Here is a 57,671-nt window from a genome sequence, read left to right on the forward strand (position 1 = left end):
GGGGTGGTTTTTTTTTTTTTTCTTTGTTACCCCGCCCCCCGGCCCCGCCCCCGTTTTTGGGGGGGGGGGGGGGGGGGGCCCCCCCCCCCGCGGGCGGCCGGGGCCCCACGCCGCGGCCCGGGCGCCGCTCGGCGCGGGCTCGTCAGGACGAGGGCTCGTAGTCCTGGCCGAGGACCACCGCGACGTTCGCGTTCGCGGAGATCTCGCCCTTGGTGACGGAGCCGGCGGGCAGGCCCAGGGTCTTGGCGACCTCGGTGGCGTTCTCCTTGTCGGCCGCGTCGGCGTAGGTGACCCGGGACGTGGCCTGGGCGGCGGAGGCGGTGCCGCCCTCCAGGAAGGTGTAGCCGCCGTTGAGGAGCACGACGCGGGCCTTCTCGGTGTTGTCCTTCACACCGCTGGCGTTCCGCACGGAGACCCGGACGGCCGCGTCCGGGTCGGGGCTGTGGGCGGTGCCGCCGAGGACGTCCTTGACGATGCCGTCGCCGGCCTCGGCGCTGAGCGTGCCGTCGTCCTGGACGGGCAGCAGGGCCGTCCGGTAGTCGCCGCCCTTGGCGAGGTCGGCGAGGCCGGCGAGGAAGGCGCCGAGGTCCTTGTCGGTCAGTGACGGGTCGAGGATCTGCCCGAGCGTCTGGACGGTGGTCGTCGCGGCGCCCGGGTCGGAGGTCATCTTGCGCAGCACGCCCTGCATGACCTGGCCGAACCGCTCCAGCTGGGCGTTCTGCGCCTCGCCGGGGGCGCGGTAGGTGGCGTAGGCGACGGCCATCTTGCCGCTGAGGGTCTGGCCCTCGCCCTTGTTCACCAGGGGCGCCCCGCCCTCCTTCCCGGCGTCCGGGTCGGGCACGTCGGCGTCGGTGTCGACGTCGATGTTGCCGACGAGGTCGACGAGGTTCTGCAGGTAGGGCGTGTCCAGTCGCCAGGTGCCCTCGATGTCGGTGCCGAGGGCCGAGTCGAGCGCGTCGCGGGTGCCGTCGGAGCCGTCCTCCTCGACCGACTCGGCGAGTGTGGTGGTGGTGCCGTCGTCGCTGGTCAGAGCCAGGGAATTGGGCAGCAGGACGGTGGTGCCCCGCTTGGTGGTGGTGTTGTCGACGAGCAGCGCGGTGGAGGTGCCGCCCCGCTTGGTGTCGTGCAGGTGGACGACGATCACGTCGCGCTTCTGGGCGCCCGCGGCGGTCGCGGTGCCCGTCCGGGCGCCGGAGGACGAGCCGGGCAGCTTCCCGGCGTACCAGAGGTAGCCGACGCCGCCGGCCGCGGCCAGCGCGAGGACGACGACGAGGGCGACGAGCCGGGTGCGGGCGCGGCGCCGGGCCTCCTCGCGCCGCTCGGTGCGGTTCTCGGTGAACTTCAGCCAGTCGATGACGTCCTCGGAGTCGCCGTCCGGCTCCTCGACGAAGGCGAACTGCTCGGTGCGGTAGTCCGCCTCGGCGGGGTGCTCCGCCTCGGCCGGGCCGGCGCTCCCCGGCTCCTCGGGCGGACCGGCCTGCTGCGGGATGTGGGCGGTCCGCTCGGCGGTCCGGGACTGCCGGCCGTCGGCCGCGGTCTCGCCGTAGGGGTCGTACGGGGTCGCGGCCGCGCCGCCCGCGTGCGGGCCGGCGGCGCCCGGGGCGTAGGGGTCGTACGAGCCGTAGGACGGGTCGTACGGCTGTTCCCGGCCGGTGGTGTCGTAGGGAGCGTACGGCTGGGCCGGCTGCTGGACGCCCGTGGCGTACGGGTCGTACGCGTATCCCTGCTGCCCCTGCTGTACCTGCTGCCCCTGCTGCGCGTACGGGTCGTAGGCCTGGGCCTGGGGCTGCTGTGCCGGGATCTGCCGGTACACCGGCTGGCCGTACTCGTCGTAACCGACGAGTTCGTACTGGTCGCCCCCGTACCCCGCGTCGTATCGGTCGTTCACCGGTGCCCCTCTCGGCTCACTCGCCGCGGTACAGCTCGCGCTTGTCGATGTAGCGCACGACTCCGTCCGGCACCAGATACCAGACGGGTTCGCCCTTGGCGACTCTCGCACGGCAGTCCGTGGAGGAGATGGCCAGCGCGGGGACCTCGACCAGGGAGACGCCGCCCTCCGGCAGGCCGGCGTCGGTCAGGTGGTGCCCGGGACGGGTCACGCCGATGAAGTGCGCGAGGGAGAACAGTTCCTCCGAGTCGCGCCAGGTGAGGATCTGGGCGAGGGCGTCGGCACCGGTGATGAAGAACAGGTCCGTGTCCGGGTTGAGCGCGCGCAGGTCGCGCAGGGTGTCCACGGTGTAGGTGGGGCCGCCGCGGTCGATGTCGATGCGGCTCACCGAGAACTGCGGGTTCTCGGCGGTCGCGATCACCGTCATCAGGTAGCGGTCCTCGGCCGGGGAGACGTCGCGGTGGCTCTTCTGCCACGGCTGCCCGGTCGGGACGAACACCACCTCGTCCAGGTGGAACTGTGCGGCGACCTCGCTGGCCGCCACCAGGTGCCCGTGGTGGATCGGGTCGAAGGTGCCGCCCATGACGCCGAGGCGGCGCCTGCCCGGCGTCGAAGGGCTCCTGCCCGGACCGGTGGCGCGGGCGGGCGCCGGGTGGTGCCGTGTGTCGCTCGGCGTTTCGTTCGCCATGTCGTTCGCCGGACCGGTAGGCATGTCCTGCTCTCCCATGCGTGCAGACCCTACCGGCCCGGCCCGGGGGCTTCGGCCGCCAGTTCCCCTCGGGGCGCCCTCGGAAGGGGGCCCGGGGGGATTCAGCGGTCGCGGTTGAAGCGGGTGGTGATCCACAGCATGAGCAGCAGGATGACGAGCGCGCCGCCGCCGGTGAGGTAGGGGTTGAGGCTCTCGTGGTTGCCGCCGTGCTCCTGGCCCTCGGCGGCGAGGGTGACCAACTGGGCAGCGGTGCTGTGGAAGCTCATCTTCGGCAGGACCTATCGCGTGTGGGCGGTACAAAGACGTCGGCTCATCGTATGCGGGGCTCCCGCGGGGGATCACGCCGACTCCGCCGTTGGCCGGCCGGCGCCCGGGGCGTCCCGGTCGTCCGGCGGCCGGAATCCAGGCCGCCGGGGAACTTTCCGGTCGCGTCAGTCGTCCTTCCGGCTGTAGCCCCGCAGCAGGAACCACGCGGTGAGCACACAGCCCAGCACCATCACGATCAGGACGACGCGGAGCAGGTTCCCCGGCCCTTGCTGTCCGGCGGCGCTCGCCGCCTCGGCGAGCCAGGCGGCGGGATGGTGCTCCATGGCGCGGTCTCCTTCGGTGTACTGCCCGTCCACCGTATCCCCGCCCGGACCGGGCTCCGCTCCGGGGGTGCGAAGGGCCGCACGAGGACCGCAGAGAATCACTCACGCACCTGGGGGAAGACATGTCCGACGGCCACGAGCACACCGGTCGGGGGCACGCGCCGGGCAGGCGGCGCAGGCGCTTCCCCGGGATCTCCTCGCGTGCCTACGAGCATCCGGCCGACCGCTCCGCCCTGGTGGCGCTGCGCAGGCTGAGCGGCTTCGACACGGTGTTCAAGGCCCTGAGCGGTCTGCTGCCCGAGCGCAGTCTGCGGCTGCTGTTCCTGTCCGACTCGGTGCGCGTCTCGGACCAGCAGTTCGCCCACCTGAACGACATGCTCCGGGACGCCTGCCACATCCTGGACCTGGAGAAGGTCCCCCCGATGTACGTCAGCCAGGACCCGCAGCCGAACGCGATGTGCATCGGCCTGGACGAGCCGATCATCGTGGTGACCACGGGCCTCGTCGAACTGCTCGACGAGGGGGAGATGCGGGCGGTCGTCGGGCACGAGGTGGGGCACGCGCTGTCCGGGCACGCGGTCTACCGGACGATCCTGCTGTTCCTGACCAGCCTCGCCGTCCGGGTCGCCTGGATCCCCCTCGGCAACCTCGCCGTCATGGCCGTCGTGACGGCGCTGCGCGAGTGGTTCCGCAAGTCGGAGCTGTCCGCGGACCGCGCGGGCCTGCTGGTCGGCCAGGACCTGCAGGCCTCCCTGCGCGCGCTGATGAAGATCGCGGGCGGGGACCACCTGCACGAGATGAACGTGGACGCGTTCCTGGCGCAGGCCGAGGAGTACGAGGCCGGGGGCGACCTGCGCGACTCCGTGCTGAAGATCCTCAACGTGCTGCCGCGCTCGCACCCGTTCACCACCGTGCGGGCGGCGGAGCTGAGCAAGTGGGCCGCCTCCCGCGACCACCAGCGGATCATGGACGGTCACTACGCGCGGCGCGCGGAGGACAAGGACACCTCGGTCAAGGACGCCTTCCGGGAGTCGGCGAACAGCTACACCACCCACGTCAGGAACTCCAAGGACCCGCTGATGAAGCTGGTCAGCGACCTGGCCGGCGGGGCCGGGGACCTCGGGGACCGGGTACGGCGCGGCTTCGGCGGTTTCGGCGGTTTCGGCGGCTTCACGGGTTCGGGCCCGGGCTCGCGCCCGGCTCCCGAGCCCCCGGACGGGCCGGACGCGTCGGACGGGCCGGGGGGCCCGGACACGCCGGGCGGCCGGCCGACGGGGGACGGCGCCTGACCGCACCCGTGCGCCCGTCTCCCCGGGCGGCAGGGCCCGAGCGGCCGACGGGCTCGCGCCCCTTCGGCCCCGGCACGGACCTCGGCGCCGGACCGCACGCCCCGGCGCCGGCTCACGCCCTCGGCTGGGCGTTCGGGGCCAGGGCGCCGCACAGGGCCGTGACGCCGTCCCTGGCATAGGGGTCGGTGCCGGCGGGGCCGCCCGCCTCGGCGGTCTGGTGCGCGAGCAGGGGCCGCAGGTGGTTCGCGGAGTCCTCGGCGCAGGAGAGCGGCCCGGCCCGGACGTGGGAGAGGACGAGCTGGGCCTGGTGCAGGCGCAGGTCGGTGCGGTCGAAGCGGAACTGCAGCTCGCGCCGGACGGTGAACAGCGACGACTCCGCCTCGTCGTCGCCGGTGGGCCGGAGCGCGTACACGAAGGTGTGGTCGGCGGTGACCTCGAGGGTGGACGAGTCGCTCTCGGCGACCCGCAGTGTGCCGTCGGCGCGGATCTCGCCGTCGGCCAGTTCGGCGCGGGAGGGATCGAAGCGGACCAGCCACCCGGTGGGTGCGTGCCGCCCGTCGGCGGCGGGACGCTCGAAGCTCCGGTCGAACTGGTCGAGCTGGTCGGGGTCGAGGAGGACCCGGACGGAGCGGACCTCGCCGCCGGTGAGCACCTCCGGATCGAGCGCGGACCGGACGATGTAGTCCTTGGCGGTGGTCAGCGCGGTGAGCACCTGATCGTCCGAGAAGTGCGCGGTGCGCCGCGCGGCGGGCAGCGGTACGCCCTCGGCGCCGACGCGGAACTGCGCGGCGGGGCTGTGCGCGTACAGGTACTCGGCATCGGCGGCGCCGGGGACCCTGTCCCGGGGGGCGAGCGGGACGACCGTCATCCGCAGGGGGCCGACGGGTTCCCGGGCGGCGGGGCCCTGGTAGGGGTTGCGTACGCCCATGTAGATCGCGGTGACGAAGGCGAGGGCGATCAGCAGGAACAGGACCAGTGCCTGCCGGGACAGACCCCGGCGCAGGGGCGGACGGCGGCGCACGGCGGGAGCGTGGTCGGCCATGCGCTCCTGGGCGGAGTACTCCTGGAGGCGGGCAGCGCGGACGAACGACTCGTCGAAGACGACGGACCGGTACTCGTCCTCTCCACCTCCGGGGGCGCCCTCGGGTGTCCCCTCGGGTGGGTCTCCAGGCCCTCCCATATCTTCAGAGTAGGTCTCCGGCAGCTCCGGTAAACGCCCTGGTGCACGCCAAGTCCTGACAGGTCCTCACCGGGTTCGCGGGCCGGCGCGGCGGTTCCGGTCAGGGACTGCGGGGGATGACCGAGACGGCCGGCTGGGAGTAGTCGGCGGAGGCCGAGGGGGCCGCCCCGGTGCCCTGCTCCAGGCCGGTCGAGGCGGGCGGCGGGACCTGGTCCCGGCTGTTGCCCGAGGAGGCGCCGCGGTAGACGGCCGCGAAGGCCAGCGCGACCATGCCGATGCCCATCACGAGCGCCAGCATCCAGGCGACGGGGCGGTGCCAGCGGACCTGTCTGCCGTACGGGCCCGGGGCGCCGCGGTGGTCGTCGAGGAGGTCGGGGTCGTCCAGGTCGTCGTCATCGGGATCACGGCCGAAAGCGCCGTACCCGTCGTCGTACCGCTCGCCCCTGCCGTGCGTACGGCGGGCCTCCGCCTCGGCGGCCTCGGCCCTGGCCTGGGCGGCGGCCAGGAGGCGTTCGACGGCGGTCGGCTCGTGGACCGTGGCCGCGCGTACGAAGGCCTCGTCGAAGACCACGGAGGCGAACTCTTCGTCCGACACCCCGCGGTCGTGGTCGTCGTCGGGCATCCAACCGTCGGGAGACGGCGTGCCCCCCACGTCCTCCGGCACGGATCCAGAGTAGACCTGGGGGGTCATTTTGGGCAGACGGTATGGAAATTCATCCGCCTGATGAGACGGTTTTCCCGCGGCTCGCCACGGCCCGGCCCGCTCCCGCGGCCGCCCCGGCCGTCTCAGTGCCGTACGTGCCCGTCCCCGGTGACGATGTACTTCGTGCTCGTCAGTTCCGGCAGGCCCATCGGCCCCCGGGCGTGCAGTTTCTGCGTGGAGATGCCGATCTCGGCGCCGAAGCCGAACTGGCCGCCGTCGGTGAAGCGGGTGGAGGCGTTCACGGCGACCGTGGTGGAGTCGACCAACCGGGTGAAGCGGCGGGCGGCCTGCTGCGAGCGGGTCACGATGGCCTCGGTGTGGCCGGAGGTCCACAGCCGGATGTGCTCCACGGCCTTGTCGAGCGAGTCGACGACCGCGGCGGCGATGTCGTACGACAGGTACTCGGTCTCCCAGTCCTCCGGCACCGCCGCCACGACGGTCGCCCTGGAGTCCTTGGCGTACGCCATCACCCGCTCGTCGGCGTGCACGGTGACCCCGGCGTCCGCGAGGGCGTCCAGGGCGCGGGGCAGGAACTCCGGGGCGATGTCCTGGTGGACGAGGAGCGTCTCGGCGGCGTTGCAGACGCTCACCCGCTGCGCCTTGGAGTTGATCAGGATGTCGACCGCCATGTCGAGGTCGGCGTCGGCGTCGACGTAGACGTGGCAGTTGCCGGTGCCGGTCTCGATGACCGGGACCGTGGACTCCCGGACGACCGTGTTGATCAGCGAGGCGCCGCCGCGCGGGATCAGCACGTCGACCAGGCCGCGGGCGCGCATCAGCTCGCGCACGCTGTCGCGGCTCTCCCCGGGGACGAGCTGGACCGCGTCGGCGGGCAGCCCGGCACCGCCGACGGCGTCCCGCACCACCCGTACGAGCGCGGTGTTCGACCGGTACGCCGAGGACGAGCCGCGCAGCAGCACCGCGTTGCCGGACTTCAGGCACAGGGCGGCGGCGTCGACGGTGACGTTCGGGCGGCCCTCGTAGACGATGCCGACGACGCCGAGCGGGACGCGGACCTGGCGCAGGTCGATGCCGTTGGGGAGGGTGGAGCCGCGGACCACCTCGCCGACCGGGTCGGGCAGCGCGACGACGTCCCGGACGTCGGAGGCGATGGCGCGCACCCGCTCCGGGGTGAGCGTCAGCCGGTCGACGACGGCCTCGCTGGTGCCGGCCTCGCGGGCCTTGGCGACGTCCTCGGCGTTGGCCTCGACGATCTCGCTCGTCCGTACCTCCAGGGCGTCCGCGACGGCGAGCAGCGCGTCGTCCTTCTCCGCCCGGGACAGCGGCGCGAGGGAGGCCGCGGCGGCCTTGGCGTGGTAGGCGGCGCGGGTGACCGGGGACATGGAGTCGTGCGGCAGGAGCGTGGTCATGAGGGAAGGGTAGTGCGCCGGGGAAGCGCGTCCAGCGGTCGTCCCACACCCCGAGACGAGCGCCGCGGAGCCGCCGCGCACCCGGACGGGCCGCCCGTGTCCGGACCAGGCGCCACCGGAGCCACGGCCCCCCTCAGAAGGGGTGGACGCCCACGGGTGTCGCCGGCGAGGGGCAGCACCCCTCGGCGACGCGCTGGTGGTAGGTCGCGCGGTCGACGACCTCCAGGCCGACGATCTCCCAGGGCGGCAGTCCCGCGGTCCGGCGGTGCTCGCCCCACAGGCGCAGGGCGACGGCGGCGGCGTCGTGCAGGTCGCGGGCCTCCTCCCAGTAGCGGATCTCCGCGTGGTCGCCCGCGTACCTGCTGGTCAGCAGGAAGGGATGGTCGTGCGCGAGCTGCTCCAGGGCCCGCCGGACCTCCGCGAGCGGGGCCCTGCGGCCGGAGACGCTGAGCGTGACGTGCCACAGCCGCGGGGTGTCCGCGGAGCCGCCGGGCCGCCGGTCCTCGGTGCCGTCCGCCTCGGCGCCGTCACCGCGCTCGAACCGGTTCCCGGCCGCGACGCTCGTCAGCGTGCGCTCCTCGCCGGCCGCGCGGAAGCCGGTACCACCGCGGGACGCCGGCGCCCCAGGGTGCACTCGTCTCACGACGGCCTCCTTTACGCACAGGCCGACCCAGGGGGTCGGTCGGATCGTGTCCCTGTGACAAAGTTGAGCAGGCCGCGCGCAATCGCGGGGCGGTTTTGCGGAACGTCCACCACCGGTGCGGGGACGTTTCGGTCCATTACGGGTGCAGGATCACCAGGTCGTCCCTGTGTACGACCTCGCGTTCGTACGCGGGGCCCAGCTCGCGGGCCAGCTCCCGGGTCGAGCGGCCGATCAGCCGGGGGATCTCCTTGGCGTCGAAGCCGACGAGCCCGCGGGCCACCGCGCGCCCCTGCCCGTCCCGCAGCTCGACCGGGTCCCCGGCGGTGAAATCGCCCTGCACGGCGGCGATCCCGGCCGGCAGCAGCGACTTGCGGCGCTCCACGACCGCCCGTACGGCGCCGTCGTCCAGGGTCAGCGCCCCCTGCGGGGCGGACGCGTGCTGGAGCCACAGCAGCCGGTCGGCGGACCGCTTGCCGGTGGGGTGGAAGTAGGTGCCGGTGTCCTTGCCGGCCAGGGCGTCGGCGGCGTGGACCGCGCTGGTCAGCACCACGGGGATGCCGGCGGCGGCCGCGATCCGGGCCGCCTCGACCTTGGTGACCATGCCGCCGGTGCCGACGCCGGCCTTGCCGGCGCTGCCGATCTCCACGCCGGCGAGGTCCGCGGGCCCCCGCACCTGGGCGATCCGGGACGTGCCCGGCCTGCCGGGGTCGCCGTCGTACACGCCGTCCACGTCGGACAGCAGCACCAGCAGGTCGGCGCGGACGAGGTGGGCGACGAGGGCGGCGAGCCGGTCGTTGTCGCCGAAGCGGATCTCGTCGGTGGCGACGGTGTCGTTCTCGTTGACGACCGGGAGGGCTCCCATCGCGAGCAGCTTGTCGAGGGTGCGCGAGGCGTTGCGGTGGTGGGCGCGGCGGCTCATGTCGTCGGAGGTGAGCAGCACCTGGCCGACGCGGACGCCGTAGCGGGCGAAGGAGGCGGTGTAGCGGGCGACGAGCAGGCCCTGGCCGACGCTGGCGGCGGCCTGCTGGCGGGCCAGGTCCCTGGGGCGGCGGCGCAGGCCCAGCGGGGCGAGCCCCGCGGCGATCGCGCCGGAGGAGACCAGGACGATCTCCCTCTCCCCGCCGCCGCGGACCTTGGCGAGAACGTCGACGAGCGCGTCCACGCGGTCGGCGTCCAGGCCGCCCGACGCGGTGGTCAGCGACGAGGAGCCGACCTTGACGACGATCCTGCGCGCCTCGTTCACGGCCTGCCGTGCCCCTGACACCTGTGCTCTTTCCCCTCATGTCCGTATGCGCTGCCCCGTCCGCAATCTACGCGAAGGGGACCGCGGGCCGCTCGCCGGTCCAGTCCCCGGACACCCGGACCGTCACCGCCCGCTCACGCTTCGCGTACGGCAAAAAGGTTGTACTGGTTGCTTATAGAAATCAAAGTCCGCACAAACTTATGTTGAACACCGTGCCACCCAAAGATCATCACGTTCGCCGCGCGCGGTCTCCCAAGCGCGTCCTCCTCCGGTCCGGGAAGAGCCCCTACGACGTCGTGCCCGTGGAGCAGGCCCTCCACCGGGACGTCATCGCCACCAACTCCGGCAACCTGATCTTCAGTGACGCCGCTCACAAGATCCTGGAGACACCGGGCACCGAGGTCGTCTCGAACGGCATCCGGACGAACGTGGCCGCGGCGGGCCGGATCAACGAGGAGTACGACGCCTTCGTCGTGCCGCTCGCCAACGCGTTCCGGCCGTCGTTCGAGCCGCAGCTGAAGCGGCTGACCCAGCTGATCGGCAAGCTGCGGATCCCGGTGATCGTGCTGGGGACCGGCGCGCAGACCGGGCTGAACTACGACCCGGCGCGGCTGAAGCCGATCGAGCCCACCGTGCGCGCCTTCGTCTCGGCGGTGCTGGACCGCAGCGCGTCGATCGGGGTGCGGGGCGAGTTCACCGAGAAGTACCTGAAGGACATGGGCTTCCGGGACGTCGAGATCATCGGCTGTCCGTCGCTGTTCCTGTACGGCAAGGAACTGGCCGTGCACAAGCGGCTGCCGGAGCTGACCGCGAACGCGCGGATCGCGATCAACGGCTCGCACAACGCCGTGCAGAAGCAGGGCCTGGACCGGGTGATCGCACGCACCCACGAGCGCTACCCGAACCTGCGCTTCATCGGCCAGAACCTCAGCGACGCCCGGCAGCTGCACTGGCGCGACCTGTCGGACCCCAACGGCCGCGTCACGGCGATGCCGACGCACCCGGACCACCCGATGTACCGGGAGGACAAGGTCCGCGTCTACATCGACCCGATCACCTGGATCGACGACCTGCGCGACTTCGACTTCTCCTTCGGCTCCCGCATCCACGGCAACATCGCGGCGCTGCTGGCGGGCACGCCCGCGACCGTGCTGTGCGGGGACTCGCGGACGCTGGAGCTGTGCCGGTACTTCGAGATCCCGCACCGGCGGATCGACGGGCTGCCCGAGGACGTCGACCCGGCACGGCTGTACGAGGAGGCCGACTTCGGCGCGCTGACGGGCAACCACCGGGAGCGGTTCGAGCGGTTCACGGCCTTCCTGGACAAGAACGGGCTGGAGAACACCTTCACGCACGGCGACGGGGGCGCGGCCTTCGACAAGCGCATGCGGTCGCTGTCCTTCCCGCCGGGCATCCGCCCCTGGATCGACAACGACCCCGCCTCGCTCGGCGCGCGCTTCGGCTGGCTGCACGGCCAGATCACCCAGCTCTCCGCGGACAACGCCAAGCTGAAGCGGGAGCTGGCGCGGGCCAGGGCCGCCGACAGGGCGAGCGCGCCCGGACCTGCCTCGGTGTACCGCCGGGCCAGGCGGGTGGTGGGGCGGCCGCTGCGGCGGGCGCTGCGGGCGAAACGGGGATAGCGGACTCCGGCGCGGAGGGGCCCGCCGGCAGCGGGCTCCCTCCTGTAGCACGGTCCGGTCGCTCCAGGGTTCCGGGACACGCGCGTGTCGTCCGGAGGTCGCCGGGCGTTAACCCGGGCGCCTGTTCTGCGACAACCCTGGAGTGACCGCAGTGCCCGTACCCCTCCCCCACCGGCGCTTCCCGGCGAGGCGCCGCCGCCAGCCCGTACCGGCTCCCGTCGGCGAACCGCCCGCGGCGGGCCGCACCGCGCCGCCGGCCGCGCCGGGGCGGCCCGCCCCGCGGCCCTCGCCCGACGTCCCGGCGAAGGCGCCCGGTCCGCGGCCGTTCCGCCGGCGGGACCTCGGACGGGCGCTCGCCCTGGCGGTGCCGGCGGCCGCCTGCGCCGGGCAGGCCGTGGGGGCGCTCGTCCCGCACGTGCCGCTGCTGCTGGCCGCGACCGCCTGCTCCCTGGCCGCCGAGGGCGTGCTGTACCGGTGGCAGCGCGGCGTGCTGGCGCTGTTCGCCAAGGCGCACGCCGACATCACGGTCCGGCACGTGCTGCGCGACCTGCTGCTCGTCATCGGCCTGCTGCGGCTCGGCGAACACGACCGGGAGCGGGCGTACGCGCCGCTGGTCGCCGCGCTGCTCGCCTGCTACGCGCTGCACTGCGCGATCCAGGCGGTCTGGGTCCTGGTCCGCCGCACCCGCACCCTGCCGGTGGTGACCCGGAACATCGACGCCTCGGCGCTGCGCCTGTCCCCCGCCCCGCCCGTCCTGCTGCGCCGCCCCGGGCGCCGGCTGCTGGTGTTCGGCCTGCCCGCGACGGCCGGGCTGCTGGCCACGGCGGCGACCGGGGCGCCGCGGTACGGCGCCCTGGGCCTCGCCCTCTCCCTCCTCCTCGCGCTGACCGGCCTGGGCGCGCTGCTGCCGCGCCTGCTGCCGGGCCGCCGCCCGGCGGGGGAGCGGGAGGTGCTCGACTGGTTCGACGCGTGGCTGGCCGAGTACCGGCCGACCGTGGGCCTGTACTTCTCCGGCGGGACATCCTCCGCGTACCAGGCGAACATGTGGCTGGAGCCGCTCGCCGGGCTCGACGCCCGGCCGGTCGTCGTCCTGCGGGAGCGCTTCATGGTGCAGCGGATCGCCGCGACCGACATCCCGGTCGTCTGCCTGCCGAAGGTGTCCACCCTGATGCGGCTGGAGCACTCCACGCTCCAGGTCCTCATCCACCCGTCGAACTCCGGCAAGACCTCGCAGGTGCTGCGCATCCCCACGATCAAGCACGCCTTCGTCAACCACGGCGAGAGCGACAAGCTGTCCTCCTGCAATCCGTACGCGAAGGCCTACGACCAGGTGTGGGTGGCCGGTCCGGCGGCGCGCGAGCGGTACGCGCTGGCCGAGGTGGGCGTCGAGGACAAGGACGTGGTGGAGATCGGCCGGCCGCAGCTGGACGCCGTGCGGCCGTACGCGGGCCCGCCGGCCGGCCCGTACACCACGGTGCTGTACGCGCCGACCTGGGAGGGCTGGGACGGCAACCCCGGCAACACCTCGCTGATCGCGGCCGGCGAGAACCTGGTCCGGGCGCTGCTCGCCGACCCGGGCGTACGGCTGCTGTACAAGCCGCATCCGCTGACCGGGTCGGTGGACCCGCGGGCCGGGGCCGCCGATCTGCGCATCCGGGAGCTGATCCGGGCGGCGAACCGGGAGCGGGCGGGGGCCCGGCCGGACGACGGCGGGGAACTGGCCCGGCGCGCGGCGGAGCTGGACCGGCTCACCACGGCCGTCTTCCGGGCCGGCGCCGACCAGGCGGAGCGGATGCTGCTGCAGTCGGCGCCGGAGCCGGGGCGGGCCGAGGCGGTGGCGCGGGCGACGGCCGCCTGGGAGGAGGCGTACTGGGCCTCGCTGCCGGCGGGCGAGCACCAGATCGTCACGGACGCCCGGCCCGCGCTGTACTCCTGCTTCAACCAGGCCGACCTGCTGATCAGCGACGTCTCCAGCGTGATCAGCGACTTCCTGGCGAGCGGGAAGCCGTACGCGGTGGCCAACACCAGCGGCCTGGCGGAGGACGTGTTCCGCGAGACCTTCCCGACGGTGGCGGCGGCGACCGTGCTGACCCCGGACGCGGCCGGGGTGGCCCGGCTGCTGGAGACGGTCCGGCACCCGGAGCGGGACCGGCTCGCCGCGGCGCGGGCCGAGCTGGCGCGCCGTCTGCTGGGACCGGCCGAGCCGCCGTCCCAGCAGCGCTTCGGGCAGGCCGTGCGGGCCCTGTGCGCGGCGGCCCGGGAGCACCGGGCGCGGACGGCGCGGCGGCCGGCCTCGGACATCCCGGGCCAGCGCCAGGAGACGGGGACGCCGCAGCACCGGTAGGCGGTGGCCGGAGCCGCCGGCGGGGACCGGCCGCCCGCGTCCGCGGGCGCCGCCGTCACGCCGCCGCGGCCCGGCCTCCCGGTGCGCCGGCGCGGGACGGCAGTGCGCGGCGGGCCCTGCGGACCGCGCGGCGCAGGAAGGAGTCGACCGGGGTCTCGCGGTAGCCCGGGAAGGCGCGGGCCTCGCGGGGTCCGGCGAGGTAGACCGAGTCGGGGACGCCCGCCGACCGGTCGCGGAAGTGGGGGTAGACGAGGTAGAGGCGGCGGCCGCCCTTCTCCAGCAGGGCGGGGGCCTGCTTCTTGGCCCGGACGAACTCCACGACGTCCTCCAGGAGGTCGGCCCGCTGCTCGGCCACCAGGTGCAGCCGCAGCCGCTCGTGCACCTTCAGGCGGCGGGCGACGCCCTCGGACCAGTAGGCGTCCGTCAGCGGCCTGGCCAGTTCGAGCTTGTGCCGCCGGACCTCCTCGTCGTCCTTGAGGTACCGGGGCCCGAACTGCGGCAGCAGCGTGACGACGAAGGGCCGCACCATGAGCAGGTCGCGCCGGTCCCCGGCGGGGACGTGCTCGGCGATCAGCTCCATCAGGGCGCGCGCGGAGTCGAAGCGCAGGGTGTGACTCCCGCTCTTGGTCACGTGCTTGCCGTCGTCGCGGCCCACCAGGTAGTAGCAGGTGTGGTCGGCGATCACGGAGACGCCGTTCGCCCGCAGGTACGCCTCCATGGTGAACAGCGCGTCCTCGCCGGTGAACAGCGACTCGTCGAACCGCATGCCGTGCCGGGTGAGCAGTTCGCGGCGGAACAGCTTCTGCGCGCTGAGCGTGAACTTGATGTTGGAGGAGAAGACGTCGGTGCGCTCCAGCGTCCTGCCCCACATCGACTTCGGCGCGCTGCGGTTGACGCCCTCGACCCGGCCCAGGACCACGTCCGTGCCGGCCCGGTCGGCCATGGCGACCATCCGCTCCAGCGCCTCGGGGCCGAGCCGGTCGTCGGCGTCGAGGAAGAACACGTAGCGTCCCGCCGCCTTGTCCAGGCCGACGTTGCGCGGCCCGCTGGGGCCGCCGGAGTTCTCCTGCCGGACCACCGTGACCGGCATGGGCGCGCGGGCGGCGAACTCCTCCAGGTACTCCCCCGTCCCGTCGGTCGATCCGTCGTCCACCGCGATGACCTCGATGCGCGTCGGGTCGATGGTCTGCGCCTCGACGGACGCCAGGCACTCGACCAGATACGGCATCGCCTCGTACGCCCCGATGACCACGGAGACATCAGGCTGCGTCACGGTCACGTTTCCCCCTCGTCACGGGGAATTTCCCCCGTATCTCCTCATTCGCTACCCGTTCAGACGGATGATCGAAGGAAGAGGTTGCCCCGGACACACGATCCCGTGATCCACCTCACACGGGGCGGGGTCCGGCACGGGAAAGGGCCCGGCCCCCGGGAGTGATCCTCGGGGGCCGGGCCCTGGGCGGTGCGGGCGGACTCAGCCCGCGGCGACTCCGTCCGCGTCGCCGACCCCCGACGTCCGCTGCCCGGGCAGCGCGTCCGCCAGCTCGACGTCCGGGCCGCCGGCCGTGATCCGGGACTGCTGGCCGAGGTTGCGGGTCTCGGCCTTCAGCGCGAGGTTCGCGACCGCGGTGTTGAACTGGTCGATGGACTTCGGCTCGTCCGGGCCGAGCAGGTACCGCTTCAGCTCCTTGCGGTCCCCGGCCAGCGGGTCGGCGGCGGGGTCGCGGACCGCGGCGAGCAGTCCGCCCAGCTCGGCCGCGCTGTTGGTGAGGATCACCGCGGCGCGCACCGCCGTGTTCTGCCGCTTGAACTCCTCCTCGCCCAGCTCCGCGGAGTCCGTGACCGCGTAGGGCTTGCCGCTCGCGATGAAGTCGGAGACCACGCTGGAGATGTCGGAGACCATCGCGTCGGAGACGTTGAAGCAGTCGTACAGCCGCGGCTCGGCGCCGGTGATGACGCGGTGCTCCCAGCTGGGGAAGGAGCGCCAGTACGCGGTGTTCCACTCGGCGCGCAGCCGGGCGATCTCCTCGTGCCGCCGGACGTCGACGATGCCGTCGCGGGTCAGCTCGGCCTCGTCGCGGCCCTTGTCGCCCACGCCGACCAGGTCGGCGATCCGCGCCTCGATGCGGGTGAGCTCCGCCCTGGCCGCGGCCTGGGCGGCGGCGTCGGCGGTGAAGCGGGGGTCGGCGGCGCGCTCGGCGGCGGCCTTCTCCACCAGGGCGGTGATGCGCTGGTGGGCGGCCTTGGCCTGGGGGCTGCGGGTGCCGGTGAAGGGGTGCGGCTTGTACAGGACGCGCACCGGCGGGTCGGCCGTCACCAGGCGGCGGACGATGTTCTCGCCGGCCAGCAGGATCGAGGTGTTGCCGGGGTTGTCGTCCCAGCCCTCCCAGGTGGGGGCGTACAGGACCGTCGGGATGCGGCCTTCGGGCACGCCCTGCCAGGTCTGGATCGGCGCCAGCTGCGGGCGGCCGACCTCGACGACGTCGTCGTCGCGCACGCCGACGTCGGCGATGGCGTAGCGGTCGCGGCCCGCGCGGCCGGCGGTCCACACCTCGTCGTAGACCTTGCTGAACGGGTTGACGCTGGCGAGCTTGTCGCTGTCGCCGTGGCCGATGAAGACGTGCTTCATGGTGGGCACGCGCAGCAGGTGGATGTTCTTGCCGACGTTCGCCGCGTACAGCGCGACGCGCACCGTGGACAGGTCCATGTTCATCAGGTGCACCCCTCCGGGCACGCAGATGACGGGGACCGTGGTGGGCGCCAGGTTGTTCAGGATGACCCGCTCGCGCAGGATGATCAGCGGCCGGGTGTCCAGCTGCTCCATGGTCTCCAGCCACATGTTGACCTGGTAGGCGGAGTCCTTGGAGCCGGAGAAGTACAGCACCGTCTCCGGCCGGTACGCGCGCAGCCAGTCGTCGACGGCGGCCAGGACGGTCTCGGCCTTCGGCGGGATCCTGCGGCCGCGCACGTACGGCGTCAGCGCCAGCACGTACAGCCCGCCGAGGACCAGCGTGACGCCGATGCCGACGAAGCCGGCGACGGCCGAGCCGGTGGCCGCGGAGACCAGGACGCCGGCGACCGCCGCGAGGTCGAGGTGCAGCATCTTCTCGGCGGAGCGGTGCAGCAGCCGGCGCGGCGGGGCGTCGGGGATGCGGATGCGCGACTTGAGGTCGACGTTGCGGGTGGCGACCGGCATCCGGCGGCGGTTGCGGATCAGGGTGACCAGCGCGCCGTGCGGGGCCTGCAGGCCGTAGAAGGCGATGAAGCAGGCGATCGCCCCGTAGGAGATCAGGTCGTCCGCGAGGGAGAGGCGGGCCAGCAGCAGGATGAGCAGCAGCTGCCGGATCAGGAAGCGGATCGACAGGCCGGCCCGCACCTTGCTGAGGCGGTTGATCAGGTAGCTGCCCTTGCGGTGCAGATAGTGGTCCGCCAGGTACGTCACGGCGGCCGCGGCCGCGAAGGCGGGGACGCTCGGGACGAGCGCGGCCAGCATGAGGCAGGGGAAGCCCAGCATCATGAGGACCGCCGCGGCCAGCTCGGCCGCGCTGCCCACCCGGGCGACGCGAATAGCGGTGGATATCACGGAGAACCTGCTCGTCGGAGGGGATTGCCGGTTTTGTTGTGGAATGCGGCTGCTTTGTGAACGATCTGCGGATGTACGGATTCAGGCCCCGGCGAACACCCGGTTAACGGGCGAACGCAGAGGCCTGAATTACGGAGGTCTAATTACCGTCTTGCCGTCGATATTACATGCCGTTCTGACGGTCCAGCACCGAGGCCAGCGCCTGCTCGAAACCGGAGGCCTTGCCTGCGGCGGCGGTCGGGTCCTGCTGGCGGACGTCGATGACATGGCCGGTCAGCTCGGACAGCAGCACGTCCAGCGAGGTGCGGGCCACGGCCTCGGAGGACAGCAGCGTGCCCGCGGGCTCCTGGCCGAAGGCCTTGGTGCGCATCGGGGTGGCGGTCCGCTCGGGGTTGATGCAGTTGACGCGGATGCCGTCGGCGGCCCACTCGTCGGACAGGGCCTGGGTGAGGTTCACCATCGCGGCCTTGGTCGAGGAGTACAGGCTGTACTCGGCGCGGCCGCGGGTGTAGCTGCTGGAGGTGTACAGCAGCAGCTGGCCCTTGGTCTCGGCCAGGTACTTGTAGGAGGAGCGCGCGATCTGCACCGGGGCCAGGTAGTTGACCTTCAGCGCCTCCTCGATGGTGGCGTTGTCGGTCTCGGCCAGCTTGCCGATGCGCAGCACGCCGGCGGTGTTGACGACGTAGTCGATGCGCCCGGTCTCGGCGTACGCCTTGGACAGCGCGTCGTCGACCTCCTCCGGGTTCTCCACGTGGGTGCCGGTGGTGGAGCGGCCCAGCGCGTACACGGTGGCGCCGTAGGACTCGGCGAGTTCGGCGATGTCCTTGCCGATGCCGTACGAGCCGCCGAAGACCACCAGGGTCCTGCCGGTGAGCAGCTCGCGGTAGGCCTCCTCGCCGTTCTGCTCGGGCGCGGCGGTGGAGGCGAGCTGGAAGAGCTTGTCGGCGATGAAGACGTCGACGGGCTGGGTGACCTTCATGTTGTACTCGTCGCCCGCCACCACGTGGATCGGCACGTCCGGCAGGTACTTGAGCACGACCGAGCAGTCGTCGGTGGCCTGGAAGTTGGGGTCGCCGGAGGCGACCTGGTACGCCCTGCGGATCGTGGACAGCTTGAAGGCCTGCGGGGTCTGGCCGCGGCGCAGGCGGGAGCGGTCCGGGATCTCGGTGATGAACTCGCCGTCCTCGCCGTGGGTGCGGGTGACGATGATGGTGTCCGCGGACGGGATCGCCACGTCGACGGCCTGGTAGCGCTCCAGCGCCGCCACGCAGTCGTCGATGACGCGCTGCGACAGCAGGGGGCGCACGGCGTCGTGGAAGAGGACGTTGAGGTCCTCGCCCTCGGCCAGGCCCTCGCCGAGGGCGGCGATGGCGCGCTCGGTGGTCTCGTTGCGGGTGGCGCCGCCCTCGATGATCCGCGAGACCTTCTTGAACCCGGCCTTCGCGACGATCTTCTCGACGTCCGGCACGTAGCCCGGTGCCATCAGCACGATGACGTCGTCGATCGAGTCGGCCTTCTCGAAGGTGGTCAGGGTGTGCTCGATGACTGCCTTGCCGGCGATCTTCAGCAGCTGCTTGGGGATCGACAGACCCACGCGCTGACCGGTACCGCCGGCCAGGATCACTGCGGTGGTACGGGGCTTGGCTATGTGCTGGGACACAGGTGACCTACCTTGGGGCGACAGGGAACCTGGAAATGGTCCCACTTGTGGTTACCGCAGTGCAAGGTGAGCGTCCTCCACCGCATATGTGCGCGCAACCTGCCATTCACCTTGGTTCCCGGTGACCGGTGAGCCGGTTCCGGGAACGCCCCGCTGATTGCTGTGAGTAACTCCACAGGAATCCGGCATTGCCGAGCGTGACATGAGGACGGCTCAGCGCCGCCGCAGCCGCTTCAGGCAGCGGTGGCCGAGCACCTTGACCAGTTCCCTGGACGGCGTCTGGTGAACGCCGCGCGTCCGGGCGGGTCCGGCCGCCGCCGCGGCCAGCGCCCCGTACAGCGCGCGGGCGGCCGCCTCGGGGGCGAGGCGCGCCCGGCCGGGCGCCGGGTCGGCGGGCGGCGGGGCGAGGGACAGCAGTCCCAGGTCGCCGACGACGCGTACGCCCGTGCCGCCGATCCGCGCGGCCGCCCGGGCGCCGATCGCCGCGGCGGCCTCGACGGCCCAGGCGGGCGTGCCGATCCGCACGTCCTGCGGCGACGGGGCGCACGTGTTCTTCAGGTGCGGAACCGCGCCGTTGCGCACGAGTGCGGAATACAGCTCGTCCGGCAGGCCGTTGCCGCGGAATTCCCGGTTGAGATTCCGCAGCATTTCGGCCTCGGCGAGAGTGAGGGAACGGTTCGCCGTGTCCGGGACGGGCTGCAGGAGGTCCCCGGGCAGTCCGAGCAGCGCCTCGAAGGTGCGCATCAGGGCGTCCCGGTCGCGGTCGTCGACCACGACGACGGTGACCCGGTCCGGGCCGACGACCCGGGCCCACCGCTCGATGAGCCGGTCGTGCCGGTGACGGTGCCAGAAGGTGGGGGTGGGCTTCTCGTACGGGGGCTTTCGGAGCATGTGCTCCAGCCACTCCTCGTAGCCCATGCGCAGCCCGTTCTGCACGTACTGCTGCCACTGGGAGGGCATGATCCGCGTCAGCGGACGCAGGGTGACCAGGACGTGCACCCGGTCGCCGCCGAGCTGCCCGACGATCCGCGCGACGGTCGCCTCGTCCCCGGCGTCGGCGAAGAACTCGCTGCTGACCACCGAGGTGCGTTCGCCGGTGGCCGCCACCTGGTCGAGCAGCCGCTTCCAGTGCCGGTCGGTCGGCACGGTGTCGCCCATCATCGCGGGCCGGGCACAGGCGGCCAGCACGGCCTCCATGGGGTGCCTGCTGTGCGCCGGGAACTCCACGCCGTACGCCGGCATCCGGTCCCTGGCCGCGAACAGCGCGCCCTGGACGGCGGTGGTCCCGGTCTTGTGCGGGCCGATGTGCAGCAGCCGGGTGCCGGCGGGCAGCGGGGCGGCGCCGGCGCTCACCGGTGCTTGGTCTCTCGTGCGGTCCGTCTCCATGGTCACGGGACGGTAGGAGACGTCGCTGAGGAAGCGCTGAGAGGAGCCTGGGACGCGGATGAGTCCCAGGCTCCCCCCGGGCGAGGTCACCCGGACCGCGCCCGCGTCAGACGAGTTCGACGCCGGGCCTGCCCGCCTCCACCCGCAGCCGGGCCAGCGTGCTCGGCGTCGCCGTCGGCCGCCGCACCGTGTCCACGATCCGCACCTGGGCGTCGATGCCGTCCCGGCGGACGTCGAAGAGGTGGTAGCCGCGGTGGGCGTCGAGCAGCTTCCAGTGCGGGTTGTCCGCCCTGCGCGGGTCCCACTCCCTGCGGAAGGCGTCCTGGTCCTGGTCGCCGTTGCTGGAGATGGAGGTGCCGACGAACTCGGCGCCGACGACGGCGGAGTCCGGGTCGGCGAAGTCCTCCTTCAGGTCGCTGATCATCGTCAGGTGGCGGTCGCCGGTGAGCACGACCGGGTTGCGGACCTGCTTGAACTCCTCGAGGAACTGGTTGCGTTCGACCTGGTAGCCGTCCCAGGCGTCGTAGAACCACTGCTTGCCCTCGCCGACCAGCAGATCGGTCTCGGCCATCATGATCTGCGAGGCGACCAGGTTCCAGCGGGCGGGCGAGCGGCGCAGTCCGTCCAGCAGCCACTGCTTCTGCCGGGCGCCGAGCATGGTGAGCTTCGGGTCCTGGGCGCCGGCCTGGCTGGTGGCCTGGTCGCTGCGGTACTGCCGGGTGTCGAGGACGTTGAGCCGGGCCAGGCGGCCGAACTCCAGGCGGCGGTACATCCGGATGTGCGGGCCGTTCGGGACGGCGGTGGCGCGGACCGGCATGTGCTCGTAGTACGCCTGGTAGGCCGCGGTCAGCCGGGCCGTGAACGCGTCGTGCGGCTGCTTGTCGGGGTCCTGCGGGATCTCGCCGGCGAAGTCGTTGTCGACCTCGTGGTCGTCGAAGGTGACGACGAAGGGCGCGCTCGCGTGCATCGCCGCCAGGTCCGGGTCGGTGCGGTACTGGGCGTACCGGTTGCGGTACTGGGCCAGGGAGTACGGCTCGCCGGTGCCCTCGTGGCGGCGCACGGCCGTCGCCGACGGGGTGGACTCGTAGATGTAGTCGCCGACGAACAGCACGATGTCCGGGTCCTGGTCCAGCATGTCGGCGTACGGCGTGAACCAGCCGTGCTGCCAGTTCTGGCAGGAGGCGAGCGCGATCCGCAGGGTGCCGCCGGAGCGGTGCCGGTGGGGCGCGGTGCGGGTGCGGCCGACGGGCGAGAGCTGTCCGCCGGTGCGGAAGCGGTACCAGTACGTACGGTCCGGGCGCAGGCCGCGCGCGTCCACGTGCACGCTGTGCCCGTACTCGGGCCGGGCCTGGGCGGTGCCCCGGCGGACGACCTTCCGGAACCGGGCGTCCTCGGCGACCTGCCACTCCACCGGCACGGCCCGGTCGGGCATGCCGCCGCCGTTCAGCGGGTCGGGGGCGAGTCTGGTCCACAGCACGACGCCGTCCGGCAGCGGGTCGCCGGAGGCGACACCGAGGCTGAACACGCCGTCGGGCAGCGGGGTTTCGGCGGCGCGGGCGGCGTTCGGCAGCCACAGCTGGGCGGAGGCCGCGGCCCCGACCACCGCGGCACCGGCGGTCAGAAAGCGGCGACGGTCGGGCGATACGGCCCCGTTCTCTCCGGTCATCGGCGAACTCCCTTGCCTCGCTGGCCTCTTGCGAACACTGCGAAGCTCGCCGCCCGGACGGTCCGCCCGCTGAACACCGGGCCTCGCGTGCATGACAAGTAGGCAGACAACAGGAGACCCGTTGCGGCACGGGAACAGCACGACGAACGGGTTCTTGCCGCAACGGGTCCTACGGACCCTCAGTGTCCGCCGGTGACGGAGCCGTTCAGCAGGCGAATCCCGGCCCGAGCCGCGCGCCGGTCCCGGTGGTGCCGAGAACGGTGCGGCCGCCCTCGGCGCGGTGGGTGACGAGGTCGCTGCCGTACCCGTCGACGGCCCGGCCGACCACGATGCCGACGCCGTCGGCGTTCACGTCCCCGGGGTCCCGCCGCCCTGCAGCCCGGCGCCGTCGGCGTCGAGGACACGGGCGTACGGCGTGAGGCCGGCGCGGCTGCCCGGCCGGTACACGACCCGCCGGGCGTCGTACTCGTCGCCGTCGGGGTCCGGCCGCGATCCCGCCGGGGCGGCCGCGATCCCGCCGGGGCGGCCTCGGACCGGGCGGCGCGGCGGCGAGCGCGGCGAGCAGCGCCGTGGCGACGACGAGCGCCGCGCGGCGCGTTCTCGGCAGCGGGGACCGGAACGGGCGGGACACGTCCGCTCCGGGGACCGGCACGGCAGTCGGCTGCGCGGAGGAGCAAGCCACTCCTCCTCGCCGCCTGATGCGACTCCCCGGAGAACCGGCCGGCCGCCCTGGCGTGCGCCGGGGCTTTCCCCGGCGTCAGCCGACGTGCCCCGGCGTCAACCGGCGTGCCCGGCGCCGGCGCGCCGCCCGCCCGGTGTCCGTCAGAACGGCTCGAAGCCGTCGAACTCCCGCTCCGCCTCGTCCCGTTCCGCCTGCCGGTCCCGGCGCCGCTGCGCCGCGGGGCGGGGCGCCTCGAACCGGTGGTCCTCACCGCGCCGGCCCAGCATCTCCGCGCCGGCCGTCACGGACGGCTCCCAGTCGAAGACGACGGCGTTCTCCTCGGGCCCGATCGCGACCCCGTCGCCGGCCCGGGCGCCCGCCTTCATCAGCTCCTCCTCGACACCGAGCCGGTTGAGCCGGTCCGCGAGGTAGCCGACGGCCTCGTCGTTGTTGAAGTCGGTCTGCCGCACCCACCGCTCGGGCTTCTCGCCGCGCACCCGGAACAGCGGCTCGCCGCCGGCCTCCTCGCGCGTCACCGTGAAGCCCGCGTCGTCGACGGCCTTGGGCCGGATCACGATCCGCGTGGCCTCTTCCCTCGGCTTGGCGGCCCGCGCCTTCGCCACCAGTTCGGCCAGCGCGTACGACAGTTCCTTCAGCCCGATGTGCGCCACCGCCGAGACCTCGAAGACGCGGTAGCCCCGGGCCTGGAGGTCGGGCCGCACCATGTCGGCCAGGTCCTTGCCGTCCGGTACGTCGATCTTGTTCAGGACCACGATCCGCGGCCGGTCGTCGAGGCCGCCGTACTGCCGCAGCTCCTCCTCGATCACGTCGAGGTCGGAGACGGGGTCGCGGTCGGACTCCAGGGTGGCGGTGTCCAGCACGTGCACGAGCACGCTGCACCGTTCCACGTGCCGCAGGAACTCCAGGCCCAGTCCCTTGCCCTGGCTGGCGCCCGGGATCAGCCCCGGCACGTCCGCGATCGTGTACACGGTCGAGCCGGCCGTCACCACGCCCAGGTTCGGCACGAGGGTGGTGAACGGGTAGTCGGCGATCTTCGGCTTGGCGGCGGACAGCACGGAGATCAGGGACGACTTGCCCGCGCTCGGGTAGCCGACCAGCGCCACGTCGGCGACGGTCTTCAGCTCCAGGACGATGTCCTGCACGTCCCCCGGCTCGCCGAGCAGCGCGAATCCGGGCGCCTTGCGCCGCGCGGAGGCCAGCGCCGCGTTGCCGAGCCCGCCCCGGCCGCCCTGGGCGGCGACGTACGACGTGCCGTGGCCGACCAGGTCGGCGAGGACGTTGCCCGCCCGGTCGAGGACGACGGTGCCGTCCGGCACGGGCAGGACGAGGTCCTGGCCGTCCTTGCCGGAGCGGTTGCCGCCCTCGCCGGGCTTGCCGTTGGTGGCCTTGCGGTGCGGGGAGTGGTGGTAGTCGAGCAGGGTGGTCACGGACTGGTCGACGGTGAGGATCACATCGCCACCGCGGCCGCCGTTGCCGCCGTCCGGGCCGCCGAGCGGCTTGAACTTCTCCCGGTGCACGGAGGCACAGCCGTGGCCTCCGTTACCCGCGGCGACATGGAGCTCGACGCGGTCCACGAAGGTGGTCATGGTTCGGTGCCTCCAGTTGGATACGGGGTGTCTCTTCGGTAACACGCGAAAGGCGGACCTGCTTCCCGTACGGGAAGTGAGGTCCGCCTCGCGAAACGTTCGGTCAGGCGACCGGAACGATGTTCACGACCTTGCGGCCGCGGTTGGTGCCGAACTGCACCGCACCGGCCTGCAGCGCGAACAGCGTGTCGTCGCCGCCGCGGCCGACGCCGGCGCCCGGGTGGAAGTGGGTGCCGCGCTGGCGGACGAGGATCTCACCGGCGTTGACGACCTGACCGCCGAAGCGCTTCACGCCGAGCCGCTGGGCGTTGGAGTCGCGACCGTTCCGGGTGGACGATGCGCCCTTCTTGTGTGCCATCTGTTCTCAGTCCCTTACTTCGCAGCCGTGGGGATCTCAGTGACCTTGATCGCCGTGTACTGCTGGCGGTGGCCCTGACGACGACGGTAGCCGGTCTTGTTCTTGTAGCGCAGAATGTCGATCTTCTGGCCCTTGTGGTGGTCCACGACCTCGGCCTGGACCTTGATGCCGGCCAGCACCCACGGGTCGCTGGTCACGGAGTCGCCGTCGACAACGAGCAGGGTCGAGAGCTCGACCGTGTCGCCGACCTTGGCGGTGGAAATCTTGTCAACCTCGACGATGTCGCCGACAGCAACCTTGTGCTGACGACCACCGCTGCGCACGATCGCGTACACGCGGAACTCACTCTCTCGCTCGTGGGAACGGCACCCCCGCAGGCCAGCCGCCCGGCACAGCGGACGGCCTCTCCCGGCCAACCCTGTGCCCGGGAGGAAGAGGTTTACGGGGATGTGGCGTGTCAGGGGACACGCCGACGGTCAAGGGTACGGGCCCGCTGCCGAAGGGGTCAAACCGGGCCCGGGGGTGTGCGACCGGTCACGCCGAACGGGGTCCGGGGCGCCGGCCGCCACCGGGGTCCGGGGCGCACGCGCCGCTCGCGTGCGCCCCGGTGGGGGTCAGGCCTCGTCGCCGGGGGCCGAGACGGAGGACAGCGTCTGCTCCGCCTCCGCGGCCTTCTTCGACGTGGTCTTCTTGGCGGCCGTCTTGGCGGTCTTCGCCGTCTTCTTGGCCGTCGTCTTCTTGGCGGCGGTCGCCTTCTTGGCCGTCGTCTTCTTGGCGGCCGTCGTCTTGGCGGCCGCCGTCTTCTTGGTGGCGGCCTTCTTCGCCGTGGCCTTCTTCGCCGTCTTGCGGGCCGCCTTCTTGGCCGGAGGCGCCTCCTCGGCCGCCTCGGCCGCCTCGGCGTCCTGCTCCGCGGCGGGGGCCTCCTGGACAGGAACCTCCTGAGCGGGGGCCTCCTGAGCGGCCGGGGTCTCCGGGGCGGAGGGCTCCTGAGCGGCGGGCTCCGGGGCCGCCGGGGTCTCCGGGGCCGCCGGGAGGACCACGACGGCCGCCTCCTCGGGCGCGGTGGACACGGTGGGCTTGCGCACGGCGCGGCGGCGCGGACGAGCCGGGGCGGCGCTCTCCGCCGCGGCCGCCTCGGGCTGCTCCGCCGGAGCCGCCGGGGCCTCCGGAGCCGGCGTCGCCGTCCCGGCCTGCGGCTCGGCCTCCGGGGCCGCCGCGGGCGCGGCCTCGGGGACCGTCACCACGGCCGCCTCGGCCCCCGCGGGGGAACCGGCCGGCGCGGACGCCCTGCGGGTCGCCCGCCGGCGCGTACGGCCCTTGGGCGCGGCCTCCTCGGCCGCCGGGGCCGCGTCCTGCGGCGTACCGACGACCGCGTCCTCGACGGCGGCGGGCTCGGCCAGCGCCTCGGCGGCCGACTCGGGCTGCACCGGACGCTCGGCCTCCTCCTCGGCGCTGACGTCCTGGGCCGTCGGCACCGTCTCGGCCTGCGCGGTCCGCGCCGCGGGCGCGCCCGCCGGGGCCGACGCCCGCCGGCTCGTCCGGCGCCGCGTGCGCCCGCGCCGGACCGCGGCCTCCGCCTCGGCGACGCTGCTGTACAGCTCCTCGTCCGGCGCGAAGGCGGGCTCCGGCAGGGCCGCCGGCTCGGCGGTCTCCGCGGCGACCGGGGCCTCGGCCTCGGCGTCCGCCTCCTGCTCGGCGGTCTCGGCGGGCTCGACGGCGGCCGCGGCCTCGTGCTCGTGCGGCTGCTCGGCCCCGCCGGCCCGCGCGCGCTTCTTGCGCTTGCCGCCGCCCCCGGCGGAGGCGGCCTGGTCCAGGTGGACGATGACACCGCGGCCGTTGCAGTGGACGCAGGTCTCGGAGAACGACTCCAGCAGTCCCTGTCCGACCCGCTTGCGGGTCATCTGCACCAGCCCCAGCGAGGTCACCTCGGCGACCTGGTGCTTCGTACGGTCGCGGCCCAGGCACTCCAGCAGGCGGCGCAGCACCAGATCGCGGTTCGACTCCAGGACCATGTCGATGAAGTCGATGACGATGATGCCGCCGAGGTCGCGCAGCCTCAGCTGGCGGACGATCTCCTCGGCCGCCTCCAGGTTGTTCCTGGTGACGGTCTCCTCCAGGTTGCCGCCCTGGCCGGTGAACTTGCCGGTGTTGACGTCGATGACGACCATCGCCTCGGTCCGGTCGATCACCAGCGAGCCGCCGCTGGGCAGCCAGACCTTGCGGTCCAGCGCCTTGGCGAGCTGCTCGTCGATCCGGTAGGTGGCGAAGACGTCGACCTCGCTGGTCCACCTCTGCAGGCGGCCGGCGAGATCCGGCGCGACGTGCGAGACGTACCCGTGGATGGTCTGCCAGGCGTCGTCGCCGCTGACGATGACCTTGGAGAAGTCCTCGTTGAAGATGTCGCGCACGACCCGGACGGTCATGTCCGGCTCGCCGTACAGCAGCGTCGGCGCGTTGCCGTTCCTGGCCTTCTTCTGGATGTCCTCCCACTGCGCCTGCAGCCGCTCGACGTCCCGGCGCAGCTCCTCCTCGCTCGCGCCCTCCGCGGCCGTGCGGACGATGACGCCCGCGTCCTCGGGGACGATCCTCTTGAGGATGGTCTTCAGCCGGGACCGCTCGGTGTCGGGCAGCTTGCGGCTGATGCCGGTCATCGAGCCCTCGGGCACGTACACGAGGTAGCGGCCCGGCAGGGAGACCTGGCTGGTCAGACGGGCGCCCTTGTGGCCGATCGGGTCCTTGGTGACCTGCACCAGGACCGACTGGCCCGACTTCAGGGCGGACTCGATGCGGCGCGGGCCGCCCGCCATGCCGAGGGCCTCGAAGTTGACCTCGCCGGCGTACAGGACGGCGTTGCGGCCCTTGCCGATGTCGATGAAGGCGGCCTCCATCGACGGCAGCACGTTCTGCACCTTGCCGAGGTAGACGTTCCCGACGTACGAGACCGCCTGCTCCTTGTTGACGTAGTGCTCGACGAGCACGCCGTCCTCCAGGACGCCGATCTGCGTGCGGTCGCCGTGCTGGCGGACGACCATGACGCGCTCGACGGCCTCGCGCCGGGCCAGGAACTCGGCTTCGGTGATGATCGGAACGCGGCGGCGGCCCTGCTCACGGCCCTCGCGGCGGCGCTGCTTCTTGGCCTCCAGCCGGGTCGAGCCCTTGATGGACTGCACCTCGTCGGACGGCTCGGCGGGCTTGCGGGGCTCGCGGACCTTGACGACGGTGCGCTCGGGGTCGCCGGCGGCGGGCTCGGCGTCCACGGACGTGTCACCGGCACGCCGGCGACGGCGGCGCCGGCGGCGGCTGCTGGTGGAGCCGGCCGCGCCGGCCGACGGCTCCTCGCCGTCCTCCGCCTGCTCGGCGGTGTCCTCGGCGTCCTCCTCCACCTGCTCGGCGGTGTCCTCGGCGTCCTGGGCGGCCTGCTCGGCGGCGAGCTGCTCGGCGTCGCCGTCCGCGGGCTCGCCGGACTCGGCCTCGGCGGACTCGCCCCGGCGACGGCGACGGCCGCCCCGGCGACGGCGACGGCGCGAGCCGTTCTCCTCGGCCTCCTCGCCCTCGGCGTGGTCCTCGGCCGTCTCCTCGTCCTCCTCGCCCTCGTCGGGCTCGTCGGGCTCGTCCTGGTGAGCGCTCCCGGCGCCCCGGTCCGCGGGTTCCTCGCCCTGTCCGGCGTCCCGGCGCCGCCGGCGGCGGCGCGACCCGGCGGGCTGCTCCTGCGGGAACTCCTCGGTCTCCTCCTCCGCCTCGGTGGCCCCGGCGGCCTCGGCGGCCGCTTCGGCGGCGGCCCGCTCCGGCGTCTGGAACCGGGGCTGGGTGAACACGGGCGGCTGGAACAGCGCTACGGCGGGCCGCGCGGGCCGCGGCGGAGCGTCGTTCTCGGCGGCCGGGGTCTCGGGCCGGGCGGGCTCGGCGAACCCGGTGGCGGCCTTGCGCACCACGCGACGGCGGGCGCGGCGGGGGGCGGCGGCCTCGGCGGGCTCGGCGGCCCGAGGGGCGGGAGCAGCCGCGGCGGGCTCGGGGGCCGCGGCGGGCTCGGGGGTCTCGGCGGCGAGGGTCTCGGCGGCCGGCACGGCCTCGGCGCCCCGGGCGGCTTCGTCCGTCCCGGCGGCACCGGTCGGCGCCCCGGCGGGCGCTGACACGCGGCGCGTCGCACGACGGCGCACCCGGCGCGGCGCGGCCTCCTCACCGGCCTCGGCGGGCTCCGCCTGCTCCGCGGCCTCGGCGCTCCCGGCCTCGGCGCCTCCGGCGGCGGCCGGGGCCTGAGGGGTTCCGGCGGCGGGCGTCTCGGCCGTGTCCTCGGCCTCCGCTGTCGCCGGCGCCTCGGCGGGCGCGGACACGCGGCGCGTCGTACGACGGCGTACCCGGCGCGGCGCGGCCTCTTCACCGGCCTCGGCGGGCTCCGCCTGCTCCGCGGCCTCGGCGGTCGCCGTCGCCGGGGAGGTCCCGGCGACGGTCCCGGCGGCTTCCGCCGGCACGGACGGGGCGGTGGGCGAGGTCACGTCGCGCGTCACCCGGCGGCGAGCACGCCGCGGAGCGGCGCTCCCGGCCTCCTGGCCGGACGCGGCCCCGTCGGGCGAAGCAGGAGCCGCGGTCGCGGCGGGAGCCTCGGTCCGCTCCTCCGCCCCGGCGCCGGAGGTGCTGTCCGCACCGGACGCGACGGGCGCGGCGGACGCGACGGGCGTCGCCGGTACGACGGTCTCGGCCGCCGCCGTCGCCGGGGACCCGGCGGGCGCGGACGCCCGGCGGACCACCCGGCGGCGCCTGCGCCCGGCGGGCGCGGCTTCCTCGCCGCCGGAGACGGCGGCACCGGTCTGCGCCGCCCCCGTGTCTTCCTTCTCCTCGGCGGCCGCTACGGTTTCTTCCGCGCCGGCGGCCGCTTCGGTCGCCTGGCCTTCGGCGTTCTCGGCGCCCTCGGCGGCAGCCGCCTCCTCCTCGGCCTGTGCCGTGAGGTCGGAGGGCTCGGCGGCCGGTATGGCCGGCGTGACGGTCTCCACCGGCGTGTCGGAGGTGGTGGCCGGCGGGCCCGCCGGGCGGGAGGCGGCACGGCGTCGCCTGCGCGGCGGCAGCGTGTCGCTGGGAGTCTTCAGTTCGGAACCCTCGGTGGGTTCGGTCGGCTTGAGCATGCGGGCGTATCTCCCGTCAGGCTCCCGGGCGCCGCGCCTGGTCCGGCGATGCCGGTGACGTCCGCGGCTCGCGCGGTGCGCGGTGTCCGCCGTCCGGGGCGCGGGCGCCGCACGGGAGCTCTCTGTGTCCTGTCTCGCCGGTTCCGTAAGCCATGTCGCGTACGGCCTGGCGAAAGTCTTCTGGTCGGTGCGCTGCCCGACCCAGGTGGCTCCCGAGTTCGAGGGCGGCGCTTCGACGTCCGTCCCTGTGCGGGACCTTCCTTACGCCGGTGCCTTCGCGGCGGCAGTCGCGCCGGCTGTGTGCGGCTCGGGCGCTGCTGCCTCGCGGTCGGGCGCGAGCGGGTCGGTCACCGTCCCGGTCTCTTCATCGAACAGCCCCTGCGCCAGCCTGGTCACCGCTGCGGGGACCGGCGGCGCCAGGTCGGCCACGGCGCTGAGACCGGACAGGACGTCGTCGGGTCGTACGGCAGGCGTCACGTGCCGAACAACCAGCCGCAGTATCGCACAGGGCTGGTCGTTCGGCCTATCAACCTGCGAACCGTGTGTTTCCACGCTCTCCAGGCTCACGACCGCGGAACGGGCGTCGAAGGTGCGGACGCCGTTCTTGGTCAGCCGCTGGACCTCGACGGTGTCGGCCGCGTTGAAGGCTTCCACCGCGCGCCGGGCCTCGGCCGGGTCCACGCCGTCCAGCCGCAGCTCCCAGACGGAAGCCGTGAGCCGGTCGGCGAGTCCGCCGGTCCGGGCCTCGACCGCCTCGACGATGTCGAGCCCGGCGGGCAGCGACTCGTCGAGGAGGAGCCTGAGCTGCTCCGGGTCGCGCGCCTGGGTGAGCGCGATCTCCAGGTACTCCGCCTCACTGCCCGTGCCGGTGGGTGCGGCATTGGCGTACGACACCTTCGGGTGCGGTGTGAACCCCGCCGAGTAGGCCATGGGCACCTCGGCGCGGCGCAACGCACGCTCGAAGGCGCGCTGGAAGTCACGGTGGCTGGTGAACCGGAGGCGGCCGCGCTTGGTGTAGCGCAGTCGGATGCGCTGCACCGCGGGTAGGGGCGGCGGGCCTTCGGGCTGTCGCTTGCCCAGTGTCGTTCAGTCCTTCGTGAGAGCGGTCGTACTGCTACCAAGAGTACGTGCCTCGGCCGCCGAAGGTTCCCGGCGGTCCGCCGCCCGCCCCCGCCGGGGCTCCCCGAACAGCGTCCGGCGGACGTCGGCGCGGGCCTGCCGCACGGACTGCCGGGCGGCGGAGAGCGCCTGCCGCACGGCCCGCCCCGCACCGCGCACGGCTTCGGCGGCGGGCCGCAGGACGGCGTCCCGCGCCAGGTGCCCGACGGGGGTCAGCACCCCGCGGTACACCCACCGCACCGGTTCGAGGAGGATCCACCGGAAGAGGGCCGCGAGGAACCGTCCGACGGCGAGCGAGAGGTGCCCCGCGATCCGCCAGGCGTGCCCGAGGGCGGCCCGCGCCTCCCGTCCGACGACGGCGAGGACGCGGCCGGCGGGGACGAGGATCCAGCGCCACACGGCGCGGACGGGCAGGACGACGAGGATCCGCACGATCCAGTACAGGGCCGTGCCGACCCCGGCGACGATCGTGCTCCCCAGCCGCACCAGCCCCTTGGCGCACCAGGCGACGGCGTGCCCGAGCGGGGTGAGGACCCGGGCGTACAGCCACCGGGCGGGCACGACGACGAGGTACCGCACGAGCCGGGCGGCCACGGCGTACCCCCCGGCCCCGAGGACCGCGAGCACGGCCCCGATCCCCGCGAGGACCCGCGCCGCTCCCCCGAGGACCCACCTCGACGCCCGCCCGATCGGCGCCAGCGCGTACGTGTACACCCAGGCCAGCGCGGCCCCGGTCCCCCGGGCCAGCCCGCGGCCGAGGGGCGCCAGCAGGTGCCGGTGCAGCCACACCGCGGGAACGACGAGCAGGACGTTCCCGAGCCGGGCCAGCGCCCTGCCCGCGGGGACCAGGACGTACCGCCACAGCCCCGCGAAGGGCCACACGAACACCGCCCGCCCGGCCCACCGCAGCGCGCGCCCGAGCGGGGTGAGCACCGCGCCGTACAGGAACCGCCCCCCGGCGGCCAGCGCGTCCCACACCATCCGCACCGGCACGACCAGCACCAGCACCACGATCCGCACGGGGACACGGATCGCTGCGGCGAGACACCCCTGGGGCTCCTCGTGCCGCTCCGGCCTCTTCTCCAGATCCATACCTGCGTAGACGTCCCGGCCCCGGGTCCGGATCCACCGGGCGCGCGGACGGAGCCCGCACACCGCGGCGGCCCGGCGGGGAACCCGGTTCCGGAGGGCCGCCGGCGCCGCGCCTCGGCCGCCTGCGCGGCGTGCCGGTCCCGCTCGAAAGGGTCCGCGCCCGCGCACGCCGGTTGGCGGTCCAGCCTCCCCGCGCCCGGTACCGGTTCGGGTCGGGCATGTGCACCGGCCACACGAGCTGCCCCGGGCCGGACGGCGGGGTCTCCTCCGCGCGCATCAGGGGGACGCCCGGAAGGCCGGCGCCCGGCAGCCCTCGGCCGGCAGGCCCCGCGCGGCCGCGCCCCGGGCCTCCGGCTCCGCACCGAGCCCCCGCCGCGCCGGGAGGGGGCTCGACGGATGCCGCCGGGGTGCCGCCGGAGGGCTCAGCCGGCCTTGCCGGTGGGAGCCGGCGCCGCGTTCTTGACCGTCAGCGGCAGCAGCTTCTTGCCGGTCGGGCCGATCTGGATGTGGGTGTCCATCTGCGGGCACACCCCGCAGTCGAAGCACGGCGTCCAGCGGCAGTCCTCGACCTCCTGCTCGTCGAGGGCGTCCTGCCAGTCCTCCCAGAGCCAGTCCTTGTCGAGGCCGGAGTCGAGGTGGTCCCAGGGCAGGACCTCCTCGTAGGTGCGCTCGCGGGTGGTGTACCAGTCGACGTCCACGCCGTACGGGGCGAGGGCCTTCTCGGCGCACTGCATCCAGCGGTCGTACGAGAAGTGCTCGCGCCAGCCGTCGAAGCGGCCGCCGTCCTCGTAGACGGCCCGGATGACCGCGCCGACGCGGCGGTCGCCGCGGGAGAGCAGGCCTTCGACGATGCCGGGCTTGCCGTCGTGGTAGCGGAAGCCGATGGAGCGGCCGTACTTCTTGTCGCCGCGGATCTTGTCCCGGAGCTTGGCCAGGCGGGCGTCCGTCTCCTCCGCGCTCAGCTGCGGCGCCCACTGGAACGGGGTGTGCGGCTTGGGCACGAAGCCGCCGATCGAGACCGTGCAGCGGATGTCGTGGGAGCCGGAGACCTCGCGGCCCTTCTGGATGACGCGGGTGGCCATGTCGGCGATCTGGAGGACGTCCTCGTCGGTCTCCGTGGGCAGGCCGCACATGAAGTACAGCTTCACCTGGCGCCAGCCGTTGCCGTAGGCGGTGGCGACCGTGCGGATCAGGTCCTCCTCCGAGACCATCTTGTTGATGACCTTGCGGATGCGTTCCGAGCCGCCCTCCGGGGCGAAGGTCAGGCCCGAGCGGCGGCCGTTGCGCGTCAGCTCGTTCGCCAGGTCGATGTTGAAGGCGTCCACGCGGGTGGAGGGCAGCGAGAGGCCGATCTTGTCGTCCTCGTAGCGGTCCGCCAGGCCCTTGGCGATGTCGCCGATCTCCGAGTGGTCCGCCGAGGACAGGGAGAGCAGGCCCACCTCCTCGAAGCCCGTCGCCTTCAGGCCCTTTTCGACCATCTCGCCGATGCCGGTGATGGAGCGCTCCCGGACCGGGCGGGTGATCATGCCGGCCTGGCAGAAGCGGCAGCCGCGGGTGCAGCCGCGGAAGATCTCGACCGACATGCGCTCGTGGACCGTCTCCGCCAGCGGGACCAGCGGCTGCTTGGGGTAGGGCCACTCGTCGAGGTCCATCACCGTGTGCTTCGACACGCGCCACGGGACACCGCTGCGGTTCGGTACGACACGGGCGATGCGGCCGTCGGGCAGGTACTCCACGTCGTAGAAGCCGGGGACGTACACCCCGCCGGTCTTCGCCAGGCGCAGGAGGAGCTCCTCGCGGCCGCCCGGGCGGCCCTCGGCCTTCCAGGCGCGGATGATCTCCGTGACCTCCAGGACCGCCTGCTCGCCGTCGCCGATCACCGCGCAGTCGATGAAGTCCGCGATGGGCTCGGGGTTGAACGCGGCGTGCCCGCCGGCCATGACGATCGGGTCGTCCAGCGTCCGGTCCCGGGCCTGCAGGGGGATGCCGGCCAGGTCCAGGGCCGCCAGCATGTTGGTGTAGCCGAGCTCGGTGGAGAAGGACAGGCCGAGCACGTCGAAGGCCTTCACCGGGCGGTGGCTGTCCACCGTGAACTGCGGGACGCCGTGCTCCCGCATCAGCGCCTCCAGGTCCGGCCACACGCTGTAGGTGCGCTCGGCGAGGACGCCCTCCTGCTCGTTGAGGACCTCGTAGAGGATCATGACGCCCTGGTTGGGCAGTCCGACCTCGTACGCGTCCGGGTACATCAGGGCCCAGCGCACGTCGCAGGAGTCCCAGTCCTTGACCGTGGAGTTGAGCTCTCCGCCGACGTACTGGATCGGCTTCTGCACATGCGGGAGCAGAGCTTCGAGCTGCGGGAACACAGACTCAGCGGCTTCGGCAGGCATCTCGCGGAACCTTCGTGTGCTGGCTGGGGTCCCCCGGCCGGAGGCTGGGGGGCGGGTGACCATCTAGCCTAACGCGGCCAGAGCGGTCCCCCGCACGCCCGGAGCGCCGCTCCGCCCCCGGCCGCCTCCGCGGCCGGGGGGAGCCCTACGCCGACATCGGCCGCTGCACCGTGATCGACTGCAGCAGCCCCACCGCTATCCACACGGCGAACATCGACGACCCGCCGTACGACACGAACGGCAGCGGCAGGCCGGTCACCGGCATGATGCCCAGCGTCATCCCGATGTTCTCGAAGCTCTGGAAGGCGAACCAGGCGACGATCCCGGCGGCCACGATCGTGCCGTACAGGTCGGGGGTGTCCCGGGCGATGCGGCAGGCGCGCCACAGCACCACGCCGAGCAGGAGGATGATGAAGCCGGCGCCGACGAACCCCAGTTCCTCGCCCGCGACCGTGAAGACGAAGTCGGTCTGCTGTTCCGGCACGAACTGGCCGGTCGTCTGCGACCCGTTGAAGAGCCCGGCCCCGGTCAGGCCGCCCGAGCCGATCGCGATGCGCGCCTGGTTGGTGTTGTAGCCGACTCCGGCGGGGTCCAGCTCGGGGTTGGCGAACGCGGCGAAGCGGTTGATCTGGTACTCGTCGAGCACCCCGAGCTGCCAGACGGCCACCGCCCCGATCGCGCCGGTGCCGATCAGGCCGAGCACCCACCGGTTGGACGCGCCGGAGGCGAGCAGCACGCCGAGCACGATGACGACCATCACCATGACCGACCCGAGGTCGGGCATGAGCATCACGATCGCCATCGGCACGGCGGCCAGGCCCAGCGCCTGCACGACCGTGCGGTGGTCGGGGTACTGCTTGTCGCCCGCGTCGACCCGGGCCGCCAGCAGCATGGCCATGCCCAGGATGATCGTGATCTTCACGAACTCCGAGGGCTGCAGCGAGAAACCGCCGCCGAGCACGATCCAGGAGTGCGCGCCGTTGACGGTCGAGCCGAGCGGTGTGAGCACCAGCAGGATCAGGAACACCGACACGCCGTACAGGATCGGCACGGCCGTGCGCAGTATGCGGTGGCCGAGCCAGATCGTGGCGATCATCAGGGCGATCCCGATGCCGGTGTTCATGAGGTGCCGGATCAGGAAGTAGTACGGGTCGCCCTGGTTGATCTCGGTGCGGTTGCGGGTCGCGGAGAAGACGAGGAGCGAGCCGATCACCGACAGCACGAGGGCGGCCAGCAGTATCGGCCAGTCCAGCCGGCGCGCGACCGAGTCGCGGGCGAACAGGCGTGCCCAGCCGGCGCGCTCGGGTCCGTACCCGGAGACATGGAAGCTGTTCGCGCCCGTCATGCCGGTGCCCTCCGGCCCGCGCACCCGCGCCCCGCCCCGCCGCGTCGCCGCCTGCGGGTCTCGCGGTTCTCCGCGGTCGGCGTCGCCACGGTCGCTCCCTGCTGCCGGTCGGCCGGGGCGCTCTCGCCCTGCCGGGTGGCCTGCTGCTGGTCGGCCGGGTCCCGGGGGATCTTCGGCGCGGCGATGGTGCCGTCCGTCTTGATCTTCGGCAGGCTCTTCTGCGGTTCGGGCAGCAGCGCCTTCCTCCGGTCGATCTCGCCGTCGTCGGAGACGCCGTACAGCGCGTCGTAGATGTTGCGGACGGCCGGGCCGGAGGCGCCGGAACCCGTACCGCCCTGGGAGATCGTCATGACGATCGCGTAGTCCTCGGTGTACGTGGCGAACCAGGACGTGGTCTGCTTGCCGTAGACCTCGGCGGTGCCGGTCTTGGCGTGCATCGGGATCTCGTCCTGCGGCCAGCCGCCGAACCGCCAGGCGGCCGTACCGCGGGTGGCGACGCCGGCGAGGGCCTGGTCCATCTTGTCGCGGGTCTGCTTGCTTATGGGCAGCTTGCCGTGCGACTCGGGCTCGATCTCGGTGACCTTCTTGCCGTCGGCGCTGATGATCGCCTTGCCGACGGTCGGGGTGTACAGGGTGCCGCCGTTGGAGATCGCGGCGTAGATCGTGGCCATCTGGATCGGGGTGACGAGGGTGTCGCCCTGGCCGATGGAGTAGTTGATCTCGTCACCGGCGCGCATCTTGTTGCCTTCGAGGCAGTTCTCGTACGCGATCCTCTCGACGTAACTGCCGTCCTTCTTGCCGGTCTTGCACCAGGCGTCCTTGTTGGCCTCCCAGTACCGCTGCTTCCACTCGCGGTCGGGGACGCGGCCGGTGACCTCGTTGGGCAGGTCGATGCCGGTCTCCTTGCCGAGGCCGAACTGGTGGGCGGCCTTGAAGAAGTAGTCGTTGGGGTTCTTCTTCGGGTTGCTGCCGCCGTCCCTGCGCCACTCGTTGTGCGCGAGCCGGTAGTAGACGGTGTCGCAGGAGACCTCCAGGGCGCGGCCGAGGTCGATCGGGCCGTGGTTCTGCGACTCGAAGTTCTTGAAGACCTGGCCGCCGACCGAGTAGGAGCTGGAGCAGTCGTAGCGTCCGTCGAACTCGTAGCCCGCCTCGACCGCGGCGGCCGTGGAGACGACCTTGAAGATCGAGCCGGGGGCCGCCTGACCCTGTATGGCGCGGTTCAGCAGCGGGTAGTTGGAGTTCTTGCCGGTGAGCTTCTCGTAGTCCTTGGCGGAGATGCCGCCCACCCAGGCGTTCGGGTCGTAGGTCGGGTTGGAGGCCATGGCGACGATGCGGCCGGTCTTGGCCTCCATCACCACGACGGCGCCCGCGTCGGCCTTGTAGCGCTGGTTGGTGTTGCGGTCCCACTCCTTGCGGGCGGCCTTCATCGCCTCGTTCAGCTCGTACTCGGCGACGCGCTGCACGCGGGCGTCGATGCTGGTGACGAGGTTGTCGCCGGGCTGGGCGGCGTCGGACTCGGCCTGGCCGATGACGCGGCCGAGGTTGTCGACCTCGTAGCGGGTGACGCCGGCCTTGCCGCGCAGCTGCCTGTCGTACTGCCGCTCCAGGCCGGAGCGGCCGACCTGGTCGGAGCGCAGGTAGGGCGAGTCGGTGTCCTGGGCCTGCTGGATCTCCTGGTCGGTGACGGGCGAGAGGTAGCCGAGGACCTGCGCGGTGTTGGCCTTGCCGGGGCTGGGGTAGCGGCGCACGGCCTGCGGCTCGGCGGTGATGCCGGGGAAGTCCTCGGCGCGCTCGCGGATCTGCAGGGCCTGCCTGGGGGTGGCCTCGTCGGTGATGGGGATCGGCTGGTAGGGCGAGCCGTTCCAGCACGGCTGGGGCGTCTCGGCGTCGCACAGCCGGACCTTCTCCATGACCTCCTTGGGGGTCATGGAGAGGACGCCGGCGAGCTTGGTGAGGACCGCCTTGCCGTCGTCCTTCATCTTCATCAGTTCGGTGCGGGAGGCGGAGACGACCAGGCGGGTCTCGTTGTCGGCCAGCGGCACGCCGCGCGCGTCCAGGATCGAGCCGCGCACGGCGGGCTGGACGACCTGCTGGACGTGGTTGCCGGAGGCCTCCTTGGCGTACTCGTCGCCCTCGCGGATCTGCAGGTACCACAGCCGGCCGGCGAGGGTGCCGAGGAGGGAGAGGACGAGGACCTGGATGATGACGAGCCGGATCTGGACGCGCGGGGACCGTCCGGTCTCGGGAATGTTGGTCACGCGGCTGCCTCCCCCTCTCCGTGCGCGAACGAGCGTGCGAGTACGAGTGATGAACGGGCGGCCCGTGCGGCGGGGTTCCACCCCTGTTCACCCGTTCCGGTGAACTTCCCTCTGCTCACAGCCGCTTGACCCCCTTGATGCGTCCGGCGCGCGCGACGCGGGCCCGGGCCGCCCGTGCCTTGAGCCCGCCCAGCGCGGTGCGCTGGCCGCCGATCCGCAGTCCGGTGCCGCCGGCCAGCCAGCCGGAGGAGATGTCGGTGGTCTGGGCGGCGGAGCCGGTGTCGGCGAGCGGGTCGTTCTCGGCGCGCCGGGCCAGCGCCATGATCCCGGGGACGACGAACGGGGCGAGCAGCAGGTCGTACAGGGCTGCCGTGAACAGCAGGCCGGGCAGGCCCACGTGGCGGGCGGCGGTGTCGCCGACGAGGGCGCCGACGCCGGCGTACAGCAGGGTGGAGCCGATGGCGGCGGCGACCACCACGACCATGGGGCCGGTGGCGGACTTCAGCCGGCCGTTCTCCGGCTTGGCGAGTCCGGCGAGGTAGCCGACGACGCTCAGCACCAGGGCGTAGCGGCCCGCGGCGTGGTCGGCGGGCGGGGCGAGGTCGGCGAGGAGGCCCGCGCCGAAGCCGACGAGGGAGCCGCCCACGTGGCCGTACACCAGCGCGAGGCCGAGGACGGTGAGCAGCAGCAGGTCGGGGACGGCGCCGGGGAGGTGGAGGCGGGCGAGGACGCTGACCTGGATCACCAGGGCGACGACGACCAGCGGAACGGACAGCAGGATCCGGTTGACGCGCATGGGCTTGAGCTCCTACTGCTCGGGCTGGAACTGGCCGCCGGCGGGCGCCTCGGCGGACGGGGTCACGGTCACCGTCACCGTCGGCCTGGGGGTCGGCTCGGGCTTGTCCGGCAGGACGGTGTCCCGCGGGTCCCGCTTCGGCGCCTCGACGACGACGCCGACGATGTCGAGCTTGCTGAAGCTGACGTACGGGGTGACGTAGAGGGTGCGGGTCAGGTCGCCGCCGGAGGGGTCGACGCGGGAGACGACGCCGACGGGCACGCCGGGCACGAACGGCTTGTCGGCCTGGGAGCCGAAGGTGACGAGCCGGTCGCCCTTCTTCACCTCGGCCTTGCCGTTGAGGAGTTCCACGCGCAGCGGGCGGTCGCCCTGGCCGGAGGCGAAGCCGAGTTCGTCGCCGGCCTCCATCCGGGTGCCGACGGTGAAGTCGGGGTCGTTGGCGAGCAGCACGGTCGCGGTGTCGGGGCCGACGGTGGTCACACGGCCCACCAGGCCGTCGCCGTTGAGGACGGTCATGTCCCGCTCGATGCCGTCGTTGGCGCCGATGTCGATGGTGACGGTCCAGGAGAAGCCCTGGGCCGCTCCTATGGCGATGACCTGGGCGCCCTTGATGCCGTACTGGCCCTTGCCGGCGAGCTTCAGCATCGTGTCGAGCTGCTTGAGGCGGCTGCGGCCGCGGTCGTCGCTGCCGAGCCGGGCCTTGAGGGCCGCGTTCTCCCGCTCCAGCGCGGCGAGCCGGTCGTGCCGCTCGCCGGAGTCGCGGATCGCGGAGACCGCGTTGCCGACCGGGGAGACCGCGGCCGACACACCGTTCTCGACCGGGCCGAGGACGGCGGCGGCGGCCTGGCGGGCACCGTCGACCGGTGAATCCTCCCCGCCCCGGATGTCCACCGTGATCAGCGCGAACGCGATGGCGATCAGCAGCACCAGGAGCAGCCGGCTCTCTCGTGTGTCCCTCACGTGCGGCGGCCGTGCCTTCCTCGTAGAGAACGGGTGTGAACGGGTATGAGGTGTCGGGGTGTTCGGGTGGAGCGGGCGCAGAAGTACGGGAGGAGCTCAGATCTTCATATCAACGATCCGCCGTACGAGAGGAGGTCGTCTCGTACGGCGGAATCGGCGCATCGCGTCATCTGCGCGGCTGGGCGTCCAGCACCTGCTGGAGCGCCTCGAACTCCTCGACGCACTTGCCGGAGCCGAGCGCCACGCTGTCCAGCGGGTCCTCGGCGATGTGGATCGGCATGCCGGTCTCCCGGCGCAGCCGCTCGTCGAGGCCGCGCAGCAGCGCCCCGCCGCCGGTCAGAACGATTCCTCGGTCCATGATGTCGCCGGACAGCTCGGGCGGGCACTTGTCGAGGGTCGTCTTGACGGCGTCGACGATGGCGTTGACCGGTTCCTCGATCGCCTTGCGGACCTCGGCCGCGGAGATGACGACGGTCTTCGGCAGCCCGGAGACGAGGTCCCGGCCGCGGATTTCGGTGTGCTCGTCAGTGTCGAGGTCGTACGCCGAACCGATCGTGATCTTGATCTGTTCGGCCGTCCGCTCACCGAGGAGGAGGCTGTACTCCTTCTTGACGTGCTGGATGATCGCGTTGTCCAGCTCGTCGCCCGCCACGCGGATGGACTGAGCGGTGACGATGCCGCCGAGGGAGATGACCGCGACCTCCGTGGTGCCGCCGCCGATGTCGACCACCATGTTGCCCGTGGCCTCGTGGACCGGCAGGCCGGAGCCGATGGCCGCGGCCATCGGCTCCTCGATGATGTGCACCTGACGGGCGCCGGCCTGGGACGACGCCTCGATGACGGCGCGGCGCTCGACGCCGGTGATGCCCGAGGGCACACAGACGACGACCCGCGGACGAGCCAGATACCGCCGCTTGTGGATCTTCAGGATGAAGTAGCGGAGCATCCGCTCGGTGATCTCGAAGTCGGCGATCACGCCGTCCTTCAGCGGACGCACGGCAACGATGTTGCCGGGCGTGCGCCCGATCATCTTCTTCGCTTCGGCGCCGACCGCGAGGATGCCACCGGTGTTGGTGTTGATCGCCACGACGGACGGCTCGTTGAGTACGATCCCGCGACCCCTGACGTACACCAGCGTGTTGGCGGTCCCGAGGTCGACAGCCATGTCACGGCCGATGAACGACATTGAGTTCCCCATCAGGATTCGTCTGGCCTTCCCACGAGCTTTTGAAAGCTTTTCAGGTCGGCGAGGTGGGTGCTGTGACGTGCAGGCTTCCATCGTAGACGCGCCTGCGCGGACACTGCGCGAGGGTCTCCGCCATTGTCAGCAGATGGCCTACCGACTCGCTTGTGGAGACGGGCCAACGGAGGCATTCGTTCCCCCGATCGGCACGGCATATGCCACAGGGCGGCCGTTTTCGCACGGCCGCCCAGGTCAGGCGGGCTATCGGACTGACGGATCGTCAGAAAAAGCGGTGTGCGGGAAATCAGACGCGGCCCGGGAAGAAGATCTTCAGCTCGCGCTCGGCGGACTCCTCGGAGTCGGAGGCGTGGATCAGGTTCTCCCGGACGATCACGCCGTAGTCGCCGCGGATGGAACCGGGGGGCGCGGCGATCGGATCGGTGGGACCGGCCAGCGCGCGGACGCCCTCGATGACCCGCTCGCCCTCGACGATCATCGCCACGACCGGGCCGGAGGACATGAACTGCACCAGCGGCTCGTAGAAGGGCTTGCCCTTGTGCTCGCCGTAGTGCTGCTCCAGCGTCTCGGTGTCCAGGGTGCGCAGCTCCAGCGCGGTGATCCGCCAGCCGGCCTTGCGCTCGATACGGCTGATGATCTCGCCGGTCAGGCCACGACGGACGGCGTCGGGCTTGAGGAGGACGAGGGTGCGCTGGGTCACGACGGGGCTCCTTCGATTCAAAGGTTGTGCGGGGTGAAGAGGTTACCCGGCGTGTCCGGGGGCCTGTTACGCAGCGTCAGGCGCGGAGGAGTCGGTCCGCGCGGCGAACCGCGCCTTCGCCTCCTCGATCTTCCGCCCGTAGTGCACCGAGGCCCACCACAGGGCCGCGAAGACCGCCCCCATGAAGAACATCGTCGGGACGACGAAGCCGGAGGCGATCAGCGCGATCTGCAGCGCCCAGCCGAGGGCGACGCCGCCGGGGCGGGTCACCAGGCCGCACAGCAGCAGGCACAGGAACATCGCGACGCCGCTGACCGTCCACACCGTCGTCATGGACAGGGCGGGGTCCTTCATGGCGACCAGTCCGGCGAAGCCGATGATGAAGAACTCGCCGATCAGGGTCGAGGAACAGAGCGTACGCACGGGATGTCAGCCCCTCCCCAGGAGCAGTCGGGCCTCGCCGACGGTGATGACGGAACCGGTGACGAGCACACCGCCGCCGGCGAACTCGCCCTCCTCCTCGGCCAGCGTGATCGCGGCCTCCAGCGCGTCCGGCAGCCGCGGCTCCACCTGGACCCGCTCCTCGCCGAACACCTCGACGGCGATTCCCGCCAGCGCGTCGGCGTCCATCGCGCGGTGGCTGGTGTTCTGGGTGACGACCACCTCGGCGAAGACCGGTTCGAAGGCCTCCAGCAGCCCGCGCACGTTCTTGTCGGCGCTGACGCCGACGACCCCGATGAGCCGGCTGAACTGGAAGGCCTCCCCGATCGCCTCCGCGGTGGCCCGCGCCCCGGCCGGGTTGTGCGCGGCGTCCAGGACCACGGTCGGCGACCGCCGCACCACCTCCAGCCGCCCCGGCGAGGAGACCGCGGCGAAGGCCTTGCGCACCGTGTCGAGGTCCAGCGGCTCGGGACGCTGCGCCCCGACCCCGAAGAACGCCTCGACGGCGGCCAGCGCCACGGCCGCGTTGTGCGCCTGGTGGGCGCCGTGCAGCGGGAGGTAGACCTCGGGGTACTCGCCGCCCAGCCCGCGCAGGGTGAGCAGCTGCCCGCCGACGGCGACCTGCCGGGCCAGGACGCCGAACTCCAGCCCCTCGCGGGCCACCGTGGCGTTCACGTCCACGGACCTCTTCAGCAGGACCTGCGCCGCGTCCACCGGCTGCTGGGCCAGGATCACGGTGGCGTCCTGCTTGACGATGCCGGCCTTCTCGGCGGCGATCTCGGCGGTCGTCTCCCCCAGCCGGTCGGTGTGGTCGAGGTCGATGGGGGTGACGACGGCGACGTCGCCGTCGATGACGTTGGTGGCGTCCCAGCTGCCGCCCATGCCGACCTCGACGACGGCGACGTCCACGGGCGCGTCCGCGAAGGCCGCGTACGCCATGCCCGTGAGCACCTCGAAGAAGGACAGCCGGTACTCCTGCTGCGAGTCGACCATCTCGACGTACGGCTTGATGTCCCGGTACGTCTCGACGAACCGCTCGGCGGAGATCGGGGCGCCGTCCAGGCTGATCCGCTCGGTGATCGACTGGACGTGCGGGGAGGTGTACCGCCCGGTGCGCAGCTCGAAGGCGCCGAGCAGGGCCTCGACCATGCGGGCGGTGGAGGTCTTGCCGTTGGTCCCCGTGATGTGGATCGAGGGGTACGACCGCTGCGGCTCGCCCAGCACGTCCATCAGCGCGGCGATCCGGCTGACGGAGGGTTCCAGCTTGGTCTCGCCCCAGCGGGTCGCCAGCTCCGCCTCGACCTCGCGCAGCGCCCTGTCGACCTCCGGGTCCTCCGGCCGCGCGGGCACGTCGGCCTGCGGCGGGCCGCCCTGGGTGCGCAGGGTACGGCTGCCGGCCTCGATGACCGCGAGGTCGGGGTCGCGGTCCGTCTCCGCCGCGATGATCTCGTCGAAGCTGTCGAGCGGGTCGGGCTGCTCGCTGTCGTTCGGGGGGAGCTCACTCACGGGCCCAGTCTACGAAAGCCCCGCCGGCCGGCGCGGCCGCGGCCGTCCGGCCCCCGCCGCGCCGCCGGTGAGCGGCCCCCGGCGGCGCGGGAAGGCCCCCGGGGCCTCGCGGTCCCGGGGGCCTCGCGCACCTGCGGTCGCCCGCGTCCGCGGCGACGCGCGCCCGGTCACGCCTGCGGCAGCCGCTCCAGCTGGGCCTGGATCCGCGCGATGTCCTCGTCGGCCTTGGCCAGCCGCGTCCGGATCTTCTCCACGACCTGCTCCGGCGCCTTGGCGAGGAACGCCTCGTTGCCGAGCTTGGCCGCGGCCTGCGCCTTCTCCTTCTCGGCGGCGGCCAGGTCCTTGGCCAGCCGCTTCCGCTCCGCCGCCACGTCGATCGCCCCGGACAGGTCCAGCGCCACCTCGACGCCCGCGACCGGCAGCGTCGCCGTCGCCGTGAAGGAGTCGCCCTCCGGCTGGAGCCGCAGCAGCTGCCGGATGGCGGCCTCGTGCGGGGCCAGCGCCGTGCCCTCCAGGGTCAGCCGGGCCGGGACCCGCTGACCGGGCTGGAGGCCCTGGTCGTGCCGGAAGCGGCGGACCTCGGTGATCACCGACTGGAGCGTCTCGATCTCCCGCTCGGCGGCCTCGTCCCGGAAGCCGGAGTCCTTCGGCCAGTCGGCGACGACGACCGACTCGCCGCCGGTCAGGGCGGTCCACAGCGCCTCCGTGACGAAGGGGACCACCGGGTGCAGCAGCTTCAGGGTGACATCGAGGACCTCGCCCAGGACGCGCTTGCTGACCTCGGCCGCGGCCCCGCCCGCCTGGAACGTGGTCTTGGACAGCTCGACGTACCAGTCGAAGACCTCGTCCCACGCGAAGTGGTACAGCGCGTCCGACAGCTTGGCGAACTGGAAGTCCTCGTAGAACGCGTCGACGTCGGCGACCGTCTTGTTCAGCCGGGACAGGATCCAGCGGTCCGTCGGGGACATCTCGGACGGGTCCGGCAGCGGGCCCTCGACCGTGGCGCCGTTCATCAGCGCGAAGCGGGTGGCGTTCCAGATCTTGTTGGCGAAGTTGCGGGACGCCTGGACCCAGTCCTCGCCGATCGGCACGTCGGTGCCCGGGTTGGCGCCGCGGGCCAGGGTGAAGCGGACGGCGTCGGAGCCGTACCTGTCCATCCAGTCCAGCGGGTCGACCACGTTGCCGAAGGACTTCGACATCTTCTTGCCGCGCTCGTCGCGGACCAGGCCGGTCAGCGCGATGGTCCTGAACGGGACCTCGCCGTCCATCGCGTACAGGCCGAACATCATCATCCGGGCGACCCAGAAGAAGATGATGTCGTGGCCGGTCAGCAGGACGTCCGTCGGGTAGAACTTCCGCAGGTCCGCGGTCTGTTCGGGCCAGCCCAGCGTGGAGAAGGGCCACAGGCCGGAGGAGAACCAGGTGTCGAGGACGTCGGTCTCCTGGTGCCAGCCCTCGCCGGTGGGCGGCTCCTCGTCGGGGCCGACGCAGACGACCTCGCCGTCCGGGCCGTACCAGATCGGGATGCGGTGGCCCCACCACAGCTGGCGCGAGATGCACCAGTCGTTCATGTTGTCGACCCAGTCGAAGTAGCGCTTCGCCATGTCCTCGGGGTGGATCTTCACCCGCCCGTCGCGGACGGCGTCGCCGGCGGCCTCGGCCAGCGGGCCGACCTTGACCCACCACTGCAGGGACAGCCGCGGCTCGATCGTCGTCTTGCAGCGCGAGCAGTGGCCGACGGAGTGGACGTAGGGCCGCTTCTCGGCGACGATCCGGCCCTGCGAGCGCAGCGCGCCGACGATGGCGGAGCGCGCCTCGTACCGGTCCAGGCCCTGGAAGGGGCCGTGGGCGGTGATGACCGCCCGCTCGTCCATGATCGTGATGGACTCCAGGCCGTGCCGCTGGCCGATCGCGAAGTCGTTCGGGTCGTGGGCCGGGGTGACCTTGACGGCGCCCGTGCCGAACTCGGGGTCGACGTGGCTGTCGGCGACGACCGGGATGGACCGGTCGGTCAGCGGCAGCTTGATCCGCTTGCCGACCAGGTGCTTGTACCGCTCGTCGTCGGGGTGCACGGCGACGGCGGTGTCGCCGAGCATGGTCTCGGCGCGGGTGGTGGCCACGACCAGGGTCTCGTCGCCCTCGCCGTACCGGATGGAGACGAGCTCGCCGTCGTCCTCCTGGTACTCCACCTCGATGTCGGAGATGGCGGTCAGACACCGCGGGCACCAGTTGATGATGCGCTCGGCGCGGTAGATCAGCCCGTCCTCGTAGAGCTTCTTGAAGATGGTGAGGACGGCCTTGGACAGGCCCTCGTCCATGGTGAACCGCTCGCGGGACCAGTCGACCCCGTCCCCGAGCCGGCGCATCTGGCCGAGGATCTTGCCGCCGTACTCCTCCTTCCACCGCCAGACGCGCTCGACGAACGCCTCGCGGCCCAGGTCGTGCCGCGACTTGCCCTCCTCGGCGAGCTGCTGCTCGACCTTGTTCTGGGTGGCGATGCCGGCGTGGTCCATGCCGGGCAGCCACAGCGCCTCGTGGCCCTGCATGCGCTTGCGGCGGGTCAGCGCGTCCATGAGCGTGTGCTGGAAGGCGTGGCCCAGGTGCAGGGAGCCGGTGACGTTCGGCGGCGGGATGACGATGGTGTACGGGGGCTTGTCGCTGTCCGCGTCGGCGGTGAAGTACCCCTTGTCCACCCAGCGCTCGTACAGCTTCCCCTCTACCTCGGCCGGCGTGTACTGGGTCGGCAGTTCGGTCGTGGGCGCTGTCTGCGGCTGCTGAGTGTTCTCGGTCACGGGGGTCAGTTTAGAGGGGCCGCGGCCCAGTCCCGAAACGCGATTGCTTTGTAACGGTGGGGTCCCCGATGCCGTGGGCGCGCCGTGTCTGCGCCAGGATGTCGGGAACGCATGAACATCCGGAGGGGAACCCAGTAATGAGCTACAACCAGCCGGGCCCGTACGGCGGGCAGCCCCAGCAGCCCGGACCGTACGGCCAGCCGGGACCGTACGGCCGGCCGCCGCAGGCCCCCCAGCCCGGCCACGGCCAGCCGCAGCAGGCTCCGGCTCCGTCCCCTCAGCCCGGCTACGGCTACCCCCAGCCCCCGCAGGGCGTCCCGCCCCAGGCGAACCCGTACGGCGGGCAGCCCCCGCAGGGCGTCCCGCCCCAGCCGAACCCGTACGGCGGGCAGCCCCCGCAGGGCGTCCCGCCCCAGCCGAACCCGTACGGCCAGCAGCCGCCCTACGGCCAGCACCCTCCGTACGGCCAGCAGCCGCCCTACGGCCAGGCCCCGTACGGCATGCCCCAGCCCCCGGCCGCGGGCGGCGGCAAGAAGAGGGCGGGCCTGATCGTCGGCGCGGTCGCGGTCGTGGCGGCGATCGGCGTGGGCGCCTACGTCGTGATCGGCGGAGGCGGCGGCGCGGGCGGCCTGGAGGACGACGGTCCGCACAAGCTGACGACGCCGGCGACGGTGCTCAGCGAGTACAAGCGGGCCTCCAAGGACGGCGCGAGCGCCGGGAACGACTCGGCGGCGGAGCTGGAGAAGAGCGGCGTCAGGAACGGCAAGTCCGTGATCGGCTTCTACTCGACGGCCGATCTGAGCGACTACGACCCCGGCGACCCGGCCGGCGGGTCCGGCGCGTCGGAGTTCGCCACAGCCAGGACCATCACGTACGCCGGCGCGTACGGCGAGATCGCCGACCCCGAGGCGGCGCTGGACACGTTCTTCGCCGACCTGAGGAAGTCCTCCGCGAAAGGCTCCTCCTCGTCCGGCGGCGGCACGTCCGAACTGCTCGGCGAGCCCGAGGCGGTGCAGCTGGACGGCGCGCTGATGAAGTGCCAGGCGGCCAAGGGCAAGAACGCGGTCACGCAGCAGGAGAAGACCGACTGGTTCTGCGCCTGGGCGGACCACAGCACCATCGCCATGGTGTCGCCGGGCGACGCCGCGGGGAACGTCGGCAAGGACGTGGCGGCGGACATCACCGTCAAGCTCCGCAAGGAGATCCGCGCCAAGGCCTGACGCCGGCCGCGGACGTGCCGAGGGCCCCGGTCCGGAGACCGGGGCCCTCGCATGTGCGCGGCGGGTCGGCCCCGCGTGCCCGTCGTACCCGGTTACGCCGTCTTCTGCTCGCCCGGGCCGCGGCCCCGCGAGTCGCGCGGGATCAGCGTCGGGTTGACGTTGGAGAGGACCACGTCGGCGGTGATGACCACGCGGGCGACGTCCTTGCGGGACGGGACCTCGTACATCACGCCCTGGAGGACCTCCTCCATGATGGCGCGCAGACCGCGCGCGCCGGTCTGGCGCAGGATCGCCTGGTCGGCGATGGCCTCCAGCGCCTCGCGCTCGAAGTCCAGCTCCACACCGTCGAGTTCGAACAGCCGCTGGTACTGCTTCACCAGCGCGTTGCGCGGCTCGACGAGGATCTTCAGCAGGGCCTCGCGGTCCAGGTTGTGGACGGAGGTGATGACGGGGAGGCGGCCGATGAACTCGGGGATCATGCCGAACTTGACCAGGTCCTCCGGCATGACGTCCTCGAACTGGTCCTTGGCCTCCAGCTCCCGCTTGGAGCGGATCGTCGCGCCGAAGCCGATGCCCTTCGCGCCCGCCCGGGCCTCGATGATCTTCTCCAGGCCGGCGAAGGCGCCGCCCACGATGAACAGGACGTTCGTCGTGTCGATCTGGATGAACTCCTGGTGGGGGTGCTTGCGGCCGCCCTGCGGCGGGACCGAGGCCGTGGTCCCCTCCAGGATCTTCAGCAGGGCCTGCTGCACGCCCTCTCCGCTGACGTCCCGGGTGATCGACGGGTTCTCGCTCTTGCGGGCGACCTTGTCGATCTCGTCGATGTAGATGATCCCGGTCTCGGCCTTCTTGACGTCGTAGTCGGCCGCCTGGATCAGCTTGAGCAGGATGTTCTCGACGTCCTCGCCGACGTACCCCGCCTCGGTGAGCGCCGTGGCGTCGGCGATGGCGAACGGGACGTTCAGCATCCGGGCCAGGGTCTGCGCGAGGAGGGTCTTGCCGGAGCCCGTGGGGCCCAGCAGCAGGATGTTGGACTTCGCCAACTCGATGGCGTCGTCACGGCCGCCCGCGCCGCCGTTCTCACCGGCCTGGACGCGCTTGTAGTGGTTGTAGACGGCCACGGAGAGGGCCTTCTTGGCGGCCTCCTGGCCGACCACGTACCCGTCGAGGAACTCGTAGATCTCGCGGGGCTTGGGGAGCTCCTCCCAGCGCACCTCGCTGGTCTCGGCGAGCTCCTCCTCGATGATCTCGTTGCAGAGGTCGATGCACTCGTCGCAGATGTACACACCGGGACCTGCGATGAGCTTCTTGACCTGCTTCTGGCTCTTGCCGCAGAACGAGCACTTGAGCAGATCGCCGCCGTCACCGATGCGTGCCACGGTGTGCTTCCCCTTCGCCTGGGAGACGACTGGACGTTGTCAGTCCAGCGGCTCCTGGTGCTGCCTTATGTCCGACGGTACCTTGCCCGGCCCCCCGTTCGGGCCCCCCTTGGCGCGGTTCGCTTCGACGTGGACGATGCCGAACCGTGCCAAGGGGCGACAGACGATACCCTCCCCCGGCTCAAGACCGCGCTTGAGCAGGGGGGACCGCCATCGCGTCAGCGAACCGCCGCGTTGTTCATCTTCCGGGTGGAGATGATCTGGTCGATCAGGCCGTAGGACAGCGCGTCCTCGGCCGTGAGGATCTTGTCGCGCTCGATGTCCTCGCGGATCTTCTCGACCGGCTGGGTGGAGTGCTTGGCCAGCATCTCCTCCAGCTGCGAGCGCATCCGCAGGATCTCGTTGGCGGCGATCTCCAGGTCGGAGACCTGGCCGCGGCCGGTCTCGCTGTACGGCTGGTGGATCAGCACGCGGGCGTTCGGCAGCGCCATGCGCTTGCCGGGCGTGCCGGCGGCCAGCAGGACGGCGGCGGCGGAGGCCGCCTGGCCCATGCAGACCGTCTGGATGTCCGGCTTCACGAACTGCATCGTGTCGTAGATCGCCGTCAGCGCCGTGAAGGAGCCACCGGGGCTGTTGATGTAGACCGAGATGTCCCGGTCGGGGTCCATCGACTCCAGGCACAGCAGCTGCGCCATGACGTCGTTGGCGGAGGCGTCGTCGATCTGGACGCCGAGGAAGATCACGCGCTCCTCGAAGAGCTTCGCGTACGGGTCGTACTCGCGGATGCCCTGGGAGGTGCGCTCCACGAAGCGCGGGATGACGTAGCGGGACTCGGCCGCGGGGCCGGTGTACTCGGCGCGCGTGCGGTCGTAGAGGCCGCTGCCGGGGAAGTCGTTCACGGTGTCTCCTGAGAAGGGCTGAGGCGGTCGGCTGGGGCTGGCTGGGGGCGTGCGGGCCCTCGCGGGGCCTCACGGGCCCCGCGGGGTTGTCCGGCTCCGCGGGGCGTACGGGCCCCGCGGGAGCCGCTCAGGCCCCGGTGCCGCCGCCGCCCGGCATGCCGGCGGCCGTGGCGATGACGTCGTCGATGAGGCCGTACTCCTTGGCCTCGTAGGCGTCGAACCAGCGGTCGCGGTCCGAGTCGCGGGTGATCTGCTCGACCGTCTGGCCGGTGTGCTGGGCGGTGAGCTCGGCCATGCGCTTCTTGGTGTGCAGCAGCCGCTCGGCGTGGATCTTGATGTCCGAGGCCGAGCCGGCCAGGCCGGCGGAGGGCTGGTGGATCAGGATCTCCGCGTTCGGCAGCGCGAAGCGCTTGCCGGGCGTGCCCGCGCTGAGCAGGAACTGGCCCATGGAGGCCGCGAGGCCCATGGCGATGGTCACCACGTCGTTCTTGATGTACTGCATGGTGTCGTAGATCGCCATGCCGGCCGTGATCGAACCGCCGGGGCTGTTGATGTACAGGAAGATGTCCTTGTCCGGGTCGGCGGCAAGGAGCAGCAGCTGTGCGGTGATCTTGTTCGCGATGTCGTCGTCGACCGGCTGGCCGAGGAAGATGATCCGCTCGTTGAGCAGCCGGTTGTAGACCTGGTCGCCGAGGCCACCACCGATGGAAGGCTCGCCGGCGGCGGAGGGCATCAGATTCGTCACGTATCCACCTGCTCGTCTTACGACGGCGCCGGGCCGTCTCACGTGTTCTGCCGGGGCTTGGGACCGCTCGGCCGTTTCGGCGACTCCCCTGCCCTCGTATTCATGGACCCTAACGCGCGGGTCCTTCCGGGGAATCCCGGAGTGGGGGGTGTTCGCCGGGGGCGTAGAGCGCCGCGAGCCGGGCCGGAGGGGAATACGGGCCGCGCGTCCCGGGAAAGGCGACGGGCCCCGGGTCGAGTCCCGGGGCCCGTCGTCACGTGCGTGGAAGCGCCGTGGGCGGATCAGCCCTCGGTCTTCTCCTCGGCGGTCTCGCCCTCGGCGGAGCCCTCGGCCGGCTCCGCGGTCGCGTCCTCGCCGTCCTCGTCGTCCAGGTCGACGATCTCGCCGTTGGTGTCCTTCACCGTGGCCTTCTCGACCACGGCGGCCAGGGCCTTGCCGCGGGCGACCTCGCCGACCAGGAGCGGAACCTGGCCGCCCTCGACGACCGCCTGGGCGAACTGGTCGGGGGACATGCCGGAGGAGGCCGCGCGCCGCATGAGGTGCTCGGTGAGCTCCTCCTGGTTGACGTTGAGCTTCTCCTGCTTGACGAGCTCGTCGAGCACGAACTGGGTCTTGATGCCCTTGATCGCGGCCTCGCGGGTCTCGGTCTCGAACTCCTCGGCGGTCTTGCCCTGGATCTCCAGGTACTTGTCGAGGGTGAGGCCCATCTGCGCCAGCTGGTGGTGCTCCAGGTTGTGCTTGCGGGTGTTGATCTCGTCCTCGAGCAGCTTCTCGGGGACCGGGACCTCGACCAGCTCCAGCAGCTTGTCCAGGACGCGCTCCTGCGCCTGCGTGGCCTGGTCGTACTGCTTCATGTTCTCCAGGCGCTTGCGGCTGTCGGCCTTCAGCTCCTCGAGGGTGTCGAACTCGGAGGCGAGCTGCGCGAACTCGTCGTCCAGCTCGGGCAGCTCCCGCTGGGCGACCTGGGTGACCTTGACGGTGACCTCGGCCTCCCGGCCGGCCGCCGAGCCGCCCTTGAGCTCGGAGGTGAAGGTGGCCTCCTCGCCGGCCGACAGGCCCTTCACGGCGTCGTCGATGCCGTCCAGCAGCTCACCGGAGCCGATGGTGTAGGAGACGCCCTTGGCGATGCCGTCCTCCAGGACCTCGCCGTCGACCTTGGCCTCCAGGTCGACGGTGACGACGTCGCCGTCCTCGGCGGCGCGCTCGACCGGGGTGGTGGAGGCGAAGCGCTCGCGCAGCTGTTCGACCGACTTCTCGACGTCCTCGTCGGTGACCTCGACGGCGTCGACCTCGACCTCGATGCCGGAGTAGTCCGGGATCTCGATGGCCGGGCGGATGTCGACCTCGGCGGTGAAGTTCAGCGTCTCGCCGTCCTTCAGCTCCGTGATGTCGACCTCGGGCTGGCCCAGCGGGCTGAGCTCGGCCTCGTTGACCGCCTCGGTGTAGAACTTCGGCAGCGCGTCGTTGACGGCCTCCTCCAGCACGGCACCGCGGCCGAACCGCTGGTCGATGACCCGGGCCGGGACCTTGCCCTTGCGGAAGCCCTTCACCGTGACCTGCTGGTTGATCTTCTTGTACGCCGCGTCGAGGCTGTCCTTGAGCTCCTCGAAGGGCACCTCGACAGTGAGCCGAACCCGAGTCGGGTTCAGGGTCTCCACGGCGCTCTTCACGGTTCGGTCTCCTTGTGGCTGACTTCTCGGTTTCTGCCGGAGCCAGAGCGGCCCGGCGGATTTCGCCGCCCGGAGGACTGCAGACACTGAGACACACGGGCGTGCAGTTTGCATAGTAACGGCAGCGGCTACACGGCCCAAAAGGCGATCACCCGAGGCGATCCCCGACCTGATCAGGGGACGATCGCACGAGGTGGTCGATCGGCTGGTCGGGGTGGCGGGATTTGAACCCACGGCCTTCCGCTCCCAAAGCGGACGCGCTACCAAGCTGCGCCACACCCCGTCTGGTGCGACACGTAGGGTACATGCCGCCAGGCCGCCGGGACGGCCGTATTTTCCCCGGGGCCGGTGGAGGTCCGGTGGGGGCGGGAACGCGGTGTGCGGTCAGAGGCACCACCCGCTACGATGCACTGCAGTGCCGCGGCCACCGGTCCGCGGCGCGTCGTGTGCGGGCGTAGCTCAATGGTAGAGCCCCAGTCTTCCAAACTGGCTACGCGGGTTCGATTCCCGTCGCCCGCTCTGTCACGGCCTCGGGCCCGGTTCCTCCCGCGGAACCGGGCCCGAGGTGTTTCCGGCAGGTCCTGGGGCGGGTCCCCGGCTCGTGGGGCGGGGCGCCGGCGAGACGGGCGGCCGGTCCACCGGCCGCCCGTCGCATCGGGGACGCGGCGGCCCGGGGGCGCGGCGCGTCCGTGACGGGGCCGGCGGGCCGCGGTCAGAAGCTGATCGAGTTGATGGTCTCCGCTATCGAGTTCAGGAAGCGGTTGATCGACGGCGCCATGCCGCTCGAGGCGAGGAAGAAGCCGAAGAGCACCGCGACGATCGCGGGGCCGGCCTTGAGGTTCCCTCCCCGCATCAGCACCACCAGGATGATCGCCAACAGCAACACCACTGACAGCGAAATGGCCACAACTGATCACACCCTCGGTCGGTCCGCTCTCCCGGCCCGGGGTACTACCCCGCGCACCCCCGCCGGAACCATCGTGCCACCAACCCGGCCCCCCTGTGCGGAGGCTGACGCATCGTCCGGCCGCCTCCGGCGGATCCGGCCGCACCCGCCCGCATGAACGGGCCCCCGGCCACCGCGTTCAGCACAGCAATTCGAGGACGCCCCCGCGCGGGGAATTCCACCCCGCCTTTTCCCCGTCCCCACAACGCGCCCGCAGATATTCCGAATTGTCGTCACGGACACGTCGGGGAATGGACCGACCGGTGCCGGGAGACCGCGGAAACGGACATTCCGCTGTAGTCACCTGCCGGCCTCACGGGTTGATTGATCATGATGAATCGCGACAAGCGGGACGCCCCGGGGTGCACAGGGGATCGCATGACGCGTCCGCCCGGAACCCGGCCGTGTGCGCGCCGTCACGCCGGCGCCGATGCCTTCCTTCTCGGAATACCGGGTACTCGCACGGCCCGCGCAGGAATGACGTCGAGGGTTTTACGAAATCGCAGAGCCGACGCTAGGGTGCCTCAGATGTTCCACGCTGCCTCGTCCCCCGCAAGAGCAGCGAGGTCCCGGACAGCCTTCCCGAGTTCCTGGTGGGAGGGTCCGTGACGAACTCGCTGCGACCGTACGGCAACCGCAGGACGCCGCTTCCCCCGGCACGGCCCCCGGCGGCGGGAGTGCCGGGCCCCCGGCGCTCGCCGCAGAACCGGAGCGCCGGGCGGGACCCGCGCGAACAGCCGCAGCCGGCGGCGTCCGGCAAGCAGCGCGACGCGTTCTTCGACAACGCCAAGTACCTGGCGATCGTGCTCGTGGCCATGGGCCACGCCTGGGAGCCGCTCAAGGGCGACAGCCGGATCCTCGAAGCCGTGTACCAGGTCGTGTACGCGTTCCACATGCCGGCGTTCATCGTCATCTCCGGCTTCTTCTCGCGCAGCTTCGACATGCGCCCCGACCGGCTCAAGCGGCTGATCACCGGCGTCGCCGTCCCGTACGTCCTGTTCGAGACCGCCTACCCGCTCTTCAAGCGCGTCGTCGACGACGACCCCGGCCAGGAGATCAGCCTCCTGGACCCCTGGTACCTGACCTGGTTCCTGTGCGCGCTGTTCATCTGGCGGCTGACCACCCCGATCTGGAAGCTGGTGCGCCGGCCGCTGCCGATCGCGCTCGGCGTCGCCATGCTGGCCACCGTCACGCCGGAGATCGGTGACGACCTCGACCTGCAGCGGGTGCTGCAGTTCCTGCCGTTCTTCGTGCTGGGCCTGTGCATGAAGGCCGAGCACTTCCAGCTGGTGCGCCGCCGGTCGGTGCGGATCGCGTCGGTGCCGGTGTTCGCGGTGGCGCTGGCGGTCAGCTGGTGGACGGTGCCGCGGATGAACACGGCCTGGTTCTACCACCGTGACGCCGCGCAGGAGCTGGGCGCGCCCTGGTGGGCCGGGCCGGTCATGGTGCTCGCGCTGTTCGGCTGCTCGCTGCTGCTGACCGCCTGTTTCTTCGCCTGGGTGCCGCGCCGTCACTTCTGGTTCACGGCGCTCGGCGCGGGCACGCTGTACGGCTACCTGCTGCACGGCTTCCTGGTGAAGGCCGGTGACTACCGGGGCTGGTTCGACCACGCCTGGCTGCACCACCCGCTCGGCCAGATCCTCGTGACCGTCCTCGCGGCGGCGGCGGTGACGCTGCTGTGCACCCGGCCCGTGCGGCGGGTCTTCCGGTTCGCGATGGAGCCGAGGATGGAGTGGGCCTTCAAGCGCGACGCGGCGGAACCGGCCCGGGAGCGCGAGAGGGCCGGCGCGTCCGGGGCGCGGGAGAAGACCGGCACCGGCGCCTGAGCCGGACGCGCCCCGCTCAGGACCTGCCCAGGCCGAGGAGTGCGCGCATCCGCGCGTACTTCCCGGCCAGCCGGGTGCGGGTGGGCTCGTCGAGCAGCGCGAGGCGGGCCGGGTCGGCGTTGTGCGCCAGGTCCGCCTCCTTCACCAGCAGCGCGCCCGGGGTGGCGAGGATGCGCGCGGCGTACGCCTCGGGCGGCTCCCCCGCCCGCTTGGTGACCGCGCGCACGATGTCCTTCGTACGACTGCTCAGCGCGGCCCGGCGCAGCCACTGCCCGGACAGCACGCCGTCCTCGACGGCGTCGTGCAGCCAGGCCGCCGCGATCTGGTCGGCGTCGCCGCCGCGTTCCCGCACGCCCTCGGCGACGGCCCGCAGATGCTCGGCGTACGGCCGCCCCGCCTTGTCGGTCTGCCCGGCGTGGGCGGCCCGGGCGACGGCCTCCACCTCGGCGAGCGTCAGGTACGGAACGTCTCCGCCCCTCCGGCGTCCCCCGGTGCCGGGCGCGCCCTCACCGGGCCGCCGCCGCGGTCGGGCCCTCGCGGCAGATCAGCAGCAGCGCCCGGTCGTCGTTGACGTCCTTCGCCACCGCCTCGATGAGGTGCCAGGCGGCGCCCTGGAAGCCGCCGGCGACATAGCGGTCGGCCTCGCCGGTGAGACGGTCGATGCCCTCCACGATGTCGCGGTCGGCGGTCTCCACCAGGCCGTCGGTGAACAGCATCAGCACGTCCCCGGGGCGCAGCGTGCCCTTCACGGGGTCGAACTGGGCCCCGTCGTACACGCCGAGCAGCGGCCCCTCGGCCGCCTTCTCCTCCCAGCGGCCGGTGCCCGCGCTGAGCTGGAGCCCCGGCGGATGGCCCGCGGAGTACAGCTCGTAGTCGCCGGAGTCGAGGTCCAGGACCAGGTGGATGGAGGTGGCGAAGCCCTCCTCCCAGTCCTGGCGCAGCAGGTAGCCGTTGGCGGCCGGGAGGAAGGCGTGCGGGGGCAGGCTGCCGAGCAGGCCGCCGAAGGCGCCCGACAGCAGCAGGGCGCGCGAGCCCGCGTCCATGCCCTTGCCGGAGACGTCCGTGAGGACCACTTCCAGCGTGCGCCCGCCGTTGGTGCGGGCCGCGACCACGAAGTCGCCCGAGAAGGACTGGCCGCCCGCCGGGCGCAGGGCCATCTCCCGGTGCCAGCCCTGCGGCAGCTTCGGCAGCTTGCTCTGCACGCGGATGCGTTCGCGCAGGTCGAACAGCATCGTGCCGCCGCGCCGCCAGGGCACGCCGACCCGGCTGCGGAACTGGGCGAGCAGCAGCCCGAAGAACCCGCAGGCGGCGACCACGAGGACCACGCCCGGGGTGACCCGGGACGGCCCCTCCGTGTACGGTCCGAGCCGCACCGACTCCACGATCAGCGCCGTGGCCGCCGCCGCGTACAGGCCGAGCAGGCTCGCCGGGCGCAGCAGCAGGCCGCCGACGACGATCGGCAGCACCAGCGCGGCCGGGGAGAACCACACCGAGTTCGCCAGCGTCGCCGCGGCGATCAGCGGGACGGTGAGCAGCAGGCCGGCCAGGGCGACCCAGTCCGAGCCGTCGCCGCGGAAGTGGTCGACGGCGGCTCTGCGCATGCCGACGCGGGCCCGGTGCCACTGCTTCCTCCACCGGGCCGTGAACGTCTCGGCTGCCGCTCGCCGCTCTCGTCCTGCTGTCATCAGTTCGGGACCCTATCCATCGGACCGGATCCTTGGCACGGGAGGTCCCACTTGTCCCCCGTCCGAGGGCCGACTTCACAGTGAACTGCACCGGAGGCCGCCGCGCCGCCGCCCCGGGAAAATTCCCTCGCCCGCTCCGGAAGGCCCTGATAGGCATGGCCCATGGCGACTGGACATACGGCCGAACTGCGGGTGTTGCGGCCGGAGGACTGGGACAAGTGGTACGGCAACCTGATCCGCGCGTTCAGCGGGGTCCCCGAACCGGACGAGGAGCGGGAGCTGTGGGACTCCCTGACCGAGCACGACCGTTCCCTGGGCGCGTGGGACGGTGACGAGTGCGTCGGGACGGCGGGGGCGTTCAGCTTCCGGGTCACCGTGCCCGGCGGCGCCTCGGTGCCCGCGGCGGGCGTCACGGGGGTCAGCGTCGCCGCCACGCACCGCCGGCGCGGCATCCTGACCTCGATGATGCGGCGGCAGCTGGACGACGTGCGGTCCTGGGGCGAGCCGCTGGCCGTGCTGACCGCCTCCGAGCCGGAGATCTACGGCCGGTTCGGGTACGGCGCCGCGTCCTTCCAGCTCGGCGCGGAGATCGACACGGGCCGCGTCCGGCTGGCGGTCCCGCCCGGCACCGACGACGTGCGGCTGCGGTACGCGGCGCCCGCGGACGTCCTCGAGGCCTGCGAGGCGGTCTACGCGCACGTGGTGCCGCGGCGCCCGGGGATGCTGGCCCGGCGGCCCGGCTGGGAGCGGCTGGGGCTGCTGGACCCGGAGAGCGCGCGGGAGGGGGCGTCGCCGCTGCAGTGCGTGGTCGCCTCGCGGGACGGCGGGACCACCGGGTTCGCGCGGTTCCGGGTGCGGCTCGGCTGGGGGCCGGCCGGGCACGACGGCACGGTGATCCTGAAGGACCTGTACGCGCTCGACCCGGCGACGGAGGCGGCGCTGTGGCGCTTCCTGTTCGGCATCGACCTGACGACGACGCTGGTGGTGAACGGGCGGCCGGTCGACGAGGCGTGGCAGTACCAGGTGTCCGACATCCGGCGCTGCCGGCTGCGGCTGCGGGACCAGGG

Annotated in this window: 44 protein-coding genes and 2 tRNA genes (1 of these 46 cut by a window edge); 7 read left to right on the top strand and 39 right to left on the bottom strand. The window is 72.5% G+C overall.

The window, feature by feature from the left end; genetic code table 11:
• Positions 1-142: 142 nt before the first annotated feature.
• The 4 genes from ACIBAI_RS01430 to ACIBAI_RS01445 form a co-directional block, all read right to left on the bottom strand.
• Positions 143-1,888 carry an LCP family protein gene (locus tag ACIBAI_RS01430; protein ID WP_399030360.1) on the bottom strand — a complete coding sequence of 582 codons (1,746 nt, stop codon included), beginning with the start codon at positions 1,886-1,888 and terminating at the stop codon, positions 143-145.
• Positions 1,889-1,904: 16 nt separating this feature from the next.
• Positions 1,905-2,615, bottom strand: a complete 711-nt coding sequence (nadD, locus tag ACIBAI_RS01435) for a nicotinate-nucleotide adenylyltransferase (RefSeq protein WP_399030361.1) — start codon at positions 2,613-2,615, stop codon at positions 1,905-1,907.
• An 83-nt stretch (positions 2,616-2,698) separates the two neighbouring features.
• Positions 2,699-2,863: a hypothetical protein gene (locus ACIBAI_RS01440; RefSeq protein ID WP_399030362.1), complete on the bottom strand. Its 165-nt coding sequence runs from the start codon at positions 2,861-2,863 to the stop codon at positions 2,699-2,701.
• 165 nt (positions 2,864-3,028) lie between these two features.
• On the bottom strand, positions 3,029-3,187 hold the full coding sequence (locus ACIBAI_RS01445) for a hypothetical protein (protein WP_399030364.1): 159 nt from the start codon (positions 3,185-3,187) through the stop codon (positions 3,029-3,031).
• 122 nt (positions 3,188-3,309) lie between these two features.
• Here ACIBAI_RS01445 and ACIBAI_RS01450 point away from each other — a divergent pair, with 122 nt between their 5' ends.
• The gene (locus tag ACIBAI_RS01450; RefSeq protein WP_399030365.1) at positions 3,310-4,476 is read left to right on the top strand and encodes a M48 family metallopeptidase; all 1,167 of its coding nucleotides are present in this window, start codon (positions 3,310-3,312) and stop codon (positions 4,474-4,476) included.
• Between the two features lie 112 nt (positions 4,477-4,588).
• Here the strand turns inward: ACIBAI_RS01450 and ACIBAI_RS01455 are convergent, their stop codons facing one another.
• The 5 genes from ACIBAI_RS01455 to proB all read right to left on the bottom strand — a co-directional run bounded on the left by ACIBAI_RS01455 (position 4,589) and on the right by proB (position 9,636).
• Complete coding sequence (locus ACIBAI_RS01455; protein WP_399030366.1) at positions 4,589-5,656, bottom strand: hypothetical protein; 1,068 nt, start codon at positions 5,654-5,656, stop codon at positions 4,589-4,591.
• Positions 5,657-5,756: 100 nt separating this feature from the next.
• Positions 5,757-6,347: a hypothetical protein gene (locus ACIBAI_RS01460; RefSeq protein ID WP_399030367.1), complete on the bottom strand. Its 591-nt coding sequence runs from the start codon at positions 6,345-6,347 to the stop codon at positions 5,757-5,759.
• Positions 6,348-6,442: 95 nt separating this feature from the next.
• A complete protein-coding gene (locus ACIBAI_RS01465; protein WP_399030368.1) occupies positions 6,443-7,729 on the bottom strand; it encodes a glutamate-5-semialdehyde dehydrogenase in 1,287 nt (428 codons plus the stop codon).
• Positions 7,730-7,862: 133 nt separating this feature from the next.
• On the bottom strand, positions 7,863-8,363 hold the full coding sequence (locus ACIBAI_RS01470) for a hypothetical protein (protein ID WP_399030715.1): 501 nt from the start codon (positions 8,361-8,363) through the stop codon (positions 7,863-7,865).
• 145 nt (positions 8,364-8,508) lie between these two features.
• A complete protein-coding gene (gene proB, locus ACIBAI_RS01475; RefSeq protein ID WP_399030370.1) occupies positions 8,509-9,636 on the bottom strand; it encodes a glutamate 5-kinase in 1,128 nt (375 codons plus the stop codon).
• 179 nt (positions 9,637-9,815) lie between these two features.
• Between proB and ACIBAI_RS01480 the strand changes: the two genes are divergently transcribed.
• Positions 9,816-11,255 carry a polysaccharide pyruvyl transferase family protein gene (locus ACIBAI_RS01480; RefSeq protein ID WP_399030371.1) on the top strand — a complete coding sequence of 480 codons (1,440 nt, stop codon included), beginning with the start codon at positions 9,816-9,818 and terminating at the stop codon, positions 11,253-11,255.
• Positions 11,256-11,619: 364 nt separating this feature from the next.
• Positions 11,620-13,599 carry a hypothetical protein gene (locus ACIBAI_RS01485; RefSeq protein ID WP_399030716.1) on the top strand — a complete coding sequence of 660 codons (1,980 nt, stop codon included), beginning with the start codon at positions 11,620-11,622 and terminating at the stop codon, positions 13,597-13,599.
• A gap of 55 nt (positions 13,600-13,654) precedes the next feature.
• On the opposite strand, the gene ACIBAI_RS01490 is transcribed toward ACIBAI_RS01485, so the two are convergent.
• The 22 genes from ACIBAI_RS01490 to ACIBAI_RS01595 all read right to left on the bottom strand — a co-directional run bounded on the left by ACIBAI_RS01490 (position 13,655) and on the right by ACIBAI_RS01595 (position 46,234).
• Complete coding sequence (locus ACIBAI_RS01490; RefSeq protein ID WP_399030372.1) at positions 13,655-14,878, bottom strand: glycosyltransferase family 2 protein; 1,224 nt, start codon at positions 14,876-14,878, stop codon at positions 13,655-13,657.
• 195 nt (positions 14,879-15,073) lie between these two features.
• A complete protein-coding gene (locus ACIBAI_RS01495) occupies positions 15,074-17,182 on the bottom strand; it encodes a hypothetical protein (RefSeq protein WP_399030373.1) in 2,109 nt (702 codons plus the stop codon).
• Positions 17,183-17,345: 163 nt separating this feature from the next.
• Entirely contained in the window at positions 17,346-18,842 is a 1,497-nt protein-coding gene (locus tag ACIBAI_RS01500; protein WP_399030374.1) for a D-ribitol-5-phosphate cytidylyltransferase, read from the bottom strand.
• Positions 18,843-19,055: 213 nt separating this feature from the next.
• Positions 19,056-20,228: a hypothetical protein gene (locus tag ACIBAI_RS01505; RefSeq protein ID WP_399030717.1), complete on the bottom strand. Its 1,173-nt coding sequence runs from the start codon at positions 20,226-20,228 to the stop codon at positions 19,056-19,058.
• 106 nt (positions 20,229-20,334) lie between these two features.
• On the bottom strand, positions 20,335-21,894 hold the full coding sequence (locus ACIBAI_RS01510; protein WP_399030375.1) for an alkaline phosphatase D family protein: 1,560 nt from the start codon (positions 21,892-21,894) through the stop codon (positions 20,335-20,337).
• Positions 21,895-22,099: 205 nt separating this feature from the next.
• Positions 22,100-22,246 (bottom strand): hypothetical protein, encoded by a 147-nt coding sequence (locus ACIBAI_RS01515; RefSeq protein WP_399030377.1) that lies wholly within the window; start codon positions 22,244-22,246, stop codon positions 22,100-22,102.
• Positions 22,247-22,716: 470 nt separating this feature from the next.
• Entirely contained in the window at positions 22,717-24,162 is a 1,446-nt protein-coding gene (gene obgE / locus ACIBAI_RS01520; RefSeq protein WP_399030379.1) for a GTPase ObgE, read from the bottom strand.
• A gap of 103 nt (positions 24,163-24,265) precedes the next feature.
• Positions 24,266-24,520, bottom strand: a complete 255-nt coding sequence (gene rpmA, locus ACIBAI_RS01525; RefSeq protein ID WP_344602069.1) for a 50S ribosomal protein L27 — start codon at positions 24,518-24,520, stop codon at positions 24,266-24,268.
• A gap of 14 nt (positions 24,521-24,534) precedes the next feature.
• The gene (gene rplU, locus ACIBAI_RS01530) at positions 24,535-24,855 is read right to left on the bottom strand and encodes a 50S ribosomal protein L21 (protein ID WP_004001309.1); all 321 of its coding nucleotides are present in this window, start codon (positions 24,853-24,855) and stop codon (positions 24,535-24,537) included.
• Between the two features lie 279 nt (positions 24,856-25,134).
• The gene (locus ACIBAI_RS01535; RefSeq protein ID WP_399030380.1) at positions 25,135-29,637 is read right to left on the bottom strand and encodes a ribonuclease E/G; all 4,503 of its coding nucleotides are present in this window, start codon (positions 29,635-29,637) and stop codon (positions 25,135-25,137) included.
• A gap of 261 nt (positions 29,638-29,898) precedes the next feature.
• On the bottom strand, positions 29,899-30,675 hold the full coding sequence (locus tag ACIBAI_RS01540) for a TIGR03936 family radical SAM-associated protein (RefSeq protein ID WP_399030381.1): 777 nt from the start codon (positions 30,673-30,675) through the stop codon (positions 29,899-29,901).
• A 48-nt stretch (positions 30,676-30,723) separates the two neighbouring features.
• Positions 30,724-31,848: a hypothetical protein gene (locus ACIBAI_RS01545; protein WP_399030382.1), complete on the bottom strand. Its 1,125-nt coding sequence runs from the start codon at positions 31,846-31,848 to the stop codon at positions 30,724-30,726.
• A gap of 422 nt (positions 31,849-32,270) precedes the next feature.
• Positions 32,271-34,235 carry a TIGR03960 family B12-binding radical SAM protein gene (locus ACIBAI_RS01550; RefSeq protein WP_399030383.1) on the bottom strand — a complete coding sequence of 655 codons (1,965 nt, stop codon included), beginning with the start codon at positions 34,233-34,235 and terminating at the stop codon, positions 32,271-32,273.
• Between the two features lie 145 nt (positions 34,236-34,380).
• Positions 34,381-35,580, bottom strand: coding sequence for a rod shape-determining protein RodA (gene rodA / locus ACIBAI_RS01555; RefSeq protein ID WP_399030384.1), 1,200 nt, complete (start codon positions 35,578-35,580; stop codon positions 34,381-34,383).
• On the bottom strand, positions 35,577-37,838 hold the full coding sequence (mrdA, locus tag ACIBAI_RS01560; protein WP_399030385.1) for a penicillin-binding protein 2: 2,262 nt from the start codon (positions 37,836-37,838) through the stop codon (positions 35,577-35,579). The genes rodA and mrdA overlap by 4 nt, the downstream gene beginning before the upstream one ends.
• A gap of 115 nt (positions 37,839-37,953) precedes the next feature.
• The gene (gene mreD, locus ACIBAI_RS01565) at positions 37,954-38,634 is read right to left on the bottom strand and encodes a rod shape-determining protein MreD (RefSeq protein ID WP_399030386.1); all 681 of its coding nucleotides are present in this window, start codon (positions 38,632-38,634) and stop codon (positions 37,954-37,956) included.
• Between the two features lie 12 nt (positions 38,635-38,646).
• Positions 38,647-39,594, bottom strand: coding sequence for a rod shape-determining protein MreC (gene mreC / locus ACIBAI_RS01570; RefSeq protein ID WP_399030387.1), 948 nt, complete (start codon positions 39,592-39,594; stop codon positions 38,647-38,649).
• A 166-nt stretch (positions 39,595-39,760) separates the two neighbouring features.
• Entirely contained in the window at positions 39,761-40,780 is a 1,020-nt protein-coding gene (locus ACIBAI_RS01575; RefSeq protein ID WP_028422119.1) for a rod shape-determining protein, read from the bottom strand.
• 301 nt (positions 40,781-41,081) lie between these two features.
• Positions 41,082-41,495: a nucleoside-diphosphate kinase gene (ndk, locus tag ACIBAI_RS01580; protein WP_399030388.1), complete on the bottom strand. Its 414-nt coding sequence runs from the start codon at positions 41,493-41,495 to the stop codon at positions 41,082-41,084.
• Positions 41,496-41,561: 66 nt separating this feature from the next.
• Entirely contained in the window at positions 41,562-41,918 is a 357-nt protein-coding gene (locus ACIBAI_RS01585; protein ID WP_399030390.1) for a DUF4233 domain-containing protein, read from the bottom strand.
• Positions 41,919-41,924: 6 nt separating this feature from the next.
• The gene (locus ACIBAI_RS01590; RefSeq protein WP_399030391.1) at positions 41,925-43,442 is read right to left on the bottom strand and encodes a bifunctional folylpolyglutamate synthase/dihydrofolate synthase; all 1,518 of its coding nucleotides are present in this window, start codon (positions 43,440-43,442) and stop codon (positions 41,925-41,927) included.
• Positions 43,443-43,609: 167 nt separating this feature from the next.
• Positions 43,610-46,234, bottom strand: a complete 2,625-nt coding sequence (locus tag ACIBAI_RS01595; protein WP_399030392.1) for a valine--tRNA ligase — start codon at positions 46,232-46,234, stop codon at positions 43,610-43,612.
• Positions 46,235-46,371: 137 nt separating this feature from the next.
• On the opposite strand from ACIBAI_RS01595, the gene ACIBAI_RS01600 reads away from it, so the two are divergent.
• The gene (locus tag ACIBAI_RS01600; RefSeq protein ID WP_399030393.1) at positions 46,372-47,454 is read left to right on the top strand and encodes a hypothetical protein; all 1,083 of its coding nucleotides are present in this window, start codon (positions 46,372-46,374) and stop codon (positions 47,452-47,454) included.
• A gap of 92 nt (positions 47,455-47,546) precedes the next feature.
• Here ACIBAI_RS01600 and clpX read toward each other — a convergent pair whose 3' ends face one another.
• The 5 genes from clpX to ACIBAI_RS01625 form a co-directional block, all read right to left on the bottom strand.
• Positions 47,547-48,833: an ATP-dependent Clp protease ATP-binding subunit ClpX gene (gene clpX, locus ACIBAI_RS01605; RefSeq protein WP_399030394.1), complete on the bottom strand. Its 1,287-nt coding sequence runs from the start codon at positions 48,831-48,833 to the stop codon at positions 47,547-47,549.
• Positions 48,834-49,051: 218 nt separating this feature from the next.
• Positions 49,052-49,732 carry an ATP-dependent Clp protease proteolytic subunit gene (locus tag ACIBAI_RS01610; RefSeq protein ID WP_344602101.1) on the bottom strand — a complete coding sequence of 227 codons (681 nt, stop codon included), beginning with the start codon at positions 49,730-49,732 and terminating at the stop codon, positions 49,052-49,054.
• Between the two features lie 127 nt (positions 49,733-49,859).
• Positions 49,860-50,465, bottom strand: a complete 606-nt coding sequence (locus ACIBAI_RS01615) for an ATP-dependent Clp protease proteolytic subunit (protein WP_029383294.1) — start codon at positions 50,463-50,465, stop codon at positions 49,860-49,862.
• A 293-nt stretch (positions 50,466-50,758) separates the two neighbouring features.
• The gene (gene tig, locus ACIBAI_RS01620) at positions 50,759-52,147 is read right to left on the bottom strand and encodes a trigger factor (RefSeq protein WP_399030395.1); all 1,389 of its coding nucleotides are present in this window, start codon (positions 52,145-52,147) and stop codon (positions 50,759-50,761) included.
• Positions 52,148-52,353: 206 nt separating this feature from the next.
• A tRNA-Pro gene (locus ACIBAI_RS01625) sits at positions 52,354-52,430 on the bottom strand.
• Between the two features lie 165 nt (positions 52,431-52,595).
• Here ACIBAI_RS01625 and ACIBAI_RS01630 point away from each other — a divergent pair.
• Positions 52,596-52,666: transfer RNA gene (locus tag ACIBAI_RS01630), tRNA-Gly, on the top strand.
• 193 nt (positions 52,667-52,859) lie between these two features.
• Here the strand turns inward: ACIBAI_RS01630 and ACIBAI_RS01635 are convergent.
• Complete coding sequence (locus ACIBAI_RS01635; protein WP_399030397.1) at positions 52,860-53,054, bottom strand: hypothetical protein; 195 nt, start codon at positions 53,052-53,054, stop codon at positions 52,860-52,862.
• Positions 53,055-53,698: 644 nt separating this feature from the next.
• Between ACIBAI_RS01635 and ACIBAI_RS01640 the strand changes: the two genes are divergently transcribed.
• Positions 53,699-54,919 carry an acyltransferase family protein gene (locus tag ACIBAI_RS01640; RefSeq protein WP_399030398.1) on the top strand — a complete coding sequence of 407 codons (1,221 nt, stop codon included), beginning with the start codon at positions 53,699-53,701 and terminating at the stop codon, positions 54,917-54,919.
• Between the two features lie 16 nt (positions 54,920-54,935).
• Here the strand turns inward: ACIBAI_RS01640 and ACIBAI_RS01645 are convergent, their stop codons facing one another.
• Together ACIBAI_RS01645 and ACIBAI_RS01650 are read right to left on the bottom strand one after the other, a co-directional pair.
• Positions 54,936-55,361, bottom strand: coding sequence for an HD domain-containing protein (locus ACIBAI_RS01645; protein ID WP_399030399.1), 426 nt, complete (start codon positions 55,359-55,361; stop codon positions 54,936-54,938).
• 64 nt (positions 55,362-55,425) lie between these two features.
• Entirely contained in the window at positions 55,426-56,604 is a 1,179-nt protein-coding gene (locus ACIBAI_RS01650; protein WP_399030400.1) for a PP2C family protein-serine/threonine phosphatase, read from the bottom strand.
• 162 nt (positions 56,605-56,766) lie between these two features.
• Here ACIBAI_RS01650 and ACIBAI_RS01655 point away from each other — a divergent pair, with 162 nt between their 5' ends.
• Positions 56,767-57,671, top strand: partial view of a GNAT family N-acetyltransferase gene (locus ACIBAI_RS01655; protein WP_399030401.1) — the 5' portion only. It continues 337 nt past the right edge of the window; only the first 905 of its 1,242 coding nucleotides appear in the window; it begins with the start codon at positions 56,767-56,769; the stop codon falls past the right edge of the window.

Origin of the sequence: Streptomyces sp. NPDC051041 (genome assembly GCF_044456065.1) — a bacterium.
Taxonomy (GTDB): Bacteria; Actinomycetota; Actinomycetes; order Streptomycetales; family Streptomycetaceae; genus Streptomyces; species Streptomyces glaucus.

Bases quoted from the DNA above. Each gene is read 5' to 3' on its own strand.
- nadD (WP_399030361.1), bottom strand. From the start codon at position 2,615: ATGGGAGAGCAGGACATGCCTACCGGTCCGGCGAACGACATGGCGAAC.
- ACIBAI_RS01440 (WP_399030362.1), bottom strand. From the start codon at position 2,863: ATGAGCTTCCACAGCACCGCTGCCCAGTTGGTCACCCTCGCCGCCGAG.
- ACIBAI_RS01445 (WP_399030364.1), bottom strand. From the start codon at position 3,187: ATGGAGCACCATCCCGCCGCCTGGCTCGCCGAGGCGGCGAGCGCCGCC.
- ACIBAI_RS01450 (WP_399030365.1), top strand. From the start codon at position 3,310: ATGTCCGACGGCCACGAGCACACCGGTCGGGGGCACGCGCCGGGCAGG.
- ACIBAI_RS01455 (WP_399030366.1), bottom strand. From the start codon at position 5,656: ATGGGAGGGCCTGGAGACCCACCCGAGGGGACACCCGAGGGCGCCCCC.
- ACIBAI_RS01460 (WP_399030367.1), bottom strand. From the start codon at position 6,347: ATGACCCCCCAGGTCTACTCTGGATCCGTGCCGGAGGACGTGGGGGGC.
- ACIBAI_RS01465 (WP_399030368.1), bottom strand. From the start codon at position 7,729: ATGACCACGCTCCTGCCGCACGACTCCATGTCCCCGGTCACCCGCGCC.
- ACIBAI_RS01480 (WP_399030371.1), top strand. From the start codon at position 9,816: ATGTTGAACACCGTGCCACCCAAAGATCATCACGTTCGCCGCGCGCGG.
- ACIBAI_RS01505 (WP_399030717.1), bottom strand. From the start codon at position 20,228: ATGGAGACGGACCGCACGAGAGACCAAGCACCGGTGAGCGCCGGCGCC.
- ACIBAI_RS01510 (WP_399030375.1), bottom strand. From the start codon at position 21,894: ATGACCGGAGAGAACGGGGCCGTATCGCCCGACCGTCGCCGCTTTCTG.
- obgE (WP_399030379.1), bottom strand. From the start codon at position 24,162: ATGACCACCTTCGTGGACCGCGTCGAGCTCCATGTCGCCGCGGGTAAC.
- rpmA (WP_344602069.1), bottom strand. From the start codon at position 24,520: ATGGCACACAAGAAGGGCGCATCGTCCACCCGGAACGGTCGCGACTCC.
- ACIBAI_RS01535 (WP_399030380.1), bottom strand. From the start codon at position 29,637: ATGCTCAAGCCGACCGAACCCACCGAGGGTTCCGAACTGAAGACTCCC.
- ACIBAI_RS01545 (WP_399030382.1), bottom strand. From the start codon at position 31,848: ATGGATCTGGAGAAGAGGCCGGAGCGGCACGAGGAGCCCCAGGGGTGT.
- ACIBAI_RS01550 (WP_399030383.1), bottom strand. From the start codon at position 34,235: ATGCCTGCCGAAGCCGCTGAGTCTGTGTTCCCGCAGCTCGAAGCTCTG.
- rodA (WP_399030384.1), bottom strand. From the start codon at position 35,580: ATGACGGGCGCGAACAGCTTCCATGTCTCCGGGTACGGACCCGAGCGC.
- mreD (WP_399030386.1), bottom strand. From the start codon at position 38,634: ATGCGCGTCAACCGGATCCTGCTGTCCGTTCCGCTGGTCGTCGTCGCC.
- ACIBAI_RS01575 (WP_028422119.1), bottom strand. From the start codon at position 40,780: ATGTCGTTCATCGGCCGTGACATGGCTGTCGACCTCGGGACCGCCAAC.
- ACIBAI_RS01600 (WP_399030393.1), top strand. From the start codon at position 46,372: ATGAGCTACAACCAGCCGGGCCCGTACGGCGGGCAGCCCCAGCAGCCC.
- ACIBAI_RS01615 (WP_029383294.1), bottom strand. From the start codon at position 50,465: ATGCCCTCCGCCGCCGGCGAGCCTTCCATCGGTGGTGGCCTCGGCGAC.
- ACIBAI_RS01650 (WP_399030400.1), bottom strand. From the start codon at position 56,604: ATGACAGCAGGACGAGAGCGGCGAGCGGCAGCCGAGACGTTCACGGCC.